This window comes from Membranihabitans marinus (assembly GCF_021729155.1).
GTDB lineage: Bacteria > Bacteroidota > Bacteroidia > Chitinophagales > Saprospiraceae > Membranihabitans > Membranihabitans marinus.
The window spans coordinates 1-57,671 of sequence record NZ_JAJQYA010000009.1; the positions used below are offsets into that span (position 1 = coordinate 1).

63 protein-coding genes (1 of these 63 running past the window's edge) are annotated in these 57,671 nt (G+C 37.9%); 15 read left to right on the forward strand and 48 right to left on the reverse strand.

Translation table 11 applies throughout. The features are described from left to right. Positions 1–1,894 precede the first annotated feature (1,894 nt). The 38 genes from sucD to LVD51_RS07740 form a co-directional block, all read right to left on the reverse strand. Positions 1,895–2,773: a succinate--CoA ligase subunit alpha gene (gene sucD, locus LVD51_RS07555; RefSeq protein ID WP_236970603.1), complete on the reverse strand. Its 879-nt coding sequence runs from the start codon at positions 2,771–2,773 to the stop codon at positions 1,895–1,897. Positions 2,774–2,778: 5 nt separating this feature from the next. Beyond that, the gene (locus LVD51_RS07560; protein WP_236970604.1) at positions 2,779–3,093 is read right to left on the reverse strand and encodes an FtsB family cell division protein; all 315 of its coding nucleotides are present in this window, start codon (positions 3,091–3,093) and stop codon (positions 2,779–2,781) included. A 36-nt stretch (positions 3,094–3,129) separates the two neighbouring features. Further along, complete coding sequence (eno, locus tag LVD51_RS07565; RefSeq protein WP_236970605.1) at positions 3,130–4,413, reverse strand: phosphopyruvate hydratase; 1,284 nt, start codon at positions 4,411–4,413, stop codon at positions 3,130–3,132. Next, entirely contained in the window at positions 4,410–5,534 is a 1,125-nt protein-coding gene (gene carA, locus LVD51_RS07570) for a glutamine-hydrolyzing carbamoyl-phosphate synthase small subunit (RefSeq protein ID WP_236970606.1), read from the reverse strand. The genes eno and carA overlap by 4 nt, the downstream gene beginning before the upstream one ends. A 103-nt stretch (positions 5,535–5,637) precedes the next feature. Then, positions 5,638–6,129, reverse strand: a complete 492-nt coding sequence (gene rplQ, locus LVD51_RS07575; RefSeq protein ID WP_236970607.1) for a 50S ribosomal protein L17 — start codon at positions 6,127–6,129, stop codon at positions 5,638–5,640. Positions 6,130–6,203: 74 nt separating this feature from the next. Beyond that, positions 6,204–7,202, reverse strand: coding sequence for a DNA-directed RNA polymerase subunit alpha (locus tag LVD51_RS07580; protein WP_236970608.1), 999 nt, complete (start codon positions 7,200–7,202; stop codon positions 6,204–6,206). A 76-nt stretch (positions 7,203–7,278) separates the two neighbouring features. Further along, entirely contained in the window at positions 7,279–7,890 is a 612-nt protein-coding gene (gene rpsD, locus LVD51_RS07585; protein WP_236970609.1) for a 30S ribosomal protein S4, read from the reverse strand. A gap of 32 nt (positions 7,891–7,922) precedes the next feature. Further along, on the reverse strand, positions 7,923–8,303 hold the full coding sequence (gene rpsK / locus LVD51_RS07590; protein ID WP_236970610.1) for a 30S ribosomal protein S11: 381 nt from the start codon (positions 8,301–8,303) through the stop codon (positions 7,923–7,925). A 36-nt stretch (positions 8,304–8,339) separates the two neighbouring features. Beyond that, positions 8,340–8,717, reverse strand: a complete 378-nt coding sequence (rpsM, locus tag LVD51_RS07595; protein ID WP_236970611.1) for a 30S ribosomal protein S13 — start codon at positions 8,715–8,717, stop codon at positions 8,340–8,342. An 11-nt stretch (positions 8,718–8,728) separates the two neighbouring features. Beyond that, positions 8,729–8,845, reverse strand: coding sequence for a type B 50S ribosomal protein L36 (ykgO, locus tag LVD51_RS07600; protein WP_236970612.1), 117 nt, complete (start codon positions 8,843–8,845; stop codon positions 8,729–8,731). 5 nt (positions 8,846–8,850) lie between these two features. Next, positions 8,851–9,069 (reverse strand): translation initiation factor IF-1, encoded by a 219-nt coding sequence (infA, locus tag LVD51_RS07605; RefSeq protein WP_236970613.1) that lies wholly within the window; start codon positions 9,067–9,069, stop codon positions 8,851–8,853. A gap of 39 nt (positions 9,070–9,108) precedes the next feature. Then, positions 9,109–9,906 carry a type I methionyl aminopeptidase gene (map, locus tag LVD51_RS07610; RefSeq protein ID WP_394803162.1) on the reverse strand — a complete coding sequence of 266 codons (798 nt, stop codon included), beginning with the start codon at positions 9,904–9,906 and terminating at the stop codon, positions 9,109–9,111. Between the two features lie 20 nt (positions 9,907–9,926). Beyond that, positions 9,927–11,291, reverse strand: a complete 1,365-nt coding sequence (secY, locus tag LVD51_RS07615) for a preprotein translocase subunit SecY (protein WP_236970615.1) — start codon at positions 11,289–11,291, stop codon at positions 9,927–9,929. 8 nt (positions 11,292–11,299) lie between these two features. Further along, on the reverse strand, positions 11,300–11,749 hold the full coding sequence (gene rplO, locus LVD51_RS07620) for a 50S ribosomal protein L15 (RefSeq protein ID WP_236970616.1): 450 nt from the start codon (positions 11,747–11,749) through the stop codon (positions 11,300–11,302). 25 nt (positions 11,750–11,774) lie between these two features. Then, the gene (rpmD, locus tag LVD51_RS07625; RefSeq protein ID WP_236970617.1) at positions 11,775–11,954 is read right to left on the reverse strand and encodes a 50S ribosomal protein L30; all 180 of its coding nucleotides are present in this window, start codon (positions 11,952–11,954) and stop codon (positions 11,775–11,777) included. A gap of 53 nt (positions 11,955–12,007) precedes the next feature. Then, the gene (gene rpsE, locus LVD51_RS07630; RefSeq protein WP_236970618.1) at positions 12,008–12,526 is read right to left on the reverse strand and encodes a 30S ribosomal protein S5; all 519 of its coding nucleotides are present in this window, start codon (positions 12,524–12,526) and stop codon (positions 12,008–12,010) included. 22 nt (positions 12,527–12,548) lie between these two features. After that, positions 12,549–12,902 carry a 50S ribosomal protein L18 gene (gene rplR, locus LVD51_RS07635; protein WP_236970619.1) on the reverse strand — a complete coding sequence of 118 codons (354 nt, stop codon included), beginning with the start codon at positions 12,900–12,902 and terminating at the stop codon, positions 12,549–12,551. 28 nt (positions 12,903–12,930) lie between these two features. Next, positions 12,931–13,485: a 50S ribosomal protein L6 gene (gene rplF, locus LVD51_RS07640; RefSeq protein WP_236970620.1), complete on the reverse strand. Its 555-nt coding sequence runs from the start codon at positions 13,483–13,485 to the stop codon at positions 12,931–12,933. Between the two features lie 23 nt (positions 13,486–13,508). Next, entirely contained in the window at positions 13,509–13,913 is a 405-nt protein-coding gene (gene rpsH, locus LVD51_RS07645; RefSeq protein WP_236970621.1) for a 30S ribosomal protein S8, read from the reverse strand. Positions 13,914–13,933: 20 nt separating this feature from the next. Beyond that, complete coding sequence (gene rpsN, locus LVD51_RS07650; RefSeq protein ID WP_236970622.1) at positions 13,934–14,203, reverse strand: 30S ribosomal protein S14; 270 nt, start codon at positions 14,201–14,203, stop codon at positions 13,934–13,936. Between the two features lie 5 nt (positions 14,204–14,208). After that, positions 14,209–14,757: a 50S ribosomal protein L5 gene (gene rplE / locus LVD51_RS07655; RefSeq protein ID WP_236970623.1), complete on the reverse strand. Its 549-nt coding sequence runs from the start codon at positions 14,755–14,757 to the stop codon at positions 14,209–14,211. Next, entirely contained in the window at positions 14,757–15,086 is a 330-nt protein-coding gene (gene rplX / locus LVD51_RS07660) for a 50S ribosomal protein L24 (protein WP_236970624.1), read from the reverse strand. The genes rplE and rplX overlap by 1 nt, the downstream gene beginning before the upstream one ends. Positions 15,087–15,096: 10 nt before the next feature. After that, positions 15,097–15,465, reverse strand: coding sequence for a 50S ribosomal protein L14 (rplN, locus tag LVD51_RS07665; protein ID WP_236970625.1), 369 nt, complete (start codon positions 15,463–15,465; stop codon positions 15,097–15,099). Positions 15,466–15,494: 29 nt separating this feature from the next. Then, positions 15,495–15,752 carry a 30S ribosomal protein S17 gene (gene rpsQ / locus LVD51_RS07670; protein WP_236970626.1) on the reverse strand — a complete coding sequence of 86 codons (258 nt, stop codon included), beginning with the start codon at positions 15,750–15,752 and terminating at the stop codon, positions 15,495–15,497. 28 nt (positions 15,753–15,780) lie between these two features. Beyond that, positions 15,781–16,041 (reverse strand): 50S ribosomal protein L29, encoded by a 261-nt coding sequence (rpmC, locus tag LVD51_RS07675; RefSeq protein WP_236970627.1) that lies wholly within the window; start codon positions 16,039–16,041, stop codon positions 15,781–15,783. 10 nt (positions 16,042–16,051) lie between these two features. Further along, entirely contained in the window at positions 16,052–16,474 is a 423-nt protein-coding gene (gene rplP, locus LVD51_RS07680) for a 50S ribosomal protein L16 (protein WP_236970628.1), read from the reverse strand. A 97-nt stretch (positions 16,475–16,571) separates the two neighbouring features. Then, the gene (rpsC, locus tag LVD51_RS07685; protein ID WP_236970629.1) at positions 16,572–17,282 is read right to left on the reverse strand and encodes a 30S ribosomal protein S3; all 711 of its coding nucleotides are present in this window, start codon (positions 17,280–17,282) and stop codon (positions 16,572–16,574) included. A 21-nt stretch (positions 17,283–17,303) separates the two neighbouring features. Further along, the gene (gene rplV, locus LVD51_RS07690; protein WP_236970630.1) at positions 17,304–17,702 is read right to left on the reverse strand and encodes a 50S ribosomal protein L22; all 399 of its coding nucleotides are present in this window, start codon (positions 17,700–17,702) and stop codon (positions 17,304–17,306) included. Between the two features lie 51 nt (positions 17,703–17,753). Continuing rightward, positions 17,754–18,023, reverse strand: a complete 270-nt coding sequence (gene rpsS, locus LVD51_RS07695) for a 30S ribosomal protein S19 (protein ID WP_236970631.1) — start codon at positions 18,021–18,023, stop codon at positions 17,754–17,756. 9 nt (positions 18,024–18,032) lie between these two features. Then, the gene (gene rplB, locus LVD51_RS07700; protein ID WP_236970632.1) at positions 18,033–18,857 is read right to left on the reverse strand and encodes a 50S ribosomal protein L2; all 825 of its coding nucleotides are present in this window, start codon (positions 18,855–18,857) and stop codon (positions 18,033–18,035) included. 40 nt (positions 18,858–18,897) lie between these two features. Continuing rightward, on the reverse strand, positions 18,898–19,194 hold the full coding sequence (rplW, locus tag LVD51_RS07705) for a 50S ribosomal protein L23 (protein WP_236970633.1): 297 nt from the start codon (positions 19,192–19,194) through the stop codon (positions 18,898–18,900). Between the two features lie 31 nt (positions 19,195–19,225). Further along, positions 19,226–19,849 carry a 50S ribosomal protein L4 gene (gene rplD / locus LVD51_RS07710; protein ID WP_236970634.1) on the reverse strand — a complete coding sequence of 208 codons (624 nt, stop codon included), beginning with the start codon at positions 19,847–19,849 and terminating at the stop codon, positions 19,226–19,228. A gap of 6 nt (positions 19,850–19,855) precedes the next feature. Further along, on the reverse strand, positions 19,856–20,476 hold the full coding sequence (rplC, locus tag LVD51_RS07715; RefSeq protein WP_236970635.1) for a 50S ribosomal protein L3: 621 nt from the start codon (positions 20,474–20,476) through the stop codon (positions 19,856–19,858). Positions 20,477–20,591: 115 nt separating this feature from the next. Beyond that, positions 20,592–20,900: a 30S ribosomal protein S10 gene (rpsJ, locus tag LVD51_RS07720; protein WP_236970636.1), complete on the reverse strand. Its 309-nt coding sequence runs from the start codon at positions 20,898–20,900 to the stop codon at positions 20,592–20,594. A gap of 63 nt (positions 20,901–20,963) precedes the next feature. Then, complete coding sequence (fusA, locus tag LVD51_RS07725; protein ID WP_236970637.1) at positions 20,964–23,099, reverse strand: elongation factor G; 2,136 nt, start codon at positions 23,097–23,099, stop codon at positions 20,964–20,966. A gap of 36 nt (positions 23,100–23,135) precedes the next feature. Continuing rightward, the gene (gene rpsG / locus LVD51_RS07730) at positions 23,136–23,603 is read right to left on the reverse strand and encodes a 30S ribosomal protein S7 (protein ID WP_236970638.1); all 468 of its coding nucleotides are present in this window, start codon (positions 23,601–23,603) and stop codon (positions 23,136–23,138) included. Positions 23,604–23,623: 20 nt separating this feature from the next. After that, positions 23,624–23,998 (reverse strand): 30S ribosomal protein S12, encoded by a 375-nt coding sequence (gene rpsL / locus LVD51_RS07735; protein WP_236970639.1) that lies wholly within the window; start codon positions 23,996–23,998, stop codon positions 23,624–23,626. A 329-nt stretch (positions 23,999–24,327) separates the two neighbouring features. Further along, on the reverse strand, positions 24,328–25,638 hold the full coding sequence (locus LVD51_RS07740) for a D-alanyl-D-alanine carboxypeptidase (protein WP_236970640.1): 1,311 nt from the start codon (positions 25,636–25,638) through the stop codon (positions 24,328–24,330). Positions 25,639–25,673: 35 nt separating this feature from the next. Between LVD51_RS07740 and LVD51_RS07745 the strand changes: the two genes are divergently transcribed. Beyond that, a complete protein-coding gene (locus LVD51_RS07745; RefSeq protein WP_236970641.1) occupies positions 25,674–27,137 on the forward strand; it encodes a M14 family metallopeptidase in 1,464 nt (487 codons plus the stop codon). Here LVD51_RS07745 and LVD51_RS07750 read toward each other — a convergent pair. The 5 genes from LVD51_RS07750 to ald are packed head-to-tail and all read right to left on the reverse strand — an operon-like array spanning position 27,121 to position 33,306. Then, the gene (locus tag LVD51_RS07750; protein ID WP_236970642.1) at positions 27,121–28,134 is read right to left on the reverse strand and encodes a S66 peptidase family protein; all 1,014 of its coding nucleotides are present in this window, start codon (positions 28,132–28,134) and stop codon (positions 27,121–27,123) included. The genes LVD51_RS07745 and LVD51_RS07750 overlap by 17 nt on opposite strands. A gap of 13 nt (positions 28,135–28,147) precedes the next feature. Next, positions 28,148–30,622, reverse strand: coding sequence for a reprolysin-like metallopeptidase (locus LVD51_RS07755; protein WP_236970643.1), 2,475 nt, complete (start codon positions 30,620–30,622; stop codon positions 28,148–28,150). Positions 30,623–30,625: 3 nt separating this feature from the next. Continuing rightward, positions 30,626–31,462 carry a hypothetical protein gene (locus LVD51_RS07760; protein ID WP_236970644.1) on the reverse strand — a complete coding sequence of 279 codons (837 nt, stop codon included), beginning with the start codon at positions 31,460–31,462 and terminating at the stop codon, positions 30,626–30,628. Then, positions 31,428–32,189, reverse strand: coding sequence for a UDP-2,3-diacylglucosamine diphosphatase (locus LVD51_RS07765; RefSeq protein ID WP_236970645.1), 762 nt, complete (start codon positions 32,187–32,189; stop codon positions 31,428–31,430). Before LVD51_RS07765 ends, LVD51_RS07760 begins: the two co-directional genes overlap by 35 nt. A gap of 10 nt (positions 32,190–32,199) precedes the next feature. Continuing rightward, positions 32,200–33,306, reverse strand: coding sequence for an alanine dehydrogenase (ald, locus tag LVD51_RS07770; protein ID WP_236970646.1), 1,107 nt, complete (start codon positions 33,304–33,306; stop codon positions 32,200–32,202). A gap of 191 nt (positions 33,307–33,497) precedes the next feature. On the opposite strand from ald, the gene serC reads away from it, so the two are divergent. Beyond that, a complete protein-coding gene (gene serC, locus LVD51_RS07775; RefSeq protein WP_236970647.1) occupies positions 33,498–34,568 on the forward strand; it encodes a 3-phosphoserine/phosphohydroxythreonine transaminase in 1,071 nt (356 codons plus the stop codon). Between the two features lie 770 nt (positions 34,569–35,338). Here serC and aspS read toward each other — a convergent pair. Further along, positions 35,339–37,111 carry an aspartate--tRNA ligase gene (gene aspS / locus LVD51_RS07780; protein WP_236970648.1) on the reverse strand — a complete coding sequence of 591 codons (1,773 nt, stop codon included), beginning with the start codon at positions 37,109–37,111 and terminating at the stop codon, positions 35,339–35,341. 178 nt (positions 37,112–37,289) lie between these two features. Between aspS and hemA the strand changes: the two genes are divergently transcribed. From hemA to LVD51_RS07810, 6 genes are all read left to right on the forward strand, one after another. Then, a complete protein-coding gene (gene hemA / locus LVD51_RS07785) occupies positions 37,290–38,549 on the forward strand; it encodes a glutamyl-tRNA reductase (RefSeq protein WP_236970649.1) in 1,260 nt (419 codons plus the stop codon). A 40-nt stretch (positions 38,550–38,589) separates the two neighbouring features. Continuing rightward, positions 38,590–40,152, forward strand: a complete 1,563-nt coding sequence (locus LVD51_RS07790; RefSeq protein ID WP_236970650.1) for a YifB family Mg chelatase-like AAA ATPase — start codon at positions 38,590–38,592, stop codon at positions 40,150–40,152. Continuing rightward, positions 40,149–40,664, forward strand: coding sequence for a TlpA family protein disulfide reductase (locus LVD51_RS07795; RefSeq protein WP_236970651.1), 516 nt, complete (start codon positions 40,149–40,151; stop codon positions 40,662–40,664). Before LVD51_RS07790 ends, LVD51_RS07795 begins: the two co-directional genes overlap by 4 nt. Before the next feature lie 64 nt (positions 40,665–40,728). Beyond that, positions 40,729–41,268 carry a nucleotide exchange factor GrpE gene (locus LVD51_RS07800; RefSeq protein ID WP_236970652.1) on the forward strand — a complete coding sequence of 180 codons (540 nt, stop codon included), beginning with the start codon at positions 40,729–40,731 and terminating at the stop codon, positions 41,266–41,268. 4 nt (positions 41,269–41,272) lie between these two features. Next, on the forward strand, positions 41,273–42,439 hold the full coding sequence (gene dnaJ, locus LVD51_RS07805; RefSeq protein WP_236970653.1) for a molecular chaperone DnaJ: 1,167 nt from the start codon (positions 41,273–41,275) through the stop codon (positions 42,437–42,439). Further along, positions 42,426–42,905, forward strand: coding sequence for a gliding motility lipoprotein GldH (locus LVD51_RS07810; RefSeq protein WP_236970654.1), 480 nt, complete (start codon positions 42,426–42,428; stop codon positions 42,903–42,905). Before dnaJ ends, LVD51_RS07810 begins: the two co-directional genes overlap by 14 nt. Positions 42,906–43,014: 109 nt before the next feature. Here LVD51_RS07810 and LVD51_RS07815 read toward each other — a convergent pair whose 3' ends face one another. Further along, positions 43,015–44,574 carry a M28 family peptidase gene (locus LVD51_RS07815; protein WP_236970655.1) on the reverse strand — a complete coding sequence of 520 codons (1,560 nt, stop codon included), beginning with the start codon at positions 44,572–44,574 and terminating at the stop codon, positions 43,015–43,017. A 210-nt stretch (positions 44,575–44,784) separates the two neighbouring features. Continuing rightward, positions 44,785–47,844, reverse strand: a complete 3,060-nt coding sequence (locus LVD51_RS07820) for a glycosyltransferase family 117 protein (RefSeq protein ID WP_236970656.1) — start codon at positions 47,842–47,844, stop codon at positions 44,785–44,787. Positions 47,845–48,298: 454 nt separating this feature from the next. Between LVD51_RS07820 and LVD51_RS07825 the strand changes: the two genes are divergently transcribed. The 4 genes from LVD51_RS07825 (at position 48,299) to LVD51_RS07840 (ending at position 51,433) form a co-directional block, all read left to right on the forward strand. Further along, on the forward strand, positions 48,299–48,484 hold the full coding sequence (locus LVD51_RS07825) for a hypothetical protein (RefSeq protein WP_236970657.1): 186 nt from the start codon (positions 48,299–48,301) through the stop codon (positions 48,482–48,484). 3 nt (positions 48,485–48,487) lie between these two features. Next, a complete protein-coding gene (locus tag LVD51_RS07830; RefSeq protein ID WP_236970658.1) occupies positions 48,488–49,153 on the forward strand; it encodes a pseudouridine synthase in 666 nt (221 codons plus the stop codon). After that, positions 49,140–50,171, forward strand: a complete 1,032-nt coding sequence (thiL, locus tag LVD51_RS07835) for a thiamine-phosphate kinase (RefSeq protein ID WP_236970659.1) — start codon at positions 49,140–49,142, stop codon at positions 50,169–50,171. The genes LVD51_RS07830 and thiL overlap by 14 nt, the downstream gene beginning before the upstream one ends. A 308-nt stretch (positions 50,172–50,479) precedes the next feature. Beyond that, positions 50,480–51,433, forward strand: coding sequence for a hypothetical protein (locus LVD51_RS07840; protein ID WP_236970660.1), 954 nt, complete (start codon positions 50,480–50,482; stop codon positions 51,431–51,433). A 1,197-nt stretch (positions 51,434–52,630) separates the two neighbouring features. Here the strand turns inward: LVD51_RS07840 and trmB are convergent. After that, positions 52,631–53,320 carry a tRNA (guanosine(46)-N7)-methyltransferase TrmB gene (trmB, locus tag LVD51_RS07845; protein WP_236970661.1) on the reverse strand — a complete coding sequence of 230 codons (690 nt, stop codon included), beginning with the start codon at positions 53,318–53,320 and terminating at the stop codon, positions 52,631–52,633. Between the two features lie 99 nt (positions 53,321–53,419). On the opposite strand from trmB, the gene LVD51_RS07850 reads away from it, so the two are divergent. Further along, positions 53,420–54,289 carry a porin family protein gene (locus tag LVD51_RS07850; RefSeq protein ID WP_236970662.1) on the forward strand — a complete coding sequence of 290 codons (870 nt, stop codon included), beginning with the start codon at positions 53,420–53,422 and terminating at the stop codon, positions 54,287–54,289. A gap of 222 nt (positions 54,290–54,511) precedes the next feature. Here LVD51_RS07850 and LVD51_RS07855 read toward each other — a convergent pair whose 3' ends face one another. Further along, positions 54,512–55,681, reverse strand: a complete 1,170-nt coding sequence (locus tag LVD51_RS07855) for a sensor histidine kinase (protein ID WP_236970663.1) — start codon at positions 55,679–55,681, stop codon at positions 54,512–54,514. 73 nt (positions 55,682–55,754) lie between these two features. Between LVD51_RS07855 and rlmN the strand changes: the two genes are divergently transcribed. Further along, positions 55,755–56,813, forward strand: coding sequence for a 23S rRNA (adenine(2503)-C(2))-methyltransferase RlmN (gene rlmN, locus LVD51_RS07860; RefSeq protein ID WP_236970664.1), 1,059 nt, complete (start codon positions 55,755–55,757; stop codon positions 56,811–56,813). 67 nt (positions 56,814–56,880) lie between these two features. Next, a protein-coding gene (gene porG / locus LVD51_RS07865; protein WP_236970665.1) for a type IX secretion system protein PorG crosses the window boundary here: on the forward strand, positions 56,881–57,671 show its 5' portion. It continues 13 nt past the right edge of the window; 791 of the gene's 804 nt are visible here — the first part of the coding sequence; the start codon lies at positions 56,881–56,883; its stop codon lies beyond the right edge, outside the window.

Sequence of the window (57,671 nt, forward strand, 5' to 3'; positions counted from 1 at the left end):
TGAAAGATGTCAGTCATGGATCATGAATGTTCAAATTTCAGTTATGACCATCATTGACATCGATGCTTAATGGGAAGTTGAGGGGAGATATTGATTTTGACCCTAGAGTTGGAATTCGACAGAAAAACAGCCATAGATTTGAAAGCTTAAGCAGTAGTTAGAATAGTCGACTGAAGATGGTCTTATGGCTAGTGTAGAGGTTTTAAATGATTGATCTTAATAACTAGTGTTCATATATGAATGATGTCAGTCATGAATCTGCAGTGTTCAAATTTCAGTTATGACCATCATTGACATCGATGCTTAATGGGAAGATAAGTGTTGGCTTAGATTTTAATCCTAGAGTTGGAATTCGACAGAAAAACAGCCATAGATTTGAAAGCTTAAGCAGTAGTTAGAATAGTCGACCGAAGATGGTCTTATGGCTAGTGTAGAGGATTTAGATGATTGATCTTAATAACTAGTGTTCATAGATGAAAGATGTCAGTCATGAATCTTGAGTGTTCAAATTTCAGATAAGGCCATCATTGACATCGATGTTTAATGGGAAGATGAGGGTAGATATTGATTTTGACCCTAGAGTTGGAATTCGACAGAAAAACAGCCATAGATATGAAAGCTTAAGCAGTAGTTAGAATAGTCGACTGTGGATGATCTTATGGCTAGTGTAGAGGATTTAGATGATTGATCTTAATAACAGTTTTAATAGATGAATGATGTCAGTCATGGATCATGAATGTTCAAATTTCCGATATGACCATCATTGACATCGATGCTTAATGGGAAGTTGAGGGGAGATATTGATTTTGACCCTAGAGTTGGAATTCGACAGAAAAACAGCCATAGGTATGAAAGCTTAAGCAGTAGTTAGAATAGTCGACTGTGGATGATCTTATGGCTAGTGTAGAGGATTTAGATGATTGATCTTAATAACAGTTTTAATAGATGAATGATGTCAGTCATGAATCTGCAGTGTTCAAATTTCAGATATGGCCATCATTGACATCGATGCTTAATGAGAATTTGCGAGTAGACATAGATTATGACCCGAGAGTTCTGACTTAAAATTTAAGTGAAGATTTTTAATGAGTTTCGAATTGACCGTAACTATAGAATAGATACAGAACTTGAGTCGGGGAAGTTATTGAAATGAATACATACGAAAATCGGACCATCATATAGGTTGAATGTAAAAACAGTGTGAGATCTCTCAATGATGAGTAGGAATAAGCTGTAAATTCCTAATTATTTTAACTGGCTATGCCTATGTAGCAAGCACAGGTAAAGGGAGTTTCAGCTTATTCTTTTCATTTGGTTAGAGATCAATATTAAACCAAACGAAGTTTATATTAACCAAATGAAATTGCCTTTTAAATATTCCGGACTAAGCTGACCCAATAAATCCGGAACGCAAAAGAGCGGATATAACTGGATGGCATGGCAAAGAAACATGACAGTCCGGCAGATATTGACTCAGGTAGGCAAAAACAAGGAAAAGAGATCGAATAGGATCAAAATACCTGCTTATTTGAATAGATAAGCTAATATTTATCCGGACCATGTTGACCCAGCTGAAAAATAATCCGGACCATATTGACCCACCCCCAAATATTGGGGGAATTAATCCGGACCATATTGCCCCCCTTGTGAGTAGTTTTTGTTTTTTTATTTACAAATTATTACAATATGTAAATCAAAAATGATGGCAGGAAAACCAAGGACTATAAGTAAATACTATTTATGTCATCATAAAACGTAATTCGTATAAGCCTTGAAAGGACGACATAATCAAAAAAATAAACCTATTATGATAAACAAAGGGTTGAATGTATTGCGATACATTCAACCCTTTATTTTATATCAAAAAATGATTAGAAATTGATAAGCTAATATCTTATCCTTGACCATTCATTATTTTAGCCATAGTCTCACCGATATCAGCTGGAGATTTAACCACAGTAATACCGCATTCTTCCATGATTCTCATCTTGGCTTCTGCAGTATCATCGGCACCACCGATAATAGCACCTGCATGTCCCATAGTACGACCTTTAGGAGCTGTTTGACCTGCTATAAAACCAACGACAGGTTTATTGCCATTCTCTTTATACCATCTTGCTGCATTGGCTTCAAGATTTCCTCCGATTTCACCGATCATTACAATTCCTTTGGTTTCTGGATCATTCATAAACAATTCAATGGCATCTTTAGTAGTTGTCCCAATGATAGGGTCCCCGCCAATACCTATTGCTGTAGAAATACCCAAACCAGCTTTTACTATTTGATCTGCAGCTTCATAAGTCAATGTACCAGACTTGGAAACAATACCGATATTCCCTTTTTTGAAAACAAAACCTGGCATAATACCTACTTTCGCTTCCTCTGGTGTGATAACTCCTGGACAGTTAGGACCTACTAATCTACAATCGAAATCCTCAGCATAGGCTTTGGCCTTTACCATATCTTGTACAGGGATACCTTCTGTGATAGCTATAATAGTTTTGATACCAGCATCTACTGATTCCATAATAGCGTCAGCAGCAAATGCAGGGGGTACAAAAATAATAGATACATCAGCACCAGTCTCAGTAACGGCATCCGCAACTGTGTTAAATACTGGACGATCTAAATGCGTTTGACCTCCTTTACCTGGAGTTACCCCTCCTACCACATTTGAACCATATTCAATCATCTGGCCAGCGTGAAAGGTACCTTCGGTTCCGGTAAATCCTTGAACTATAATTTTTGAATTTTTATTGACTAATACTGACATATGGATTAATTCTTTTCAATAATGAAGACATCTTCATCACTTTGTTTTAAAAAATATTTTTCTCTAGCGTATTTCTCAAGATTACTATTGAGGTCGTCTCGAGCTTCTTTTGCCCGCTCAATCTCTTCTTCATAATACTTTTGATCCTGCTCCAATTGACTAATCTCTTGAGACAATTCCCACTGTATCAACAATCTATTCTTATCAAAAAATAACATCCACACTCCAAAAGCCAAAATAGCCAAAATGTATTTATTAATTAATACTGGAGGTATTTTATCAATTAGATCTAAAAAGCCCGAATACAGTTTGCGTATCATAATGGTGAAATTTCCTCAATATAAGAAATATTCCTTTTATCCCAATAAAGCTTTTCCTAAATAGATACCACTGCTACCTAACTCTTCCTCAATTCTTAACAATTGATTATATTTTGCAATACGATCAGATCTTGAAGCTGAACCGGTTTTAATTTGTCCCGTATTCAAACCTACTGCTAGATCGGCTATAGTAGTATCTTCTGTTTCTCCACTTCTATGACTCATCACACTGGTAAAGGCATTAATAGTCGCCAAATTAACAGCATCAATTGTTTCTGACAATGAACCTATTTGGTTTACCTTAATCAAAATGGAATTCGCAGAACCTTCAATAATTCCTTTTTCCAATCGATCCACATTGGTTACAAATAAATCATCTCCTACCAATTGAACATTCTGTCCGATAGCATCGGTCAATTGAGACCATCCTTTCCAATCATCTTCGTCAAGACCATCTTCAATTGAAAAAATTGGGTAATTATCCACCCATTCTTTCCAATACCCCACCATCTCCTCAGAAGTCAATTCTCGATTGTCTGATTTGTGAAATACATATCTTTTCTTGTCGGCATCGTAAAACTCAGAAGCTGCCGCATCCATGGCGATATAAATATCTTCTCCCGGTACATACCCAGCTTTCTCTATTGCTTGCAAAACGATTTCCACCGCTTCTTTATTAGACTTAATGTTAGGAGCAAATCCACCTTCGTCTCCTACATTGGTAGAGTATCCCTTGGACTTCAATACTTTCTTTAAGTTGTGAAATACCTCAGTTCCCATTCTAAGTGCTTCGCTAAATTCATCGGCACCGATAGGCATAATCATAAACTCTTGAAAGTCGATACTGTTATCAGCGTGAGAACCTCCATTAAGGATATTCATCATAGGTACTGGCAATATATGTGCATTTACACCTCCAATATATCGATACAAAGATTGTGAAGATACTGATGCTGCTGCTTTAGCTGCTGCCAAAGAAACACCTAATATTGCATTAGCACCCAACTTAGACTTATTAGGAGTACCATCCAATTCAATCATTATCTCATCGATATATCGCTGTTCGGATACATCTACTCCGATCAATGCTTTCCCAATTTCGTCTTCGATATTGCCCACAGCGGTCAATACCCCTTTACCCATATATTGAGTATCATCGTTATCTCTTAACTCTACTGCTTCGTATTTACCGGTTGATGCCCCAGATGGTACAGCAGCTCTTCCCCAGTGACCACTTTCAGTGAATACATCTACTTCCACTGTTGGATTTCCTCTTGAATCCAATATTTGTCTAGCTTTAATATCAATTATGGCACTCATAAAGATTGGTTTTTATAATTTAAAATTTCATTGATAAATTGATCGAATAAATATCTGGAATCGTGTGGTCCAGCAGAAGCTTCAGGGTGATACTGTACTGAAAAAGCATGTTTTCCAATAATTCTAATCCCTTCGATTGTCTTGTCATTCAGATTTTGATGAGTAATCTCGATCTTATCCAAGTTCGCGTTTATTGCATCTGGACTAACTCCAAAACCATGATTTTGACTGGTAATTTCTCCCAATCCAGATTTTGTATTAATTACTGGGTGATTCACACCTCTATGACCGTGATGCATTTTATAGGTAGGTATACCAGAGGCTAAAGCAAATAATTGATGACCTAAACAGATACCAAAAGCAGGACGTTCGTCATCGATAAGAGCTCTTACCACAGGAAATGCATAATCCATTGCAGCAGGATCACCAGGTCCATTGGATACAAAGAATCCATCGGCTTCCCAAGCCATAATCTCTTCTAACGGAGTTTTCCCAGGAAATACTTTTAAATAAGCTCCTCTCTCTGCCAAACACTGTAAGATACTGCGTTTAACACCGTAATCTAATACGGCAATTTTTATAGTTGATTCTGGATCACCAACAAAATATGTATCTTCTGTACTTACTTTTGATGCCAATTCCAAACCGTCCATATTGGGCACGGCCTTCACCAACTTTAATAATTCTTTCTCATCTGAAATCTCTGAAGATATAATAGCATTCATAGCTCCTTCAGTTCTTATTTTTCGAACCAAAGCTCTAGTATCTATATTGCTAATACCTACAACTTGATTTTTTTCAAAATAATCCTGAAGTGAACCATCTCCGAGTTGTCTTGAATAATGTTTGCTAAAATTACGACAAACAAAACCAGAAATCTTAACGCCATCAGATTGATCATCTTCGGCCATACTTCCATAATTTCCTATATGGACATTGGTACTTACTAGAATTTGACCAAAATAAGAAGGATCAGTAAATACTTCTTGATATCCAGTCATCCCTGTATTAAAACAGATTTCCCCACTAGTAGTTCCTTCAATACCAATAGATTGACCTTTAAAAATTGTCCCATCTTCTAAAATCAAATGAGCTACTTTAGGTGCAGTTTGTATATTCATAGATATTTAATTCTCTCTTTTAATATGAACAATCATTCTCGTTCTCACAAAATTCATACAAATATAAACAAAAAAAAAGCCGGTAAAAACCGGCCTTAAAAAATTATTCTTCTTCTTTAAGATTATCAACCACAGTCGGTGCAGCCGCTGCAGCAGCTTTAGCACCACCACCACTTCGACGGCTTCTCCTTGTCTTTTTCTGACCTGGAGTATTTCCATCTTTCAAATTGTAATCAGTGTTGAAATCCACAAACTCTATTAATGCCATTTCAGCACCATCACCTTTTCTAAAACCGGTTCTAATCACTCGTAAGTAACCCCCAGGTCTATCAGCAATAGCTGTTGAAATTGGACCAAAAAGTTCTTTAATGGCTTCTTTATCATTAAGATAACTGAAGACTACCCTTCTTGAGTGAGTAGTATTAGTTTTTGATTTAGTGATAATAGGCTCAGCATATTTTCTCAATGCTTTTGCTTTGGCCAAAGTAGTATTGATTCTTTTATGGGTAATCAATGCTATTGCCATGTTCTTTAAAGTAGCCGCTCTATGCGATTTATTTCTACCTAAATGATTGAACTTCTTTCCGTGTCTCATCTTTATTACAATTTATTTTCTTCGCAACACTGAGCAAAACTCTAAGTAATTGCAAATAATATTTTAATTAAAATTTAATCTTCGTCAATTTTATATGAAGACAAATCCATACCAAAAGTTAGATTCTTAGTATCCAATAGTTCTTCGATTTCAACCATTGATTTCTTACCAAAGTTTCTAAACTTCATCAATTCGTGCTCCTCATACCTTACCAATTCTCCAAGAGTATTGATCTTAGCCGCTTTTAAACAATTGTATGCTCTTACTGAAAGATCGAGATCTTCCAATGAAGTTTTCAACAATTTTCTCATGTGCAATACATGCTCATCGACTATATTATCATCAGATTTGGAATCTGTTTCGAAAGTAATATTCTCATCAGTTATCAATAACAAATGCTGAATCAATATCTTAGAAGCTTCTTTTATAGCATCTTCGGGATGAATACTTCCATCGGTCTTGATTTGAATATTTAATTTCTCATAATCCGTTCGTTGACCTACACGAGTATTCTCGATACTGTATTGAACATTTTTTATTGGAGTATAAATAGCATCCACTGGAATCACACCAATAGGTGCATCTTTTGGTAAATTCTCCTCAGCAGGAACATAACCTCTTCCCTTAGTTACTGTAAACTCAATTTCCAAGTTTACAGAAGGATCCATTCTACATATATGTAGATCGGGATTGGTTACTTTAAATACATTCGTATGATCTTCAATATCACCAGCTTTGAATTCTTCTTTACCTTTAATCGTTAGGTAAATTTTTTCTTCTCTTAAATCTGGATCATCGATTTTCTTCTTAAGTCTAATTTGCTTAATATTTAATACGATTTCTATTACATCCTCTACCACCCCTTTGATCGTACTAAACTCATGATCTACACCGGCGATTCTTACAGCTGAGATTGCAAAACCTTCCAACGACGACAACAATACTCTTCTCAAGCCATTGCCTATAGTCTGTCCAAATCCAGGCTCTAATGGCTTAAATTCGAATTGACCATCGTAATCATCGGCTTTTTGCAATAATATTTTATCTGGTTTCTGAAAATTAAGCAGGCTCATAAAACGTTTTTTAAATTAGCTTAAACAATGAAAGGCAAAGGCACGAGCCTTTGCCAATAAATCCTATAACCTTTAATTACTTAGAGTACAATTCAACAATCAATTGCTCATTAATATTTTCAGGAATATTATCTCTTTCAGGTCGAGTTAAGAAACTACCCTCCATTTTCTCTGGATTCCATTCCAACCAAGGGAATTTTCTAACATCAGCCTTTGCATTAACCGTATTTACAATTACATCCAAGCCTTGTGACTTACCTCTTACAGTAACTACATCACCGGGTTTTAATTGACAAGAAGGGATATTTGTCACTACACCATTCACCACTATGTGTTTATGGGTAACCAATTGACGCGCTGCTCTACGAGTAGGAGCAATTCCCAATCTGTATACAGTATTATCCAATCTTGATTCCAACAATTGAAGAAGAACAGCACCTGTTACTCCTCTAGATTTATTAGCTTCTTCAAACAAGTTTCTAAATTGACGCTCTAATACGCCATAAGTATATTTTGCTTTTTGCTTCTCCATCAATTGCATAGCGTAGTCAGACTTCTGCTTTCTACGTTTTCCATTCCCGTGTTGTCCAGGAGGAAATTTTCTACGCTCAAAATATTTATCAAATCCGAACAAAGATTGTCCGAATGCTCTTGATTTTTTTGTTTTTGGTCCAGTATATCTTGCCATTAGAAATTTTCTTTACTTTATTTTATATAAGATTATACTCTTCTTCTTTTCGGAGGTCTACACCCATTGTGTGGAAGTGGGGTAACATCTGTAATCTTTCTTATCTTAATACCCAATCCATCGATAGCACGAATGGCAGCTTCTCTACCAGCACCAGGACCTTTTACAAAAACTTCTGCTGATCTCATGCCCGCATCATAAGCCACTTGTCCAGCATCCGCTGCAGCAATCTGCGCTGCATATGGAGTATTTTTCTTACTTCCTCTAAAACCAGCTTTTCCAGCAGAACCCCACGAAATCACAGAACCCGCTTTATTGGTCATCGTTACAATTATATTGTTGAAGCTCGCTTGAATATATACATATCCTTCCGGCTCTACATGTAACTTCTTTTTCTTTTTAACTTTTGCCATAATCCTATATATCTAATAATAAAATAGATCTAATTTCTATTTAACAGCTTTCTTTTTATTAGCAACTGTTTTCTTTCTTCCTTTTCGAGTTCTTGCATTGGTCTTAGTTCTCTGACCATTTACAGGTAGTCCTCTACGATGACGCAAACCTCTATAACTGGCGATATCCATCAAACGTTTAATATTCAATTGCACTTCAGAACGCAATTCTCCTTCTACCTTGAAACCATTTTGGATGTAGTTCACTATCTCACGAATATTATCATCAGTCCAATCTTGAACTTTAATATTCTCATCCACTCCTACTTCACTTAAGATTTCTTTAGCTCGACTTGGACCTACCCCGTATATGTACGTTAATGCTATAACGCCACGTTTGTTTCTAGGTAAATCTACTCCAGTTATCCTTGCCATAATAAATTATTTTAACCTTGTCGTTGTTTAAACTTAGGATTCTTTTTATTAATGATATATACCCTACCTTTTCTCTTCACGATCTTACAATCTGCAGATCGCTTTTTTACTGATGCTTTAACTTTCATATCTTTTACTTATATCTATATGTAATTCTCCCCCTAGTCAAATCGTATGGCGACATTTCTACCGCCACCTTATCACCAGGCAAAATTCTAATATAATTCATTCTCATCTTTCCCGAAATTGTAGCTACTATAAGATGGTCGTTTTCTAACCTAACCCGAAACATTGCATTTGACAACGCTTCTTCAATAATTCCATCTTGTTTTATAAGTCCTTGTTTAGCCATAAATTTTTTGATTCGGAGTGCAAATATCGTTCTTTTTAATTAGAAATCAAGTAGATTTATATTATTTTTTATATTTTCTTCGACTTTAGCGTGACTAGACAGAATATCTGCCTGATCTACTCCCACTGCAATGGTATGTTCAAAATGTGCTGAAGCTAAACCGTCCCTAGTGCGAATTGTCCAACCATCATCATCTTGATATATATCTTTCTTGCCGAGATTTACCATAGGTTCAATGGCTATTACTAAGCCTTTTTGCAATCTAATCCCCTTTCCTCTCTTGCCATAATTAGGCACCTCTGGAGCTTCATGCAAATTTTTACCCACACCATGTCCAACCAATTCTCGAACGATACTATAACCGTGCTCACGTTCCGTCACTTCTTGTATCCGAGCTCCTATATCTCCAATTCTATTACCGATAATGGCCTTTTCTATACCTTTATAAAGAGATGCTCTAGTCACTTTTAATAACTCCACCACTTCTGGCGTCACTTCTCCTATAGCAAAAGTATATGCAGCATCACCATAGTATCCTTCCGAAACCGATCCACAATCTACTGATACTATATCACCAGATTGAAACACATAATCACCGGGAATACCATGAACTACTATATCATTGTACGATACACATAGTGTTCCAGGAAAACCACCATAACCTTTGAATCCAGGTACAGCATTGTGATCTCTTATCACCTGCTCTGCGGCGGCATCAATATCTAAAGATGTCAATCCAGGTTTCAAAATAGAGGCTACATGAGCTAATGCTTCTGAAACAATAAGACAGTTTTTTCTTATTAACTCAATTTCTTCCTCTGTTTTGTACTGAACTATTTTACTCATACTATATACTCCTACAAATCTGATCCAATGGTCTGCATTGAACTACTTCGACCTTTAATTTTACCAGATTTAACCAAACCGTCGTATTTACGCATCAATAGATATGATTCTATTTGCTGTAAAGTATCTAAAACTACACCTACTATAATTAATAATGATGTCCCTCCAAAGAAATATGCAAACATTTGATTCACACCAAACAATTGGATAATAGAAGGCAATATCGCAATGGCACCTAAAAAGATAGAACCAGGAAGAGTCACTCTTGTAGTCACTGCATCAATAAAATCTTGTGTAGGTTTACCGGGTTTTACACCAGGAATAAAGGCATTTTGTCTTTTTAAATACTCGGCATATTGTTTAGGATTAACCAACAATGCAGTATAGACATATGTGAATACTACTACGAGTATAAAATATACAATGTTGTAAGGAGCAGATGAAATATCTGTCAATTTGGCCATTATACCTTCATTACTTGTTGTTTGACCCACTACATACTGAGATATAGTAGATGGTAAAAACATCAAAGCTTGGGCAAAAATGATTGGCATTACACCAGCCGCAGCCACTTTTAATGGAATATAATCTCTCGCTCCTTGTACTGGTATGTTACTACTTCTACCCACCATACGTTTAGCGAATTGAATAGGTATTCTTCGCACACCCTGTACAATCAATACACTGGCCATAGTTATAGCAAACAATACGGCGATTTCAATGACAAAGAACAACAATCCTCCACCAGCCATTTGGCTAGTAATCTCAAAGAAAAATGCTTGTGGTAGTGTTGCGATTATACCGATCATTATCAAAAGCGATATACCATTCCCAATTCCTCTATCGGTAATTTTCTCACCCAACCACATTGCAAAAATGGTTCCTGAAGACAAAATAATGATATTAGAAATCCAGAAAATTGATTCAGCTAAATGTGGATCGATAGCTCCTTGACTTTTAATCCAACTAAGATATGCTCCTCCCTGAACCAAGGTAATGGCCAAAGTAAGTAATCTAGTTATTTGACTTAATTTTTTACGCCCAGATTCACCTTCCTTTTGTTGTAACTTTTGAAAATAAGGAACTGCAAATCCCAAAAGTTGAACAATAATCGATGCCGTTATATAAGGCATAATCCCCAACGCAAAAAGAGCGGCTCTGTTAAAGCCACCTCCTGCAAATGCGTTAAGCATACTTAATATATCTGTTGGTGCTGAATTAGAAGTTACTGCTTCTAAAACTTCTCTATTGACACCAGGTAACAATATAAAGCTACCCAATCTATAGACACCCAATATCAAAAGTGTAAAAAGAATACGATCCCGCAACTCTTTTATCTTCCAAATATTCTTAATTGTAGTAATGAATCGTTTCATATACGTAGTTATTCATAAAGTTTTGCAGAACCTCCTTTAGCTTCGATAGCTTCTTGAGCAGCTTTAGAAAAAGCGTGGACATTTACTTCCAATGCAGCAGTTAATTCTCCATTAGACAAAATCTTCACTTTCTCTGTTCGTTGAATATATCCTTTTTCTTTAAGAAAAGGTACATCTATAGTTGTTACACCAAATTTATCAGCAATAGCCTGAACTTCAAAAAGATTAAATACGTTGTACTCCTGTCTATTAGGATTTTTAAATCCTCTTTTAGGCAAACGCATTTGAAGTGGCATTTGCCCACCTTCAAAACCTCTCTTACTTTTGTAACCAGATCTAGACTTAGCACCTTTGTGACCTCTAGCAGCTGTACCACCTTTACCACTACCTTCACCACGTGCAATTCTTTTTCTCTTTTTTACCGATCCTTTTACAGGCTTCAAATCATGCAATTCCATTTCTTTACTATTTTTAGATGGCTAATTACTTTTCTACTACTTCGACCAAATGCGCAACCTTATCGATCATACCTTTGATGTTGCTATTTAATTCATGCTCCACAGAAGCATTTATTTTTCTTAACCCAAGTGCCTGTAAAGTAGCCTTCTGCTTTTTACTTCTATCTATCGCACTTTTGACTTGTGTAATCTGTACTTTAGCCATTTGTTTGTTGTTTCAATTTTAAAAATACCTTCTACCAGATATAAAAGAAAATACTATCCTTCTTTATGAAAAAGCTGATCAATGGTCAAACCTCTTTCCTTCGCGATGGCATATGGATCTCTAAGATTAACCAATGCATCAATAGTCGCTTTCACTACATTATGTGGATTTGAAGATCCTTGTGATTTTGACAATACATTGTGTACACCAGCGATCTCCAACACTGCACGCATAGCACCTCCGGCAATTACACCGGTACCATCAGCTGCTGGTTTGATCAAGACTTTTCCCGCACCAAATTTTCCTTTTTGTGTATGAGGAATAGTACCATTTAACAATGGAAATTTAATGAGATTTTTCTTAGCATCTTCTACAGCTTTAGCGATACTTTCAGATACATCTCTAGCTTTACCTAAACCATATCCTACTACACCTTTTCCGTCTCCCACTACTACCAATGCAGAAAAACTAAAAGTACGTCCCCCTTTGGTAACCTTAGCTACCCGATTAAGGCTAACTACTTTCTCATTTAATTCAGTCGCTTCTGCTGGATTTACTTTGTTGATTGCCATCTTTGACTATTGTAATATTTACTTAAAATTTTAGTCCACCTTCTCTAGCACCTTCTGCTAGGGACTTAATCCGACCGTGATATAAATAACCACTTCTATCAAATACGATAGACTCTATGTTGGAAGCTTTCGCTCTTTCAGCCAAAAGTTGACCTACAGCTTTCGCTTGATCTACTTTATTGCCTGTTGATTCAAAACTCTTCTCATTGGATGAAGCTGCAACCAAAGTTACTCCTTCGCTATCATTAATAATCTGACAAGAGATACCCTTATTTGATCTATATACAGCCAATCTTGGTCTTTCAGCTGTTCCAAAGGTACGTTTTCTAGTCCGAGCCTTAATTCTAGTTCTTCTCCCTACTTTCGTTAATTTCATTATACTACCTTTTTGTAGTTATTGATTATTATTTCGCTGCTGTTTTACCAGCTTTTCTTCTTACATATTCATCAGAATATCTGATACCTTTTCCTTTGTATGGTTCAGGTTTTCTAAAGCTTCTGATTTTAGCGGCTACCATACCTAGAAGTTGTTTGTCACAACCTTCTAAAATGATTGCTGGACTCTTTCCTTTTTCAGTCGTAGTAGTTACTTTCAATTCATCGGGAACATAAAAGTAAATTGGGTGAGAATAACCCACTGCAATCTCCAATAAGTTACCTGAATTGCTCACTCTAAAACCTACACCGACTAACTCAAGTACTTTTTTGTACCCTTCAGAAACACCTATCAACATATTATTGATCAATGCATTTGACAGACCGTGTAATGCTTTATGTCGAATCTGTTCAGTAGGTCTAGCTACTTGAACTGTCTTTTCATCGATAGAGATCTCTAAGTCCGTGTCAATTTGTTCTGACAATTCTCCTTTTGGTCCCTTTACTTTAACCAAGTTTCCTTTGGAAACCTCGATCTTAACATCTTTCGGTATTTCTAAAACACGTAGTCCTATCCTTGACATAATACAATAATTTGAATCTTATTTTAATATACGAAACACAATACCTCTCCACCCAAGTTTTTACTTCTGGCTTCGTGATCGGTCATCAAACCGTGTGAGGTAGAAATAATAGCAATGCCCAAACCATTAATTACTCTAGGAATATCGCTTGCTCCCTTATATATTCTCAAACCTGGTTTACTCACTCTTTTAAGTGATTTAATCACAGGTTCGTTGTTCGTTTTTGAATATTTCAATGCAATACTGATGGTACCTTGTTGTCCTTCAGCTTCGTCGAATTTGTAACGATATATAAAACCACTGTTATATAACACCTCAGTCATTCCCTTCTTAACCTTAGATGCAGGAATAGTCACTACTTTATGACCTGCCATCTGGGCATTACGAATTCGAGTTAAATAATCTGCTATTGGATCTGTTACTGCCATAATTTAATTAATTTTTAGAATTACCAGCTCGCTTTTGTTATGCCAGGAATCTTACCATTTAAAGCCATTTCTCTGAAAGTTACACGATTGATACCGAACTTTCTCATATATCCTTTGGGTCTACCAGTTAATCTACATCTATTGTGCAATCTAACAGGTGAAGAGTTCTTAGGCAATTTATCCAAAGTTTCCCAATCTCCTTCTTCTTTTAATCTCGCTCTTAAATCGGCATATTTATCAACCAATCTCTGACGTTTAACTTCTCTTGCTATTAATGATTTCCTAGCCATTATAATTATTTTTTAAAAGGTATTCCAAAAGCTTTAAGCAGAGCCAAAGCTTCAGCATCAGTTTTAGCTGTGGTTACAAATGTGATATCCATACCTCCAATTCTTGATACTTTATCAATATTGATCTCAGGGAATATGATTTGCTCAGTTACACCTAAAGTGTAGTTTCCTCTTCCATCAAAACTCTTATCACTTACTCCTCTAAAATCTCTTACACGAGGTAAAGCAACAGATATCAATCTATCTAAAAATTCGTACATTTTATCATCTCTCAAGGTTACTCGAGCACCGATAGTCATACCTTCTCTCAATTTGAAATTGGAAATAGACTTTCTCGCTTTTGTAGCAACTGCTTTTTGACCGGCAATTGTAGTCATCTCTTCGATGGCTACATCTACTACCTTTTTATCTTGAGTTGCTTGCCCCAATCCCTGATTGATACAAATCTTTGTCAATTTTGGAACTTCCATTACACTGGAATACTCAAATTGTTCTTTGAGTTGAGGTATGATTTCCTCTTTATAAAACTTCTTTAATCTTACTGTATAACTCATCACTTAATGATTTCCCCTGATTTTTTAGAATAACGTACCAACTTGTCCCCTTCTAACTTTCTACCTACTTTAGTAGCTTCACCAGACTTAGGGTCGATCAACATCACATTAGAAATATTTATAGGAGCAGGTTGCTCAACAATACCTCCAGGTGAATCATTAGTTGGTTTTTGATGCTTCTTTACAATATTTACCTCTTCTACCAACACTCTGCCTTTCTCTGGAAATATTCGCATCACTTCTCCTTGAGTTCCTTTATAATCACCGGCGATCACCATTACCTGATCCCCTTTTTTGATTTTCCACTTCGGTGCAAATCTCTTTTTCATAATACTCTTTTTATAACACTTCTGGTGCTAATGATACAATTCTCATGTGATCAGCTTCACGCAATTCCCTTGCCACGGGGCCGAAGATACGAGTACCTCTAGGCTCTCCACCTGCATTTAACAACACTACTGCATTGTCATCAAATCTTATATAGGAACCATCTCTTCGTCTGATTTCTTTTTTTGTTCGAACGATAACCGCTCTTGAAACCGTACCTTTTTTGACAGCTCCACTGGGAGTAGCTGCTTTCACAGTCACCACTATCTCATCTCCTACTCCAGCATAACGTCTTTTAGATCCTCCTAAAACACGGATACACAAAACCTCTTTGGCTCCTGAATTATCTGCTACTTTTAATCTACTTTCCTGTTGTATCATTTCTAATGAAATTTTAACGCACTAAAAAACTATTTGGCTTTCTCCAGCACTTCTACTAAACGCCATCTTTTTTTCTTACTCAAAGGACGGGTTTCCATAATTCGGACTGTATCTCCAATATTACACTCATTACTCTCGTCATGAGCGGTAAACTTTTTCGATTTCTTTACAAATTTACCGTATATAGGATGCTGTAGACGTCTCTCCACAACAACAGTAATGGTCTTATCCATTTTATCACTGCTTACTACTCCTACTTTTACTTTTCTGAGATTTCTCTCTTCCATAATATTGTTCATTTAATCACTTTAAACTTTATTTCGCCGAACGTCTGGCAACAATTTTTGACCTTTTAGCCAATTGACTGGCATCCATCGCAGCTATCTCACGAGCTCTCAACTCGGTCTGAATTCGCGCAATATTTCTTCTAAGCACTCTGATTTCCATTGGACTATCAATACCTCTTGTAGAGTGATCAAATCTCAATTGCACTAATTTGCTCTCGGTGCCTTCTAATTCAGCTTCTAGATCTACTAACGCTAAATCTTTATAATCTTTTGGATCTACTGTTGACATATCCTATATTTTACTGAGTCCTTAAATCTTTTCTGACACTAAATTTTGTCATAATAGGCAATTTCTGTGCGGCTAATCTTAACGCCTCTTGTGCTACTTCTTCAGAAACACCATCCAATTCAAACAGGATCCTGCCTGGTCTAACAACGGCAACATAATGTGAAAGAGCACCCTTACCTTTACCCATCCTTACCTCTTGAGGCTTAGCAGTAACAGGTTTGTCTGGAAATATTCTAATCCACACCTTACCCTCTCTCTTCATATACCTAGTCATAGCTACCCTTGCAGACTCAATCTGTCTATTGGTAATCCATCCAGGTGTAGTAGCTTTCAAAGCAAATGATCCAAAATTGATAGTACTCCCCTTACGTGCGATACCCGTATTTCTTCCTTTTTGCTGCTTTCTATATTTCGTCCGCTTTGGCTGTAACATGACTATATTTATTTAATATTTCACTCCCTTTACTCAAAAGTTTTGCAAAGGTACAATCTTTAAAAGATAATTAATAATTAATTCTTATAAATCTTACTTACTTTCTTCTTTTCTTTCTGCCTCCTTGGTGGCCTCCCTGCTTGTTCTTCTGAGACATTCCCACTAATGGAGAAAGATCTCTCTTACCAAGTACTTCACCTCTACAGATCCATACTTTCACACCCAACTTACCATATATAGTTTGAGCTTCCACTAAAGCGTAATCTATATCAGCTCTAAAAGTATGCAATGGAGTTCTTCCATCTTTGTACTCTTCAGATCTTGCCATATCGGCTCCGTTCAAACGACCGGCGATTCTCACTTTAATTCCCTCTGCTCCTGCTCTCATGGTAGATTGAATAGCCATCTTGATTACACGACGATAATTCATACGTGCTTCCAATTGCTTGGCGATAGATTCACCAACGATATAGGCATTCAATTCAGGTTTTCTTATCTCTACAATATTGATCTGAACATCTTTTCCGGTCAATTTCTTTAACTCGGCGCGAATGCTATCTACCTCAGAACCTCCTTTACCAATAATAATTCCTGGTCTAGATGTAGTAATAGTAACAGTAATTCTCTTAAGTGTTCGCTCAATAATGATGGCAGCTATTCCTCCTTTATGTACCCTTGCTCGAAGATAACGACGTATCTTTTCATCTTCTACCACTTTATCTGCAAAATCTTTGTCGGCGAACCAATTTGAATCCCAACCTCGAATTATGCCTAATCTATTACCAATTGGATTTGTCTTTTGACCCATTATTCTTTATTTGGTTTTTTTTTAATTTTCTTCTGCTTCTTCCCCAGAATTATCTTCTACTGCCGTCGATTCCAACGGTATTCGATTTTCTACTATCAACGTTACGTGATTAGAACGTTTTCTCACTCTGTGAGCCCTACCATGGGGGGCAGGCCGAATTCTCTTCAACATCCCAGCCTCATTAGAGAAAACCGTCTTAACATATAATTGGAAATCTTCAGCACTATTGCCATTGCTCTTATACTCCCAGTTTGAAATGGCAGATATCAACAATTTTTCAATCCACTCCGATGCTTCTTTGTTAGTGAAGCGACAAATATTTAAAGCTTCGTTTACGTTTTTGCCTCGGATATTATCTACCAATAATCTCATTTTTCTGGCAGACATCGGACAATTCTTTAGCTTAGCTACTGCTTCCATCTTTTTATTTAATTTAAACGCTCTTTTAAAATCAGGTAACTATACCTTTATTTACTTCTTACGATTACCGCCGTGACCTCTAAAGTTTCTGGTCGGTGAAAATTCTCCTAATTTATGACCTACCATATTCTCTGTCACAAAAACAGGAACAAAGGTTTTACCATTGTGTACTGCGATGGTTTCACCTACCATATCCGGAATTATCATCGAAGCTCGAGACCAAGTCTTAATTACAGTCTTCTTATTAGACTCCTTAGATTTCTCCAATTTCGTCAAAAGCTTATGATAAATATAGGGTCCTTTCTTAATTGATCTAGGCATAGTTATTGACTATTTTTTCTTCCTTGAAATGATTAATTTGTTAGATGCTTTTTTCACATCTCTAGTTTTTTGTCCTTTGGCCATAATACCAGTTCTCGATCTAGGATGTCCTCCAGAAGAACGGCCTTCACCACCACCCATTGGGTGATCGACAGGGTTCATGGCTACACCTCTTACTCTAGGTCTTCTACCTTTCCATCTGTTACGTCCGGCCTTACCCATGATAACATTCGAGTGAACAGGATTTGACGTAGATCCTATCGTTGCTCTACATACAGACAATATTCTTCTCGTCTCACCTGAAGGCAATTTAACCACTACATATCGGCCTTCTTTACTCACCAATACAGCAGATGTACCAGCACTACGTACCAACTGGGCACCTTTACCCGGTGACATTTCAATGCCATAAATCACTGTACCTAAAGGAAGATCCTTCATCTCTAAAGTATTTCCAATCTCAATTGGTGCTTTAGAACCCGACATTACCGTATTACCCACTTTCAAACCATTGGGTGCTATAATATATCTTTTCTCTCCATCAGCATATACAACCAAAGCTATAAATGCAGATCTATTGGGATCGTATTCTATCGTCGATACTTTTGCAGGAATATTATCTTTGTCCCTTTTGAAATCGATGATTCTATATTTTGTCTTATGACCACCACCTCTATTTCTCATGGTCATTTTACCTGTTCTATTTCTACCCCCGATACGGTTTTTTCCAACCGTCAAACTTTTTTCTGGAGTATCAGTCGTTACTTCATCGAAGGTATTTCCCATTCGATGACGCATCCCAGGTGTTACCGGTTTAAACTTTTTAAGTGCCATTTAGACTAAATTTTTCTTTCTTGTTAAATACTATTCAATACTATAATTCGCCAAAGAGATCGATACTCTCACCTTCTGATAAGGTCACAATTGCCTTTTTGTATGAAGACTTTCGTCCCTTTTGCAAACCACCTCTTGTAAATTTAACTTTCAATTTACCTGGTAAAATAGACGTATTGATCTTATCTACATTCACTTTGTACATTTCTTCAACCGCTGCTTTGATTTCTATCTTGTTAGCTGTCTTATCTACTACAAAACTCACTTTGTTGAACTGATCATTCAACTGATCAGATTTTTCTGTAATAAGAGGCTTTATTAAAACTCGCTTTGCCATTGTTCTACATTTTTTCTTCTAATCAAAAATATTATTCCGCAGTTGAGATACCGTTAAGAGCACTTTCTGCAAATAAAAGTACATTGGCATTCATAATCTCATAAGTATTCAAGTTACGTGCTTCCACCACTTGTACTTTAGGAAAGTTTCTTCCACTTAGGTACAAGTTTTTGTCGTAGTCACCAGTCACCAACAATACTTTTTGCTCGCTTACTTTAAGATTTTTCAAAACCTCAACAAATGATTTTGTAGACGGCTTATCAAAGGTAAAGTCCTCAACAACACTTACATTTCCTCCCAATGCTTTTGAAGACAATGCGCTATTTCTAGCTACTTTCTTCAATTTTGCATTCAATTTAGAATTATATGCTCGTGGTCTCGGTCCAAATACTCGACCTCCACCTCTAAACAAAGGATTCTTGATATCACCTGCTCTTGCAGTACCCGTACCCTTTTGTTTTTTAATCTTTCTAGTAGAACCAGCTACTTCACTTCTTTCCTTAGCCTTGTGTGTACCTTGTCGTTGATTCTTCAAGTAATGTTTCACTGCCAAGTATACAGCATGCTCATTGGGCTCTACAGCAAATATATTCTCAGGAAGTTCAATCGATCTTCCCAATGATTCTCCATTTGTATTTAAAACATCAATTTTCATGCTCGCTTACTTTTCAATAATTACTAATGATCCTTTGTGTCCTGGTACAGCACCTTTGACAACCAAAATATTTTGCTCAGCGTGAATTTTAAGAACTCTCAAATTCTTCAATTTCACTCTATCTCCACCAGTTCTCCCAGCCATTCTCATGCCTTTGATTACTTTGGAAGGATAGGAAGAAGCACCCAATGATCCTGGAGCTCTTTGTCTGTTGTGCTGACCATGAGTAGCATCACCAACACCGGCAAAACCATGTCTCTTAACAACCCCTTGAAAACCTTTACCCTTGGAAGTTCCTACAACATTTACAATGTCGCCTTCCAACAATACGTCTTCGATAAGGATTTCATCACCCAGCTCTTTTTCACCTGAGAAATCTCTAAATTCGACAACATGTCGCTTAGGCACACTATTGGCCTTCGCAAAATGCCCTTGAAGGGGCTTTGTCGTATTTTTTTCTTTTTTATCGCCAAATCCTAATTGAATGGCATTATAACCGTCTGAACTTTGGGTTTTTACCTGTGTTATCACACAAGGTCCAGCCTCTATTACTGTACAAGCAACATTTTTACCTGATTCATCATATATGCTTGTCATCCCAACTTTACGCCCTAATATTCCGTTCACTTTTCTGGAATTTAATTTCTTTAATAAATTACTTCATTTGTGTAGAATTCTACACAGATTCCGCAGCCAATAAACAACCTTAAACTAATACTCTCTCAGAAGATATGAACTAAGATCAAGTAAGCTTTACCTGGATGTCAACACCACTAGGTAACTCTAATCTTGATAATGCGTCTACTGTCTTCGGAGTAGGGGTATAAATTTCTATAAGGCGCTTATGGGTACGCAATTGGAACTGCTCACGAGACTTTTTATTTACGTGCGGAGAACGAAGCACAGTAAACACTTCTTTTTTCGTTGGCAGCGGAATCGGACCCGTTACGACTGCACCGCTACTTCGAACGGTTTTTACGATCTTCTCTGTAGATTTATCTACCAAATTGTGATCGTATGAGCGTAACTTTATCCTAATTTTCTGATTCATAACCTAATATAATTAACAAAGAACTTTCAAAAATATTTAAAACTAATCTTACTTACTTACTAACTACACTTTAACCTCACCCTTAGCTTTGGCAATAATAGCCTCACTAATACTTGAAGGTACAGGTGCATAATGCGAGAACTCCATAGATGAAGTCGCTCTACCCGATGTGATGGTACGCAACTGTGTTACATAACCAAACATCTCTGACAAAGGCACATCTGCTTTGATAATGGTAGCATTGTTTTTAATGTCTTGCCCCTTGATCAAACCTCTTCGTTTGTTCAAATCACCAATCACTGAACCTGTATATTCATCGGGAGATGTAACTTCCAATTTCATAACTGGCTCCAACAATACCGGCTTACATTTTGGCGCTGCCTCTCTAAATCCTTCTTTAGCACACAATTCAAATGCAATCGGTTTTGAATCCACTGCGTGAGTACTACCATCATACACTCTTACTTTCATGCTATCGATGTTGTACCCGGCCAAAACACCATTGTCCATCATAGCTGTAAATCCTTTCTGCAATGAAGGAATCAATTCTTTTGGAATAGAACCCCCAACAATAGCATTTACAAACTGCAACTTAACTTTTCCACTTTTGAACTCGTCGCTTTCCAAGAATTCCTCATCTGCTGGCCCAATTTCGAATTCGGCATCTGCAAACAAACCAGAACCCCCAGATTGCTTCTTCAACTTCTCTCTGTGAGATATAGTCTCAGTCAAAGCTTCTTTATAACTTACTTGTGGCGCTCCTTGATTGGCTTCCACTTTAAATTCACGTCTTAAACGATCGATAATGATTTCCAAGTGCAACTCACCCATACCTCTAATGATGGTTTGATTGGACTCTTCATCGTATTCAACTTTGAAAGAAGGATCTTCCTCGGCCAACTTAGCCAAGCCCATTCCCAATTTCTCCATATCTTTTTGTGTCTTAGGCTCAATTGCCAATCCAATTACTGGATCGGGGAAAGTAATACTCTCCAAAACAATCGGATGACCTTCTTGACACAATGTATCTCCCGTTTTGATATCTTTAAATCCTACAGCAGCAGCTATATCACCAGCTTCTACTCTATCGATTGGATTTTGCTTATTAGAGTGCATTTGATACAATCTCGAAATACGCTCTTTCTTACCAGATCTTGTATTCAATACATAAGAACCAGCATCTAATGCTCCAGAATAAGCTCTAAAGAATGCCAATCGACCTACATATGGATCGGTAGCAATCTTAAATGCCAAAGCTGCAAAAGGTTCGTTAACATCTGGCTTTCTCAATTCTTCTTTCTCCGTATCTGGATTGAAACCCTCAATCGCTTCTACATCCATTGGAGAAGGCAAGTAAGAACAAACACCGTCCAATACCGCCTGTACACCTTTGTTTTTAAAGGCAGAACCACAGAACATTGGAATAAATTTACGATCGATCACACCTTTTCGGATGGCCGCTCTCAATTCATCGGCACCTATAGATTCAGGATCTTCAAAATACTTCTCCATCAAAGAGTCATCGTATTCCGCTACTGATTCCAATAATTTCTCTCTGTATTCAGCAACTGTATCCACTAAATCTTCAGGAATATCAATTACTTCATAAGTCATTCCTTGATCGGCTTCGTTCCAGATTCTAGCTTCATTGGTGATCAAATCAACAACACCTCTAAAAGTCTCTTCCGCTCCGATAGGAATCTGCATAGGCACTGGATTAGCACCCAACATTTCTTTTACTTGGCGAACAACCTCAAAAAAGTTGGCACCTTGTCTATCCATTTTATTTACGAATCCCAAACGAGGAACTTTATAACGATCAGCTTGACGCCATACAGTCTCAGACTGAGGCTCCACACCACTAACCGCACAGAACAAAGCTACCACACCGTCCAAGATACGCAATGAACGCTCCACTTCCACTGTAAAATCAACGTGTCCAGGAGTATCAATGATATTAATAGTATAATCGTCTTCTTTCCAGATCCAATTGGTCTTAGTCGCCGCAGAAGTAATGGTAATACCTCTCTCTTGTTCTTGCTCCATCCAGTCCATTGTAGCAGCACCATCGTGTACCTCTCCAATTTTGTGACTAAGTCCTGTATAATACAATATACGCTCAGAGGTAGTTGTTTTACCCGCATCAATGTGGGCTGCAATACCTATGTTTCTTGTATACTTTAGATCTTTATTTGCCATGACAATCTCTTCTGTTTAAATGTTTATTATTTTTAATTACACTCTAAAGTGTGCAAATGCTCTATTTGACTCAGCCATTCTATGCGTATCTTCTTTACGCTTCACCGCTGCGCCCTCTCCTTTGGCTGCTGCCATCAATTCTGCAGCAAGTTTCTCAGAGAAACTTTTACCATTTCGTTGTCTAGCAAACTTAATAACCCACTTCATACCAGTAGCCACTTTTCTCTTAGGTCTGATCTCAGTAGGGATTTGAAAAGTAGCTCCACCTATTCTACGGCTTCGCACCTCAACCTGTGGCATTACAGTATCCAACGCCTTTTTCCAAGTCTCATAACCACCTTCCTCTGTTTTCTCATCGATGATATCCATCGCATCGTAAAACAATTTATATGCCAAGCCTTTTTTACCAGCCCACATCATATTGTTCACAAACATTGTCACCACAGTATCCTTGTATCGTGGATCCGGCTCTACTATTCTTACTTTTGGTTTTCTTTTCCTCATTTCAATTCAATTAACTTGGATTAAGATTTTGGCCTTTTCGCGCCATATTTAGATCGAGACTGCAATCTGCCTTCAACACCAGCAGTATCCAACGCTCCTCTCACAATTTTATATCGTACACCAGGTAAATCTTTTACCTTACCTCCACGCACCAATACAATTGAGTGCTCTTGAAGATTGTGTCCCTCACCCGGAATATATGCAATCACCTCAATACCATTAGTCAACCTCACTTTCGCTACTTTACGAAGCGCCGAGTTCGGTTTCTTTGGCGTAGTGGTATATACCCGTGTACAAACTGCTCTTTTCTGCGGACACGAATTCAAGGCTCTAGACTTACTCTTCACCTGAATTTTCTTCCTTCCTTTTCTTACTAATTGATTTATTGTTGGCATACTAACTCAAATGCTTATTTTTTTTATTGATTTTGCTTCCTACAGACACCACGTCCCCGAAAGCGATTGCAAAGATAATTTAATTATTCAGAATAAAAAATTTACCTCGAAAAAAATATTTAATTCGCTGAATTCTAACCCTTAAAGAAGGGTCTTTTCACCCTGAATGAACATATATAAAATAGAATATATTTTACACCATAACAGGATTAACACATATATATACGGAATAATTCCAATCACACCATCATTTATTTTCCATCACCATAGACTTCATAGACAGTATTCTTTGGATTATTGTTTTTCACCAAATTCATGATTTAACACTTCTAATGCCTAGCTATCTTGGATAGTATCTGAGCCATAGATCGCTTAATATCAGTGCTGGAGCCTATAAAATTGTTGTTCATAAAGGAAAAAATATATTTATGCCCTCCCTGGGTCAATATATATCCGGACAAGCAAAATACCCCACTCATGCTACCTGTCTTAGCGTATACTGTTATACTATTTTCATCCACGACCGCAGCAGGATCATATTTATTAAGATCCACTACGGGAAAAACTTTAAACAAGCCATCATTATTGTGGTTTTGATATAGTTGTCCCAGAACAAAACAAAAGAAATTAGGACTCATTAAATTATATCGAGATAAGCCAGATCCATCCACCCATCTTATTTTGCCTTTCCAAGAACTCCACTCCGAATCCAATATCCTTCCAATTGCTTCATATCCCGTCTCCATATTCCCCCATCCCGCAGATATATTTATCAGCAATTGCTCAGCCAGAAAATTGTCGCTTACCTTCATCATTTTTTTCACAACACTATCTCTATTACTTCCTGGCAAAATATTCCATTTGGAAACCATCCAATCGGCTTCGGACACAGATCCAGCTAGTAAATTTTGCCCCAACTTCTGCTTTAAAACACTTAATAGCAGATCTTCATCCCACTTAAAGGGGATTTTTCTATCTGATATTTGACCTTTGTCGGGAGAATAGACATTATATATATTCTCGTCCTCCAATCGATTGATCCCCTTACCACCACTATTTATATAATTAAAAATAAAATTATGGTTTAGTGCATTGTCATTGTTCCATGAAGTAAGATTACATTGGATAGGCCATATCGCCCGCTCGGCTGAATAATAATATGGATAATCATCCCAGGACCAACCCGGGCCCCAACGCTTAAGACCAGATGGACCACGGACATATTGAATGTGATTTTGTTCTTCCAAAAACTCCATAATGACATCTTCCTTTTCATCATCACACATAAAGCCCGGATCTCCCATTCCTCGAACATAGGTAGAATCATCCATTTTGAAATATTGTAATCCATGTAAATTTTCAGGCAAATACTCTAATGCGGCGTAACATGTTAAGATTTTAGTATTGGAAGCTGGCAATAATCGATGATTGGGCTGATAACCATATAACATTTCCATAGTCTCGGCATCGTAAAGTGCAAAACCCGAATGAAGATCACCGCGACCAAAACTATCTTGAAACATTTTATCTATTTCACGCCATTTTTTGTCAACTCCACTGAAGTGTTTCGCCGATGTACAAGAAGTTAAACCGTACAGTCCACATATTATATAGACCCATACCATGTACATTCTCACCATAAATTGTATATTTTAGCTATAAATTAGATCATTAGATGACAAAGATAATATTACCTTTTGTATTTATATGTATACTGTATTTCCCCCTACCGACCATGGCCCAAAGCCAATGGCCTACCCTATCTCAACTAGAAAAGGAATACCATAAATACAAAGTTGAAGAAATAAATAGTAGAAAATTTACGATCTCAGATATCGAACCTTTACTCAAAAGAGCTGGTCGAGAATCCAATATGACCATAGACATCCTAGGCCGTAGTGTTGAAAATCGTCCTATATATAAAATGTCCTACGGTCACGGACCTATTAAAATATTGTATTGGTCGCAGATGCACGGAGATGAATCAACTGCCACTATGGCCCTGTTAGATTTTTTCCGTTGGTTGAGTCCCCAAAACAGTGAACACAGTGACATTCTTGAAGAAATCAGCAAAAAATACACCCTGTATTTTGTTCCGATGTTGAATCCTGATGGCGCGGAAAGATTTCAAAGAAGAAATGCCCTAAATATAGATTTAAATCGAGATGCAATCAGAACGACGAGTCCTGAAGCTAAGTTGCTTAAAAATTTGAGAGACAGCCTTCAACCACAGTTCGGGTTTAATCTTCACGATCAGAGCATCTATTATAGAGCCGGACTAGACGGCGACCAAGTAGCCCTCGGTTTTTTGGCTCCGGCATACAATCATTCCAAGGACATCAATGGTGTGCGATTTACCGCTATGCAGGTTATAGCCAGTTTATACGACAGCCTTCAATATGAATTGCCCCGCCAAATCGCCAAATACGATGACACTTTCGAACCTCGAGCCTTTGGAGACAACTTTCAAAAATGGGGAACTTCAACCATTTTAATCGAATCTGGTGGTTCAAAAAACGATCCTCAAAAACAGTATTTACGCAAGATCAATTTCTTCACCTTTATCAAATCCTTGGAAATTATTCACCGGGATCTCTATTTAACTAAATCTATAGTTGATTATGAAAAAATCCCCTTTAATCAGCACAAAATGCTGGATTTAATCATAGAGAATCTCAAGTATCAATACCGCGGAAAAACCTATGAAATAAATATCGGATACAGTAAGGGGAACAAAAACAACGCCTACATCAATGATATAGGGGACCTCAGTGTATATTCTGGTTTTGACAGCTTCGATGCAAGTCCATATATGGCCCATGTCCCGAAAGTATCACCCCATATACATATCAATCGCAGCGATTTTGCTAAGTCAGACTGGGCATCGGCCGTCCAAGATGGGACACTGCATTTTATCGTCCAACAAGGCGGACCCAAATTGCCGGACTATTTCCCCATACAGTTTTATACCGACATCAAGAGCAGTAGTTCTGACAAAAAGTTTAAACCTTATAATATCGGGGAAAATCCAACCATCGTATTATCGAAAAACAACCGTCCAGAATACGTTGTCTCCAATGGAAAAATATACTCCATTGAGTCCATTATAAAGGAAATGAAATCTATCCTAACAAAGTAATGCTTCCTCGACTGGTATCCAATTCGGCCATTTGTCCGACAGGAAGGACACATTGATTGGATACATGCCCTATAGAATAACCACTGACAATAGGACATGGTATATCCTTAACCCAGTCCAATAATACTTCTTCTACGCTTTGACTATCAGGAGGAGGATTACAATCGGTAAACTGTCCAAAAACTATAGCAGCTGCTTCCCTCAATCGACTCGCTTGTTTGAGTTGTATCAACATTCTATCCAATCGATAAGGTCTTTCACCTACATCTTCGATAAATATAATTTTATCGGCAAAATCTGGCAAATAACCACTGCCACACATGGAAGATAAAATAGATAGATTGCCACCGATTAATCGACCTTTAGCCTTTCCGGCTTGGATCACGGAATAACTCTGAACATTGTCCATGGGATGATTGAATGAATATATTTCGGCTGTTTTAGAGGTAGAAAAAAGAATATTTTCAATTTCCCTCCTTGCATAATCTGTCATCTCCGAACTAGCTACAGGACCGTGATAGGTGATCAGCCCTGTCCTGTGATATATAGCATTTAGTAAAGCGGTAATATCACTATATCCCAACAAAATTTTGGGATTATTTTTTACTAAATTATAATCCAATCTCTCCAACAACCGATTCGTCCCATAACCTCCGCGAACACACCATATTGCATCGATGCTAGGATCAGCGAACATAGCGTGAAAATCCTCTAACCGCTGCTCATCCGTGGCAGCTAAAAAACCATTTTTTGAGCGTAAATACTTTCCTTCTACGACCGTTAAATCCCAGGATTCAATATTCTCAATAGCTTTTTGAATTTTTTCTTCACTTGAGGCACTGGCGGGAGCGATCAATCCTATTCTTGCCCCAGAAAACAATTTATTAGGAAAAATATCTTTACTTGGCGACATCATTTTACTCGATTTACTACCTACGCAGGACATCATAGATACTGCACCAAAGGCCATTAAATAGTTAAAATTTCTTCGCTCCATCTTACTACATAGATTATTGGACAATATACTTCAAGATTTTTCGGTTCGCATCAAACTGACAGGATATCAAATAAAGACCTGGTTTGAGATTGAGTGAAAAATTTACTGATGTTTCGTCTTTGCCTATATCTGATTGCCATAGACGTTGTCCTTGAATATTATATACTTCAACCAAGCCTGTAGTGCTTCGATTTTCGGGCAAGTCCAAGCTAATGTTTTTGCCATTTCCCGGATTGGGATATACAGCGAATGTCGATTCTGAGTCGTTGATCGGCTCCACTTTTACAATGTCGGAATAATAAATCTCTCCGTATTCATTTTCAATTTCCAATTTATAGAAAGTTGTGGAGTTGTTCCGCGCTTGAATCATGTTCTGTGGGATAAAATTTGTCTTATTGGTGGGTAAATTATAGGCGATAGTTTGATATTCATTGTCATCAAAACTATACTGTAAATTCACACTGGCCACCGAATTCCCCACATCTGGAATTTCCCAATTTAGAACAGGACTATCCTTGCCTCCTTTTCCAAAGAAATTGACATCTAAGTATTTCTTTTGCTTTTTGACGATGGTGAAATTATACTTGTTGAAAGCGTATATTTCATATAGATTTTTATTGATAGAAGCCGATATTTTCACCCTTGCTCTGGAGGTCTCTATGTAGGGAAAATACACATTGGCAAAACCAGAGTTGGCCACTTGTTCGGCCAATACATAAGGAAAGGTTTCACCGCCATCCACACTCAACAGAATATCTACCTTGTTATAAGGCATATAAATATTGTTAATACTGGAAGAATTCCACCTTATTGTACTAGCTGTTCTGTATCGACCGTTTGAACTTTCCGCATCTAATTCGATTCTACTGCCATCTTTGGGCAACAATACCTCCAAAGCTGGTTTATCGACTACCCTTATTTGTACTTCTTGACAACTCACATTTTCTGGTGTCCGAGTAGTAAGTCTCATCGTAATATTTCTAGGCGTCTCGGCATACACATCGCCAGCTGTCTCTTGCTGACTAATCTGAACACCTAGGCTAGGCAGCGACCTTATATGTCCCAACAAACCCGGCGCATGACTACTGTACATGGGTCCGTCTTCAAAGTGACCTGCCAACATACCATCGCTTTCCACATCAGTAGGCCATTCATTCTTGGTGTCGTATTGTTCCCAATTGTATAGATATAATAAGTCCCCTTTGGCTTTCAGATCGAAGGCCGTGTGCAAGGGTACATAAAAATCGTAGGGTATTTCTACTTCTGGTTTTTCAGCCCGCGGCATTCGAGATCCACATGTACGATAAAAATTAAGATGTTTGATCATCTCATTGAGACTATGGCTGTGGAAATAAAGATCGTCGGCAAATGGATCGGCATCGGCATAATCCACACAACTACCTTGATATCTCATCAATGAATTGCCCAATCCCGGTTCAAATCCATGCCCTGGGGAAGGAGCTACATTTTCACAGTTTTGCGATGTCCCATAATAAGTGTGATGAGCACCTAAGGTATGAGCGACTTCATGGGCGAGCACCCTAAGATTAAACCCTATATCATTGGGCTTTCCAGAGGCTGTCCAACCACTTCCCTTTTGGCCCGATTTACAAGCACTTCCAATGTAAGCCACCCCTTCAGCTTCCATTCGATTGCCAGGCAATCGATGAAGCACATGACCGATATCGAAATCGTATTTATTTTGGCTATTAAAGAAAGTTTTACTCTGTTCAACCACAGAAGCAGCATTGGGATCAAAGGCATCGGTTGAAGCTTGATTATACCATAAGTCTTCACTTAATTGAAGATAAAATTGCAGATTCAACTCTCTTGTATACAGTACATTTAAAGCCAATACATGATTGACCACCGATTGTTTCACCTTTTCCTTGTTGTCGAAATAAGAAGACCACTCCCCTGTACAAGCCAGTAGTAAGGTCATTCTAATTTTGGAAAATGATTTCTCTTGACAGATTAAACTTTGCCCACCAGAACGCAAAGAAACATGGGTTTCTTCTCCATCATTGAGACACTGAAAACTTCCTTCATTTTGCTGAGATTGAGCAGAAGATCTTACAAAGAAATTGAGTTGATCTTCATAGGGCTGAATGGTATAAAATTTATTTTTATAAAAATAAGTTAAAAATAATATTCCACTGTTCTCATAGCCATATATGAGGTCGCCATATTGATTTTTGCCTTGAAAAAAATCGAAACTGTCATCTCGTTCTCCCTTGGGAGCCCATAGTTCAAATGTCTCAATATTGAATTCTATGGTATCACCTGCAGCGTGAGGCACCTTGAGTATCGTGGCATTTAACGATCGACTATGTAATTGAGCTATTGAAATTTGCCATGCAGAAGCCTGCCATTGAAAAGTGTCAATTTTAAGATTATCTTTGTCTTGTGCAAATAGTCCTTGTGCTATTAATAAGATTAATAGAACACTACATAGATGCAAAGATTTATATATTAAACTATTTTTCATAGCTTATTTTAACTTTGAATAATCTTCTACAATTAAATTAAATCCTTCACTATCCTTTAGATAATAGACTTTCCCATCTTTAAAAATAAAGATGTCTACCATTTCTTCCGGTATTGATTGGTTAATTTCCACCGTAAAAATCTCAGCATTATTTTTATCAAGTTCCAAGATAAACCATTTTTTTTCATTTTGAAAGTAGCCAAGGTTATTTGAATCGAATTGCATAGGCAATGCTATGTCCTTTATTCTTTTTTTAATAATCATTTGCCCAGTACTGTCAAATCCAAAGACCCCTAGATTTTTATCTACCAAATACAATATATTATTGACTATAGTCAGTTGGTCTATATGTAAACCGGGAATGAGAAAATCCAAATTCTGGCTTTCAACCAATTTTTCAAAAGTCATGGTCCAACATTGAATTTTCCTCTCTTGGGGATTGTACAGCCATATGGTTTGATTGTTTCCCAAAGCGGCATTGGGGATATGGTAATTAAAATGGGAAGTAAAGTCGAGATTTGTTATTTCGTTGAGATAGCGATCTAATATAACCATTTGTTGATAATCTGAATTAAATGCAAAAAACCTCAATTCATTTTGCAAACCATAGGTCGTCATTGGCCAATGTAAGTCGTAGGAATAAAACTGTTCTGAGTTATTATTCACCTTTATTAAAGAGCGATTGTTTTTGAGAATATAAGCTGATTCTTGATCGTCAACAGCTAGTAAATGGACGGATTCGCTAGACCACTTTTCCCCGGTCAAACCTCCACAACAGAATAGACTATACAATAAAAACAGTGTGCTAAGGTTTCGAATGAAGTGCTCTTTGATTACCATACTGATAAAGATAAAACTTTTCTCCATCGAATACACCATAAGTATCGTGATGCAACCAATCGCCTATGTTAAAGTAGAAAGAATGTTGATTGGATAAATCATGGCAGATGGGCAAATGCCTATGCCCAAAGATAAAAAAATCTATATCAGGATTTGCCCTAGATTTGGACTCACTGTATTGAACCAACCACTCCTTATCAGCGCCTAGAAATTGAGGTGATACATGTTCTTGTGCCCGACTCGTCTTGCTCCAATAATTGGCAATTCTATAGGATAAATCTGGATGGATTTGTCGGTAACAAAACTGAAGAAAAGGATTGTGGAAAATTTTTTTCAATCTTTTGTAACCGTGGTCGCCAGGGCCAAGTCCGTCTCCGTGACCTATAAGAAAATTTTTTCCATAATGACTTACCCTTATCGGGGCTTTGTGAACAGGGATGCCCAATTCTTCGGGGAAGTAATCGAACATCCATACATCGTGATTTCCAATAAAAATATCTATCTGAATACCGCTGTCTTTTAAGGCGGCCAATTTTCCTAAAAACCGAATGAAGCCCTTGGGCACAAAGTGATTGTATTCAAACCAATAATCAAATAAATCACCTACTAGATATAAGTGACTTGCATCTTGGGATATATCATCCAACCACTGAATGATTTTCGTCTCTCGGACTTTGGAATCTTGAATACCCAGATGAAAGTCGGATGCAAAATAAATTTTTGACATAGTTTGTTAATTAACTCACCCATTCATCTAAGGGAAGACTAAAGGTTTCTGCCACCGCGGGGTGAACTACCTTTCCGTTAATAATATTCAGACCGGATTTGAGTTCTTCATTCAATTCACAAGCTTTCTCCCAACCTAGATCTGCCAATTGGATGGCATATGGCAAAGTAGAATTGGTCAATGCTATGGTGGATGTCTGCGGTACAGCCCCAGGCATATTAGCTACACAATAATGCACTACGTCGTCGATGACAAAGATGGGATCTTCGTGTGTAGTGGGCGTACATGTCTCGATACACCCTCCTTGATCAACCGCCACATCTACGAGTACGGTACCGGGCTTCATGTCTTTGAGCATATCTCTGGTGATCAGGTTGGGCGCCTTGGCTCCTGGAATAAGAACAGCCCCAACAATAAGGTCGCATTCGGGAATGAGCTTTCTTATATTGTATTCGTTGGAATATAGGGTTTTTACATTGGCGTCCATCACGTCGCAGAGATAGCGCAACCTTTGCATATTGATATCTAGAATAATGACTTCGGCATTGAGCCCTGCCGCCATTTTGGCTGCTTGAGTCCCTACTATGCCTCCGCCTAGGATGAGAACTTTACCTGGTGCTACACCGGGCACTCCACCCAATAAGACCCCCTTCCCTCCCATGGGACGTTCCAAATACTTGGCTCCTTCTTGAATAGCCATTCTTCCTGCGACTTCCGACATGGGAATGAGTAGTGGCAAAGATCCATCGGCCGCTTGAACCGTTTCATAAGCCAGACAGATGGCTCCGCTCGCTATCATGGCTTGCGTCAGGGTTTCGGAAGAAGCGAAGTGAAAATAGGTAAAGACGAGCTGACCCTTTTTAATCAATTGATATTCTGCCTCAATGGGTTCTTTTACTTTTATGATCATTTCCGCAGCAGCATAGACATCACCGATTTCGGGTAATATTTGAGAACCAGCCTGTTGATAGTCAGCATCAGTAAATCCAGAACCCAAGCCTGCGCCTTTTTGGACGTAAACGGTATGACCTCTCTTGGTCAATTCAAAAGCACCGGCAGGTGTAAGGGAAACTCGGTTTTCATTGGTTTTGATTTCACTAGGTATTCCAATAATCATGGTCGAGAAGAATTTAAAGTTGTTCTGGAATTATAAATTAAAGCTACAAATATAATGGCTTAAGCCGATACTATAAGATTAGATTTTAATATGACAAGAAATTTTCTATTTTTCCTTACAAAAAATCGATATCCATAAATGATAAATGATACTTTTGCAACAGAATACAAAATTTTTCAAATGTACCAATTATGAAAAAACACAATTTTTTTGCAGGACCTGCAATATTAGCCGAAGAGGTTAAACAAGAAGCAGCCAAGGCGGCTCTCGAATATCAAGGAATAGGATTGTCTTTGATGGAGATATCGCATCGATCGCCAGAATTTACGGCCATAATAGACGAAGCGAGAGATCTGGTTAAAGAACTATTAGAGGTGCCGGAAGGCTACCAAGTTTTATTCCTACAAGGAGGAGCCAGCCTACAGTTCTATATGACAGCACTCAATCTATTGGACAGCAGCAAGACTGCGGCATATGTGGACACTGGTTCTTGGTCGAGCAAAGCCATTAAAGAAGCCAAGCGATGCGGTAATGTAGAGGTAGTTGCCAGCTCAAAAGATAAAAATTACAACTATATTCCCAAAGACATAGCGGTTCCAGCGAATGCCCAATATGTACATATCACTACGAACAACACCATATTTGGGACACAGTTCCAATCGATTCCCGATTTTGACCAACCCATTGTAGCCGATATGTCATCAGATATTTTCTCAAGACCTATCGACGTATCCAAGTACGACATCATTTACGCAGGTGCGCAAAAGAATTTAGGACCTGCAGGTTGTACCTTGGTTATTGTAAAAGAAGGCGCTTTGGGCAAGGTAAGTAGAGAATTACCTTCGATGTTGGATTATTCCATCCAAATCAAATCTGGTTCATTGTTTAATACAGGACCGGTATTCCCTATTTACGTATGTTTATTGACATTGAGATGGTTGAAACAACAAGGGGGTATTGCCGGAACTCAGGTGAGAAATGAGTTGAAAGCGATGGCATTATACGAGGAAATCGATCGCAATCCATTGTTTGTAGGCACAGCCGCCAAAGAAGACAGATCGAGAATGAACATTTGTTTCTTACTCAACGATCCCTCAATGAGTGATGCATTTTTAGCAGACTGTGCTGCAGCAGGTATTGTGGGAATTAAAGGACATAGATCAGTAGGTGGATTTAGAGCGAGTACTTATAACGCTATGGATAAATCCAGTGTAGATGTATTGATTCAAGTAATGCAGGATTTCGAAAAGAAAAACATGTAATTCCAGTCAATAATAAATATATCATATGGAGACTGTTTCCCCGCGGAGGCAGTCTCCTTTTTTTTGTCCATATTTTGATGGAGAATGGTTAGTTGTTAGTGGTTAATTGTTAGTGGTTAATTATTAATGGTTAATGGTCAATGGTCAATTATTAATGTGAGCGAGCATGACTGAACGAAATACGAAGTATCCAATCGACTAAATGTCGATTGGGTGAAGGAACCGAGGGTTCCATCCCTCGGGTGGGTTGACAAAAGCACCAGAGCCCGTTAATCGATCTCTGGCGAGAACGACAGAATACAGTGCGAAGTACCCAATCCATTAAATAGGCATATGATGAGGATGACCGAGCAAAATCCGAAGGATCAAAGGTCGTAAATCGACCTTTGGCGAGGGAACCGGAGCCACTGTGCTCCGGGTGGGTAGGCCAGGGCGAGTGAAGTCACAGCCACTGTGCTGTGACGAGACTGCATATAAATTTAAATCAGTGACTAGTGACTAGTAGCTAGTGACTAGTTGCTAGTAGCTAGTAGCTAGTAGCTAGTTGCTAGTAGCTAGTTGCTAGTAGCTAGTTGCTAGTTGCTAGTTGCTAGTAGCTAATGACTTAATTTAACCGCAGGGAATGGAAGCCTTCATTCCCAAGTCAAAACCATTGATAATTAATAATTGACAATTAATAATTAATAATTAAAATATGCCTTTCTCCTCCACAAAAAAAGGCCATTCCCCTGATGGGAATGACCTTAATATATTTTGAACAAAATGTAAATCTAAGCCTTTTCTAAATCTACTACATTGAGATTCAATTCTTTTAGTTGAAGATCATCGATACTGGCTGGCGCATCTATCATCACATCCCTTCCAGTATTGTTTTTAGGAAAAGCTATGAAGTCTCGTATTGATGATACCCCATTCATGACGGCACATAATCGATCCAAACCAAAGGCTATACCCCCATGTGGTGGTGCTCCAAATTCAAAGGCATTCATTAAAAAACCAAATTGCGCCTCGGCTTCTTCTGGTGTAAATCCAAGCAACTCAAAGTTTTTACTCTGCAAATCTCTATCAAATATCCGAATAGATCCACCACCTATCTCCGATCCATTGATGACCAAATCATAAGCATCGGCCTTAATGTTTTCTAAAACACTTCTGTCCTTAGATGCCATTTTGTCGATATCATTCAAACTCGGTGCAGTAAATGGATGGTGCATCGCATGGAATCTATTCATTTCTTCATCCCACTCCAACAACGGGAAGTCCACTACCCACAACGGTTTGAAATCTCCTGGTTTTATAAGATCATGTCGTCGTCCCAACTCCAATCTCAATTCACCTATTTGTTTTCTCGTCTGATCCAATTCACCACTTAATATAAACAGGATGTCGCCTTTTTGTCCACCAGCTGCTTCTATCCAGGTTTTCAATGTAGCGTCATCATAAAATTTTCCGATGGTAGATTTTATACTATCATCGTTTTTCCACTGAACATATACCAATCCCTTGGCTCCGATCTGAGGTCGCTGTACCCATGAAGTCAACTCCTTCATATTTTTATTGGAATATTCATCGGCTTTGCCAGCCAATACAATTCCAGCAACTAAATCCGCGGAATCGAATACGGAAAATCCTGCTCCCTTAGCCGAATCATTAAATGAATTAATCTCCATTCCAAACCTTAAATCAGGTTTATCAGAACCGTATTTGGCCATAGCCTCATCGTAAGTCATTCGGGGGAATTCACCCAATGACACATTGATCATTTTCTCAAAAAGATGAACGACTAATCCTTCAAATGTCCGAAGAATATCCTCCTGATTGACAAAGGACATTTCGCAGTCAATCTGAGTAAATTCCGGTTGTCGATCCGCTCTTAAATCTTCATCCCTAAAACACTTGACTATCTGGAAATATTTATCCATCCCAGCTACCATAAGGATTTGCTTAAATGTCTGAGGCGATTGAGGCAAGGCGTAAAACTGTCCGGGATTTAATCTAGACGGTACTACAAAATCGCGTGCACCCTCAGGGGTACTCTTAATCAATACCGGAGTCTCTATCTCTAAAAACTCTTGTTCATCCATATACTTTCTGACCTCAATAGTCAACTTACTTCTAAATCTCAATTGATCTTGGACTACCGGTCGTCTGATATCCAAATAACGGTATTTCATCCGTAAATCCTCTCCACCATCGGTATCGTTTTCTATGGTAAAAGGAGGCAATTTGGCACGATTTAAAATAGTTAAATCTGTAACTACTAATTCTACATCTCCAGTAGCTCGATCGGGATTCTTACTCGATCGCTCTCTTACTTTACCAGTTACTTTGATCACATCTTCGCGATTAAGTCCACGGGCTTTTTCACAGAGACCGCGATCGGTGTCCATATTAAAAATTAATTGAGTGATTCCATATCGATCGCGCAAATCGATAAAGGTCATTCCTCCAAAATCTCGCTTTGTGGCCATCCAACCACTTAACGTTACTGTCTGATCAATATGTGTGGATCTTAAGGCTCCGCAATGATGAGTTCGATACATAGGATTAATTTTCTTTAATTTCGGACAAAATTATAAACTAATCTTTGGATTATTAGTTTTACCACTAATTAAAATCATTCAAAATAAGATGGAGGATGAACTTTGCATTTCCTAAAATTGTAAATTGAATGTATATTTGTCTCCCTAATGATGAGATGCACACTATTTTGACCAATCTATGATTAGTAATTATAAAATATTGACGTTAAGTTATGAAGATGTTACATTGGATAAAATCCCAATGTACATGGTATCTTCTGAGCATTCTGATGAAGAAAGAACCAAACTTTCTCAGCTAAAAAATTTGCTCGATGTTCAGGAGTTATACTACCTCAATACATGCAATCGCGTGTTGTACTTGGTCTATAGTCAGCACAGTGCCGAGCGATTGATGCAGCGAGTCAAACCATTGGTATACGCCGCTGGTCACAAAAACACGGAAAACATCTCTGATTTAAGTCCCAAAATCTATGAAGGCGAAGAAGCCGTCAATCATTTCTTCGAAGTGGCCTCGTCTCTCAATTCTATGGTTGTAGGAGAACGAGAAATCATTAGACAAGTAAAGGAGGCCTATGAAAAATGTCTCGACTACGGATTAACGGGAGATCATCTCAGAATACTATATCAAAGCTGTATCCAAACGGGCAAAGCCGTCTATTCTCACACGAGAATCGGAGAGAAAGCCGTAAGTGTAGTGGCATTGGCCATGAAAAAAATGCGCCAAATGGGTCTTTCTGAGACCGATGAAGTCATTCTCATCGGTGCAGGGCAAAGTATCAAAAACGTCTGTAGATTTTTGGCGGAATGGGGAGTCACCAAAATCAAAATATTTAATCGCAGTCTATTCAATGCCCATAAATTAAAAGAAATCTGCCCAACTGCTGAATTCTATCCACTGTCTGAAATTCATTTACACAATTTAGATGTAGATTTTTTCATTTCGTGCACCGGCGCCAGCAATCCAGTACTCACTCCAGAAATCATAGCTACAGCGACCCAGTCAAAAGGATTAACCAAAACCAAAGGAATGCTGGATTTGGCCATTCCCAACGATATTCACAGCGACATCTTTAAAGAGTACCCCAAGATCAGACTGATTGAAGTAGAATCATTGAGATCACTCGCTCAAAAGAATATTAATTTTAGAAAAAAGGAAATTCTTAAGGCCAAAGAAATCGTCGATCAGCAAATAGCTGAATTCAAAGAAAAAATGCACCGACGATTTATTGAAAAAGCTTTTCACGATATTCCAAGTCTTATTCACGAAGCCAAGGACAAAGCCATCAACGAAGTATATAGACAACGGATGGACGACTTAGATCCAGAAACCCAAGACTTAATTCACGAAATGATGGATTACATGGCTAAAAAGTGCATCAGTATTCCCATGAAAACAGCTAAGGAAAAGTATAGCTTTATTAGAAAATCCTTATCTTAACCTTCGATTTACGCTTATTCAGTAAAGAATAATATTTGTTATGCTGGTAAAGACTTTTGCTAGCGCTTTAGAAGGCGTCGATGCTATTCGCATTACCATTGAAGTAAATATTGGTGGTTCCGTAGTAGGTTCTAAACTGGCCTATTTCCTAGTCGGCCTACCGGACAATGCCGTCAAGGAAGGTTATCAGAGAATAGAATCTGCCATCAAATCCGTCGGCAAGTTCATGCCCAGACAAAAGGTTGTTGTCAATATGGCTCCGGCAAATATCAGAAAAGAAGGCAGTGCTTACGACTTGCCAATAGCCCTCAGCATACTGGGTTCTACTAAACAGGTGTCTTCCAAACATTTTGACCAATATATGATGATGGGAGAACTGGCATTAGATGGAGGAATCCGCCCCATTCGCGGTGCCTTACCCATGGCCATATTGGCTCGTAAACTCAAATTCAAGGGCATCATTCTACCCTATGCCAACGCTCGAGAAGCCGCTATAGTAAATGACTTAGATGTATATGGAGTAAAATCTCTTGATGAAGTAATCGATTTTTTTGAAGATTCCAATAGACTGCGTCCAACCGTAGTCGATACCAGAGATGAGTTTTTCCATAATTACAATCAATACCAAGTAGATTTTGTAGATGTAAGAGGACAGGAAAATATTAAACGAGCCCTCGAATTGGCAGCAGCCGGAGGACACAATGTATTGTTGATTGGCCCTCCAGGAGCAGGTAAAACCATGATGGCCAAAAGATTGCCGACTATTCTACCTCCACTTACATTGGCAGAAGCCCTTGAAACTACCAAAATTCACAGCGTGGCAGGTCTTCTCAACGAAAACGCTTCTTTGATTAAGACCAGGCCATTTCGATCCCCCCATCATACCATTAGTGATGCCGCTTTGGTCGGAGGAGGATCGAATCCCCTGCCTGGTGAGATCTCACTATCCCACAACGGGGTGTTGTTTTTGGATGAATTACCAGAATTTCACCGTTCTGTATTGGAAGTAATGAGGCAACCTTTGGAAGACCGAAAAATCATAATATCCAGGGCCAGAATGACGGTGGAATATCCGGCTTCATTTATCCTCATCGCTTCTATGAATCCCTGTCCCTGTGGGTTCTTAAATCATCCCGAAAAAGACTGTGTCTGTACACCGGCAGCCATCCAAAGATACCTCAACAAGATCTCCGGTCCCCTACTCGATCGTATCGATTTACATGTGGAAGTCACCCCGGTATCATTTGATGAAATAACCTCTAGCTCTCATACGGGAAAAACCAGTGCCGAAATAGCCGAACGAGTCATTAATGCTAGAAAAAATCAACAAGAACGATTCGCCAAATACGAACTAGATATCCTCTGCAATGCGGAAATGCCGCCTAGAATGGTGAAACAATTGTGTAAAATAAATAAGGCCGGAGCTACGTTATTACGAGCAGCAATGGAAAAACTTCAGCTATCCGCTCGTGCCTACGATCGAATACTCAAAGTAGCTCGAACCGCAGCAGACTTAGACAATAAAGAAGACATCGAAATAGGTCACTTGGCAGAAGCCATTCAATACAGAAGTTTAGATAAAGAAAATTGGGGAAATTTATGAATATAGAAAAAAAATACGCCCTAGGTTTAATCATTACCGTAGCGGCCATATTCTTGGCAAAATATTTATCCGAACAAAATACCGTAATGGTTGGGGATAAGGCCATGAATTTTACTTACACCAATATGGAAGGACGAGAAGAACAATTACTCGATCAATCGGCCAGCTATACCCTACTAGATTTCTGGGCCTCATGGTGTCAGCCCTGTAGATTGGGGAACAAAAAACTAGTAAACATCTATAAAAATTCTCAGCCCAATGATTTAAAAATTATATCCATTGGTATAGAGAAGGATAGCCTAGAATGGGAGACAGCTATCGAGGAAGACTCATTGCCCTGGGACGACCAATACTCCAGTTTTACCATGTTCAACGATCGGATAGTAGATGGATACAAAGTGACTACTACCCCCACCTATTTTCTCATCGATAAAGATGAAAACATCATAGCCAAATCTCATGATCTTGAAGATATAAAGTCAGTGCTCGTCAAAAAAGACATCATACACTGACAATTTGTCCCATATTTTTGAATGGCAAGTACTTTGCACCACTATTAGCAAAAACGGATAATACATGAAGGATAATATAGAAGAAATGCAAGATCCCATAGATCAAGGGCAGGAAAATACTATTCCCGAAAATGAAGCTGTAACAGATACTGACCCTCTCGAGGAATTACAGGCGGAATATCAAGAACTAAAGGATAAATACTTGCGTTTGTTTGCAGAATTCGACAACTTTAAGAAAAGAACCCTAAAAGAGAAAATAGAAATGTCCAAAATGGCAGGACAAGACGTCATAAAGTCACTTTTGCCTGTATTGGATGATTTTGATAGGGCTAAGATGATTGCCGAACAACCCGACAGCAATGAAACCTTTAGTGAAGGAGTAAAGTTGGTATACCAAAAAATACACTCCGTACTTCAGAGCAATGGTTTAAAAGTAATGGAAATTGAGGACTCACAATTTGATCCGGAATTACACGACGCCATTACCGAAATCCCTGTGGAGGACGAAAACATGAAGGGCAAAATCGTAGATGTGATAGAAAATGGATACTATCTCAACGATAAAATAATAAGACACGCAAAAGTAGTAACCGGAAAAAAGTAAGATTATGGGGAAGAGAGATTATTATGAGGTTTTGGGCGTGGATAAGTCAGCGGATGAAAAAGAAATAAAAAAAGCTTATCGGAAAATAGCGATGAAGTTTCATCCCGATAAAAATCCAGACAATCCAGAAGCTGAAGAAAAATTTAAAGAAGCGGCCGAAGCATATGAAATACTCAGTGATGCAGACAAAAAAGCCAAATACGACCGATATGGTCATGCCGGAGTGAATGGTCAAGGTGGATTTGGATCAGGTGGCATGACTATGGACGACATCTTCGACAATTTTGGTGACATTTTCGGTGGTGGAGGTAGTCCATTTGGCACCTTCTTCGGAGGTGCTCAAGGTGGAGGAGGCAGAACCAGCAGAGGAAGTCGAGGATCCAACCTGAGAATTAAGGTTGCTCTAACCCTGGAAGAAATAGCCAGTGGAGTCAGTAAAAAAATAAAAGTTAAAAAACAACTAAAGTGTAAAACCTGTCATGGTTCAGGAGCCAAAGACGCTGGCTCTGTAAGTACTTGTGGTACTTGCGGTGGTCATGGAGTGGTTCGCCAGGTAAGAAATACCTTCTTAGGTCAAATGCAGACCACAGCTACCTGCCCTACTTGCAACGGTAGTGGTGAGATCGTAAAGGACAAATGTACTACCTGTAAGGGAAGTGGACATACCTATGGCGATGAAACGGTAGAAATAGATATTCCCGCAGGTGTAGAAGCCGGCATGCAGCTGTCCTTGAGAGGAAAAGGAAATGCTGGAGCCAATGGAGGTCCTGCAGGTGACTTACTTGTTTTGATCGAGGAAAAACCCCATGCCACCCTAACTCGAGATGGCAATCAAATCATATATGAACTCTACCTCAATTTTGCGGATGCCGCTTTGGGCACGAGCATAGAAGTACCTACTTTACAAAACAAAGTTAAGATCAAGGTTCCCGAAGGAACACAGTCAGGTAAAATATTTAGGTTAAAAGGAAAAGGCTTACCCAATGTCCAAAGCTACGGCTCTGGTGATCAGTTGATCCATGTAAATGTTTGGACACCTAAAAACCTTAGTGCTGAAGAAAAAGCACTGTTGGAAACCATGAGAACGATGAAAAATTTTGATCCGACTCCGGGTAAAAACGACAAAGGCTTTTTTGATAAAATGAAAGACTATTTTAATGGTAAAACATAGGCTCTATATCGCAGGCATTGCCCTAATCATGAGTTTGTGTTCATGTAATCAAGATATAATAGCAGATCATACATGGGAGTTGTCGCCAGACCATTGGCATCACTCCCATGTTCTTGAAGACAGTTGGAACTTAACCGATAGCTCAAAATACTACAGGTTATACCTCAACCTAGACCACAGTAACGAATTTGCCTATCAAAATCTATACTTAAAACTTCAGCTAGAAAGTCCACAATCCCAGATTATCGATGAGACTACCTCTATCCAATTGATGGATGTCAGAACAACACAGTGGATTGGCGAACAAAAAGGTAGTGAATTAATCCATCTTAAAACCACGATCCGAGATAGCCTATTGTTAAAAGATGATGGTCAATATCACATTGTGATAGGCCAATATTCGAGAGATTCCCTACTTCAGGGCATTGACAGAATCGGATTTGAACTAGAAGCTCTCTCTCCCTAAATAAAAAAAGGATAAATGTGAAAAATCAGCATTTACCCTTTCTTAAAACTACCAGCTGTCCTTTAGACGGTGGAATTATTGAAAGTCACATTTAAGTTTAAAAATTTATCTATTCTTTTACTTGATCTACCATAGGACGCCTTTCGTTATTTAACAATTCACAGGCAGTTCCAAATATCAACTCAACTATCGTAGTCATTTTTTCGAACTCTATCTTTTCTATGGTATCAGTAGGCCGGTGATAATCCTCGTGGACACCGGTAAAATAAAATATTACAGGAACATTGTTTTTGGCAAAATTATAATGATCCGATCGATAGTAAAAACGATTGGGGTCGGCTTCATCATTGTATTTATAGTCTAAAAAAAGTTGAGTGGTTTTAGTATTCACCTCTTCATTGATTTTATGTAAATCTGAACTCAATTTATCAGAACCAATAATATAGACGTAGTATGGATCGTCTTCGTGAAACTTATCCCTTCTCCCTATCATATCTACATTGAGATTGACAATGGTATTGTCCAAAGGATAAAGGGGATGATCGGTATAAAATGCGGATCCCAACAAACCCTTCTCTTCGCCATTGGCAAATAAAAACAAGACAGAGCGCGCTGGAAAATCACTATTGTTTTTGGCCAGTAAACTCAATACCCGAGACATTTCCAATACCGATGAGGTTCCTGAACCATCGTCGTCCGCCCCATTAAAAATATCTTTGCCTCGAACACCCAAATGATCAAAATGAGCTGATATCACTAAGATTTCATTTCTGAGAACGGGGTCTTTTCCTTCCATAAATCCTACTACGTTGGGAACGTATTCGTATTTGGTCAATTTATGCATTTTCAATTCCACCTTTTTACTGATTACTACAGGGGAGGTATTGTTGCGCCGTTGTTCGTATTTACTCTTTCTATATGCCAATATATTGGATTGGTACCTGGCCATGATAGCAGTAGCCATGCCCGGCGATATATATATGATATTGGTTCGTCCTACCTTCGGCAAATTGGTGGTCACTGAGGGACTTAAAAGCAGTGGTCGATACCTGGCCAATCTGGATGCAAAATGCTCGGAGATCACCAATATCACACGAACACCAGCTTCTGATGCTGCCTTTATTTTTGTATTTTCTAAACCAGAACCACTATATGAATTGCTGTCATCAGGCTGACCTTCATGGATCATCACCATCTTATTGGACAAATCCATTGACGAAAAATCATCAATGCGGTCATTATTCAGTCCATAGCCCAAATACACTATTTCCTGATCTTGAAAACTGGGCAGATTAGGGTTCTCAGAAGGCAGGGCATAAAAGTCCTTATTTGCTTCAAATTCCCGACCTCCCAATACCATGGACAATTCTTGCCATGTCTGCTTATACAAGGGGAAGTATTGAAAATAGTCCCTAGTATTATTTGGGGTCTCGTAACCAAATTCATTCAATTTTTTAGCTAAAAAGGCTGCAGCCTTTTTATTTCCAGCTTGACCTGTTTCTCTGCCTTCAAATTCATCCGATGACAATATCGATAAATATTTGTAAATAGAGTCTTGGGATATATTCTGAGTAAAGTGGGTCAATTCCATAGGACTGTATTGCAACATTTGTCCCTCGGATTGGGAAACGGTCACCAAAAGAATCAATAATAGATATAACTTATTCATCTGCTATACTTTTTTTCAAAATAAGGATTATTTTCTGAATCTAACTATAATCCACCTATTTGCATACATTTTCAAGCTTAAAATCAATAGATGTTAGTCTAAAATAGAAATCAATGATGCTAAAAGAGGTCTTCCTTAAAACACAAAAAAGGATCCTATCGGCAAGATAGAATCCTTTTTAATAATTTGAACGGAACTAATTATTTGATGTTATTCATTAATTTGAAATCCAGACAAATCGGTATAACTACCGAGTCTTGAATGCAATTTTTCCAACAAGTCGGGATCTTTGGTTCTCACTACAAAATTAGCCAAACTAGGAATAGTCGTCTCCCATCTCTCCTTCTGCCCCTCAAATCCTGCATTTAATGCAGAATTGCTCAAAGTACTGTAAAACGAGAGCTGCTCGTCATACCGATCGATCAACTTATTCAAAGGCTCAAGTGCCAATTCAGTTTTGTCTAAATCCAATAAACTATTGACGTATATCATTATACTTGGGTCGTAGGGGAAGTTATAATCCGGAAACACTTCGAAAAACTTATTGATAAAGTCCACTCCCATGTTCTGGTATTTAAGCTTCTCTTCCTCAGAGCTAGCCTGTCTATAATTTTTAATACATTCGTTAACCGACAGTCTAAACATGGTTTGCATGGCATATACTGTACCTCTAAATCCAGGAGCTACGTTTTGATCGTATTTATCTAATCCCCCCCACTTAAATTTAGTCATTACATTTTCGTAGACCTGATCCAGATTGACCATATTGTTGCCTTGTACCGGGACAAATCTACTACCTAAACCTTCTATTCTAAAATATTTATCCAGTCCGTACAACTGTTCTTTGGGCGCAGTAATTGCCCAATAAATAGGTCTCTCTTGCCAATTGCTAGATATGATATCCAAGACAGCCATCTGACCTTTGTTGAGATATGGATATTCTTGTTTAAATGGTATTTCACCGGAAATCCGAGTAACCACTTGACCTTTATCCGAAGGCGTAATCATATTTTTTATGGCTTGACTCGCCGTATCGACATTGATATAAAACTTATTGGTGGGAAGATAACTTTCCAACTGACGATTTCCCGTCGAGGTGGGATGATCTTCGGCTGCAAAATTCAAGATTTGATCCAATGGTCTAGGACTATCTTCTTTATAAGGCAGATTATTGCGCTTAGATCCTCTAAAGTCATCGCGATCGAAAGTAAATTTAATGGCCTCTGATTCGTTGACTTTTCGACGCAATCCATTGATATACCAATCAACTGGTATAAGACTTAAATTGACCACCCTCACATCGGGTCTCAGCCCTTCTACTTCTTGTGCATACCACAGAGGATAGGTATCGTTGTCTCCATAGGTAAATATGATGGCATTCGGAGCGCAACTCTCCAAAAAGTTGGTTGCATAATCTCGTGCACCGTGAAGCTTGCTTCTATCGTGATCATCAAAATTGTTAATAAGCATGACCAATGGAGCTACCAATACAAAACCTCCCGATAAAAACACACCACCTTTGTCCCCTATTTTCGATTTTATAATCTCGTATATGGCTGGAACGGCTAAACCAATCCAAATGGCAAAAGCAAATAAAGATCCAACCAAAACATAATCTCTTTCTCTGGGTTCAGCTGGTGGTTGGTTGGAATAAACAATGATACCTATACCTGTGATTATAAAAAAGGATAAAAGTGTAAGAAACTCTCCCTTATTTTTCTTCATCTGCCAAAACAAGCCAATGAGTCCAAAGATAAAAGGCAGATAGAAATAGTAATTCCTATTCTCGTCTTGTTTAACCGTCATAGGATCCTTGGAATAGTCATAGTATCCCAATTTTACGACCTTGTCGAGGAAGGGAATACCGGATACCCAATGACCATCGGTCCAATCCCAGGGCAGGTAGCCTTGGGTTCCATTTAATCGGCCTACAAAATTCCACATAAAGTACCGGCCGTACATCCAGCCCAATTGATATCGGACTAAAAAATTGAAATTGTCGGCTGAGGTAGGAGAACCATTCTTCCGTTTCATCCAATAATTTCTATAGTAAGGTATGTCTTTGGGTTGACTCGATGACATTCTAGGGAAGAGGACATTATCCTTGTCATTGTAGACATAGCTGAGTTTTTGACTGGTTATTTCGTATTTGTCTCCTACGAAGCCATAGCGATCTTCTACTTTCATATCCACCGGCTTGGCATCGAATTGTGGACCTTTTAGAATGGGTCGCTCTCCGTATTGTTCCCGGTTAATATAGGGAATTAAAGAAAATACATTGTCGGGATCGTTCATATTGATCGGTGGCTCTGCTCCAGCTCTCACGACTACGACCAAAATAGTGCTGTATCCAATGATGACCAACATCAAGGCCACCAAGGCTCTTTCTAAAATATAATTCTTTTTCTTCCACGCATATCGCAGACCGAAATAAAAACCGGCAACCAATAAAATCAACAATGGAATGAGTCCACTGTGAACAGGTAATCCAAAAGAATTGACCAATAACAATTCAAATTTTGACCAAATGATTGGCAATCCGACAATTACTCCTTTTTGAATCACAATTAAGCTAACCAAACCACCGAGGGTGGCCAAAACCAAACCCCAAAATGAGATTTTCTTAGTTTTCTTAAAATAATATAATAATGCCAATGTAGGCAATGCCAATACCGAAAGTAAGTGTACCCCAATGGAAACACCTATGGCAAAATAAGCCAACATTAGCCATTTGTCTAAATCAGGGTCATCTGGTGAACTATACCATTTTACACCGGACCAAAGGGTCAACATGGTAAAAAATGTAGATAGTGCATACACCTCTCCTTCTACGGCAGAAAACCATACCGAAGTGGCAAAACCACCGCAAAGTCCTGCGACAACACCACCAAAAAACAAGACCAATGATTGAGTTTGGTCGGCTTCAACATCTCGTCCCAACCATGCCATTTTACCCAATCGAAAAGCGATCCATGCCGTAAATGTAGCAGCAAAAGCCGTGGACACTGCCGACAATAGATTCACGGCAAAAGCGATACCAGAAGGGTTAGATGAAAACAAATCACCGACGATAGCAAATAGGCGACCGACCAATAGAAACAATGGAGCACCTGGTGGGTGAACTACTTGCAACTTATAGGCTCCAGCAATAAATTCTCCAACATCCCAGAGAGATCCAGACCTTTCTGTAGTCATCGCAAATACGACAAAGGTAATCGCAAATACGACCCAGCCGGAAAGATTCTTAAAATTAATGTAATTGTTCTTCATTGAATTGATATTCGATTTGGCTCAAATTTACTAAAATACTTATTGGTTCACAATTTTAAATGGACTATCCTTTTTTATTGTAATAACTCTATAAATAAACTTAAAAATAACACGATTATTGGCTGTTCACAATTTTGTTTTATTTCATCTTATTCCCCTCTACTTTATTTGCCTTTAATCATTATACTTCAGACCGTTAAATCGTTTATCTTTCAATGAATAAATTCTTGTGACGAACAACTTTTTTCATTATAATATATAAGATAATAGAAAACACCGGCCTAATCTAATCCAATAAAATATGTACAATACCCAGAGAAATATGGATTGTATGGCTAGTAATTACTACATTTTCCCTAATATTGAACAAAGTTATTACTATAGGGGTTAGATTATTCATTCTGTCGAATAGATGAATAATAAACATCCATAGGTAGATAGAAAAAATAATGATATGATATTAAAATGGTTAATAGTTGGAGCCGTTATATGGTTCTTCTACAATCGGTTTAAACGCAACACCTACCTTGAAGAACGTCGAAAAGAAGAATTTCGCCTGAAAAATGAGGCCGGAAGACAATCCAAAGAATCAGTTAACGCTGATAATGACGAATATATAGACTACGAAGAGGTTGAATAATTCATGGATTACCACGAACTTATTTTCGCCAATGAATCTCTGGTAGCCGTTCACAAGGAAGCTGGTATACCCTGCCAATCCAAGTCTGAACATCCATTACCATTGGACAAAGCCCTGCCTTTACTCTTGGGTGAATCTTTACAACTATTAAATCGTATAGACCAAGTCGTAAGTGGTTTGGTCTTATTTCAACGATTAGGTGACAATTCTAAAAAAATAGCAGTACATCATATTGTCAAAAAACAATATATCGCCATAGTAGAAGGAGTGGTAGAAGAACACAAAGGGCAGTTAATGCATTATCTAAGGAGAGATGGTCGCAAAAACAAAAGCTTTGAAGACAGAAAATCTGGCAAGAAATCCATCCTCAAGTACGAAAAAATCATCCAATTAGAACGATATACTATTCTCAGTATCCATATAGAGACCGGGAGATTTCACCAAATAAGAGCTCAAATGAGTTTAATCGGTCACCCAATCAAGGGAGATGTCAAGTATGGAGCTAGAAGAAAAAACAAAAATCGATCAATAGATTTACATAGCTATAGTTATCAGTTGATCAGCAATGGTGATACCATGACGATAACCGATGGAAGATTCCCTGAGAGTAATTTATGGACAATTGCAAGTAATTTTTTATTAAAAAATCAAAACCATGGAACAGAATAAACGAACAAGTATTGAAAAGTTAGGTGAGTTTGGTCTCATCAGTCATCTGACCCAGTCTGTAGTAACTCATCAACCTACTACGGTTAAAGGTATCGGTGACGATGCTGCCGTTATAAAAAATAAAGAGGACAACACCGTAATATCTACCGATATGTTGGTCGAAGGCATCCATTTTGACCTGGCCTACCACCCACTCAAACACCTAGGTTACAAAGCCGTAATCGTCAACCTATCCGATATATATGCTATGAATGCCATCCCTACACAAATAACGGTATCCATTGCTATATCGAACCGATTTAGTGTAGAGGCATTAGAAGAGTTATACGATGGTATTCGCGCAGCTTGCGACGCTCATCAAGTCGATTTAATCGGTGGTGATACCACATCTTCGCTAAAGGGTTTGATTATCAGTATCACTGCATTGGGACAGGGACCAAGTGAGCGACTGACTTATCGAAATACAGCCAAGCCTGGAGACCTTCTTTGCGTTACAGGAGATTTAGGAGGTGCCTACATGGGTTTACAACTATTGGAAAGAGAAAAGCAGATATTTTTAGAAAATCCAGACATAAAACCAGACTTAGAGGATCAAACCTATTTGGTTCAGCGTATTCTTAAACCAGAAGCTCGAAAAGACATAGTGAATCACTTCCACCAACATGAATTCATGCCCACTTCCATGATAGATATTAGCGATGGACTGGCATCGGAAATATTCCACCTCTGCGACCAATCCAAAACCGGCGCCATTGTCGAAGAAGTCAATATTCCTATCGCCAAAGAAACTGAAACTATGGCTTTCAATTTTAGAATTGATCCCCTCGTAGCGGCATTGAATGGAGGTGAAGACTATGAATTGCTATTTACTGTAAAAAAAGAAGACCATAGCTTTGTGATGAAAATGGTCGATGCCTCAATTATTGGAGAAATTGTTGAACCCGAACAAGGTATTCATTTACATAGTAAAAATGGCAAAATTCATAAATTACAGGCTCAAGGATGGAAACATTTTTAAATTTTTATTGAAAATAACAATTTTCCTGCAAAATATAAAGTTTTAATAATAATTTTCTATATATTGCAAAAGCAATGATATCGAAATCCTTAGATAGAAGGACAACTTAGTTGAAATGCGAACATCCTTCCATTTGTAAAATGGAATAAACGTTGATTCTATTATAAAGCGAATTAATAATTCTATATAAATTGATAATTCACTTATAATTCGGAGATTAATGTTTTAAATAGGAGAAGAAAGGTAATAGTTTAATTTACTGCGCAGGATTTGATACAATAATTGGAAAAACTTAAAATTGAAAAAGAATGGAACTCCAGAAAAAGCTAATCGCAGAATTACAGAAAAAGCACTCTAGATCTGAGTTGGTCAAAGACTTTGTTGATCTTTTGGACATCTCTCAAAGTGCAGCCTACAATAAAGTAAATTGTACGAGTGAACTTACACTTAGTGAGTACAGTAAAATATCTATCCAATACAGAATACACACATTTGAAATTGGCAGTATCATCTCTGCTGATTTTCCATTTTTAAAGGAAGAAAACAGAAGTTTCAATGATCTTATTAAGTTACTCATTGAAGATTATAGGTTATATATCAATGATTACGGTACTCCCATTATCAGATATTACAGCAACCTAATTCCTTTGCAAATACTGATTAATTACCCTAAAATTTTTCAATTTACTGTATTTGTCTGGTTGGAAAATATCAATTCTCAGTTTAATACTTCATATAAGCAATACAACAAGATTGATTTTCAAGATTCCTACAAAGAGGAATTTGACAACTTCCAAACTTTGACTAAGATATATGAATACTGTGATATTCATACCTTCTTGTCTCCCAACATCTTTCAGACTTATTTCAAATTACTAGAATACCACCTAGAATTAGATACCATAACCTTGGATCAAGTCTTAGAAATAAAGAATGAGATGAGAATCTTCTTGGCAGACTTTGAAAAACAATGTCAAGATAAAGATGCCAAACACAAATTCTACATCCACGAATTAAATATTAATTCAGTGATGTTCCAAGTACAAGATAAACACACTTATATGGTGATGAATTCACCTATATATTTTAGAGTGGAAAACAAAGACTTCAATTTCTACATCAAGAAATGGTTTGATCAAATCGAGAGTAGATCTATTCCAATTAGTAATATTAATGAAAAAGTACGAAGAGGAATTATCAAAAACATGAAGAATTCATCTGAGAAATTCTTTACAAAAATCGAGTTGCTCAATGCAGATTAATCCAAATAAATTCTAATATCAGACCAAAGACCGATTGTTTTTAAAATATTTCCTATAAAAAGTCAATTCCTCCTTATAAACAGGGATTGACTTTTTTTATTACAATAAACTACAATACAGAGATATACAAATATCACATTAGATTTCTATCTTTATAAGAAATAAACTAATGAAAAAACACTATTCCACAAGTCCAAACAGGACAATATAGGGCATTTTATCACCTCCATAACAATGTCCTCCCAATTCAAAAAATAGGAAAGACCTCAATACTAATCCTAGACCTAAACATAATCTACCACTATTAATAAAATGCAAACATCAACATAGTATTGTTATGAGACATCAAATCCAAGAGCACATGACTATTTCTAACCTTTGTAAGACTAAACGCTGAAATTGGATATAATACGAATTACATTTATAATTTATAAGCTTACCCACCCACGCCACGGGGGCTTTCCCACCCGAAACACGGAGGTTTCGTTTCCCTCGCCAAAGGTCGATTTACGACCTTTGATTGCTCAAAGAGCAATTTTGTTCAGTCGTAGCCTCGTCAAACGGCCAACCCTCCCGTGAGACTGAGCTCACGGCTCCTTCGCTGAAAGTCGATTTACGACTTTCAATACTACGCATCCTGCTCAGTTGTCTCGAAATCTTTTCCGTCATTATAAAATGTAATTCGTATAACAAGGCCAATTAACTCCTTTTGAGAATGTAAATACTTATTTCTAATTATATAATTATGAGATTCCCAGATTAATAGAGGATTGAAAAATAATATATAAAAACAATTAATAGTTTCCATCCATTTTCCTAGGAAGACATCCTACCATATAACTCATCCTGAGGACAACGGTCAAAAAGGCAGTCAAAGCGTTATTCAACAAAGCAAGAATTCCCCGTATAGCCTATTCCACAGCCACTACAACCTTTCTAAAAAGGAAGACTATTGTTATCCCTTGTACAGGGAAAAGAGAGAATTATAGCTATCTCCTTTAAATTAACCTTAGGCAAATAGAAACATTAGATTCTATATATTTACAAGCCCCAAATAACACCTATTTCAGCAACTCCTATTTTGTTTAAATTAACCTCTCACTATGCATTTCATAAGAAATATCGAACATTACAGTGTCGACATTAAATATTCACAAGATTCAAGACTAGGTGGTGTAGAGGAATGGAATATCTAAATTAAGGTTGGTAACTACAGGATACGTATTTAATCGTCTTGCCATTGGCCAAATGCATTTTCTCGTAATAAGTCTGAATATCTAAGACCGATCTTTTCTCCAAAGCATATACATCGGGAATATCTGTATCCAATTCGTAGTTTACGTGTTCTTCAAAACTTTCCAAGGTATATTTATACAGGGTATCGTCATCTGTTTTTAGATGAACCTTACCCCCATTGACCAATATTTGGGAATACCGGTTGAGGAAAGCAGGTGAAGTCAATCGTCTATTGGCATCGGAATTTCTTAAAAAAGGATCGGGAAAAGTAATCCAACATTGTGACACCTCTCCTTCTTGAAAATAATTTTGAATAAATTCGATTCTAGTGCGCAAAAAAGCCACATTATTCAACTCTTGATCCAAGGCAGAAGTAGCTCCTTCCCAAATTCTATTCCCCTTGATATCGACTCCGATAAAATTGTGATCTGGATTTTCTTTGGCCAATGCCAAGGTATAATCTCCCTTGCCACAGGCCAATTCTAAAACAATGGGATTATCGTTTTTAAAATAATCGAGATTCCATCTTCCTTTAGGTTTCCATTTGTCATCATTGTTCCGATAAACCTGTCCATCAAACAAATCAAAGGCCTCAAAAACATTGTTAAAAAGTGTTATTTCTGAAAATTTCCTTAGTTTATTCTTCCCCATACGTTATACCTTATAATTTGTCCCTACAAAATTAATAACTTTATTAAAGAAAGTAGGAATGGCATTCTAGTACTTTTTATATTTGCAAAAAATTTGACTATGGCTCTTAAAAAATCATCCTTATTCCTGTTTTTTATTTTATTGGTATCGATACAATCTCAAGCCCAAGAATTTTCATTTGGATTCAAGGCTGGACTGACCAATACCAAGAATGACGGCCCTATAGAAATAGGAAGCAATGGCGAAAATCTGGAATCGATTAATGCCAAAAGCGCATTTATCCTTTCTCTTTTAACCAATATTAGATTTACCGATGAATTTTCCCTTCAAGGCGAATTGATGTACAATCAGAAGGGGTACAACTACAATTACAATGGTCCTTCATACGCCATTGTAAGAACAGCAACGGATCGAACCTTTTATTTTAATGGCAATCGCGATTACAGCCTAAATGTGAACAATACCTACTTCCAAATTCCTCTATCGGTTTCGTACAAATTTTTCAACCGAATTGAATTGCAAGCCGGTGTATATGGAAGTTTATTGGTGCAGTCCACAGGAACTGGAGAGGTGAAATACAACGACATTCCCGAGGTGAGTGGTGAATTGGTTCAAACCCTGAGTTACAATTTCAACAAAGACAATGCAGGTCAAGCCAGTCCCAGCAGTCAGCAAGTAACGATCAACAACGATGTTCATACCATATCATCCCAAGTCGGAGCTTATTACGATTATTCTAGCGTTGACAAGTCTTTCTTTAACAAGATCGATGCTGGTTATCATGTGGGACTTAATTTTTACATCAATCAAAGTCTGTTTATCGGGGCTAGATATTCCCTCAGTGCATTGGACAATACCAGAGCGGAAGTTGACAGAACCTTTACCCAACTTCAGAACAATGAATTGATCTTCAAAGACGATGAGGATAAATTCCAAACGCTGGAGTTTTCAATAGGATTCTCCTTCTAATTCGTATAATATACCCATGAAATACCAGAGGCATTTGGTATAGGAATAAGTATAATACCAATTACGTTTCTAATAGATAAGCTCACCCACCCACTACACGGAAGTGAACGAGCATGACAGAATGAAGTTTCACGAAGTGCAACTACGTTCAGTCATTCAAAAATCTTAACCGACATCATAAAACGTAATGGGTATAAGATCTGATTTCGCCGAAATCAGATCTTATTTTTTGGGCAGACGTATAGCAAAGGTAGTTCCTTCATCTAGCCCACTTTTCTTTACAAATATTTTGCCTTCGTGATAGTTTTCTATAATGCGTTTGGCCAAAGACAATCCCAATCCCCAACCTCGTTTCTTGGTAGTATATCCCGGTTCAAAAACCGTCTTTTGATTTTGTGAAGATATTCCTTTCCCGGTATCGCTCAATTCTATTTCCCAATAATTATCCTCTTGATGAATGGTCGTGGTTATGGTACCTTTTCCAGACATGGCATCTAAAGCATTGCGCATCAGATTTTCGATAACCCAGTTAAAAAGATGGCTATTGATTTTGGCCATTATCACCTCTTGTTGACTTTCATTGATCAAGCTAAAAGTTATTTTTCTAGAAGCACGCTTTTCCATGTACTCCATGGTCTTTTTAATTTCATCGAGAATATTGGTATCCACTAAATTGGGGGCGGCTCCGATCTTAGAAAATCGATCTGCAATAAGTTCCAAACGACCGACATCATTTTCCAATTCGTGAATGATATCGAGTTGTTCTTCATCGACTTCACTGGCTTTTAGATGTTCCAACCAAGCAATAATAGCAGAAATGGGCGTCCCCAATTGATGAGCTGTTTCTCTAGCCATACCTACCCAAACTCGATTTTGCTCCGCACTTCTACTCGTACTAAAACCCAGATATCCAATAAATACATAGGCCGCCAACAGCAATAAAATAATAAGGGGAAGTAGGGATAGTAGTTGATATTGGATCGGTGGAGCATAATAAAGACGATGTACAAAGCCCACTCCTTCGATGGAAAGCGGTTTTTCATCTGAATTTTTCATTTTCAGAAGTTGCTTTTCTAAGTATCCGGGGTTTTGAACCTTGGAATCAGGAAAATTTAAAGAATTTAAAATCTGATCCTGTTCATTGACTATAATAATTCTGACATTGTTATTTCGACTGATTACATCGGTCTCAAAATTGACATCTTTATCACTATTGTCTGGATCCTTGCTAATACTCTCATAGGCTACCGCAAGGTTTTCCATGTTGATTTTCAACACTTTCTTCAATTCGTTGGCTAAAAAGAAGGTATAAAAAATCGTAATAACGACGATAACTATGCCCGCAAAAACCAAGTTTAATTTCCAACGATTCTTTTTCTGATATATATCCATAAATTGTAAAACAATTTTATACTAAACGATTGATCGGATAAGTTGTTATTCCTTCCTATCTTTACATCCAATTATGATAACTATAGATCCATTAGACACCATAGATATTCGTGATCTCACCATCGGTGAAATTACTAATTATCTTATAAAAATCGGGGAACCAAAATTTAGAGCCGCACAAATACATCAATGGTTGTGGAAACACGGTGCTATTTCTTTCGATGAAATGACGAATTTACCCCATACACTTCGGGAAAAGTTGTCGAATGAATTCAGTATTTTGAACATTCATGCCGATATTATTCAGAAAAGTGTGGATGGCACGGTGAAGTTTCGATACGTGCTCAAGGACGACCACAAAATCGAAAGTGTACTCATCCCCGTTGTTGGTGAAAATCGATTTACCGTATGCGTTTCTTCTCAGGTCGGCTGTAGCCTTTCCTGCAGTTTTTGTGCCACAGGACAGATGAAGCGAAAACGCAATCTATCCGCCACAGAAATATATGAACAAGTGTATAAGGTCAATCAATACTGCCTCAATGAATACCAACGACCATTGACCAACATCGTATACATGGGTATGGGAGAACCATTGTTGACCTACAAGAATGTTAAGAGAAGTATAGACTTGATCAACGACGAATCCGGTCTGGGTATGTCGACGAAACGAATCACTATCTCCACAGCAGGTATAGCCAAAATGATTCGCAAAATAGCCGACGATGGGCTCAAATGCAAACTGGCCTTATCTCTTCATGCTGCTATGGACCACAAACGATCACAGATAATGCCTATCAACGATAATGACTCCATTGATGAGTTGATAGAATCCTTAAAATACTATTACCAAATCACCAAAAACAGGATTACTTTTGAGTACATCCTATTCGACCAATTTAATGATTATCAAGAAGATGCCGATGCATTAGCTCAATTGTGTAAACATTTTCCCGTCACCGTCAACATCCTTGAATACAATCCTGTAATGGGAGTTGACTTGGTAAAATCAAGCACCAATCGTTTCGAAAATTTTGTAAAAATGATGGCTCATCACGGAGTCAATGTTACCGTACGCAGAAGCAGAGGCAAAGATATCGATGCAGCATGCGGTCAGTTGGCCAATAAAGAATAATGACCAGCTGTATAAGATTATAGAAATAAATTTATCAACTATTCGTTTTACTCCAAAATGTTTATCTGTGACTCACAAAATATATATAATTACTTGGCTTATGGTATTCTCTCTTACCTTGGGGAAGGCTCAAAAAGGATTTGAAGCCGGAGCCTGGTTGGGTGCCAGTTTTTATTTTGGTGATCTCAATCCCAATTATGACCTCACCCATCCCGGTGTAGGAGGCGGGGGCATTGTTCGATATAATTTTAACGATCGAATCAATCTAAAATTTGGGATAAACTATATACACGTTCATGGAGATGACAATTATTTTGACAATAGTTTTCAACAAAATAGGGGACTTAATTTCAAGTCCAACGTCCTCGATATAACCAGTGAATTAGAATTCAACTTTTTCTCTTTTGAGCCCGGGAGTCAAGATCATTATTATACCCCATTTCTAAGTGCAGGTTTTGGTATATTTAAATTCAATCCCAAAGCCACCTACGATGGTGAAACCATGGAATTGCGCTATTTGGGTACAGAAGGTCAAAATCTAGACGACGAATATTATGACACCAAATTATCGGGAGCCCTATCTGGTGGATTTAAATACGCTATAAACAGTCGATGGATCTTGCAATTTATCGTAAGTACAAGATTTTTGACTACGGATTATCTCGATGATGTAAGTACTACTTATCCCGATGTATTGGTGGTTCAATCCATGAGAAACATCGATAATATAGCCAAATTTATTGACCCTACCGACACTTCATATCCAGGTAAACAAAGAGGAGACAGCGTAGGGATGGATAGCTATTCTTATTTTGGCATTGGACTGACCTATTACTTCGGAGGCCTACAATGTCCAGA

Coding starts and splice junctions, on each gene's coding strand:
- LVD51_RS07745 (WP_236970641.1), top strand. CDS start 25,674: ATGACAAAGATAATATTACCTTTTGTATTTATATGTATACTGTATTTC.
- rpsH (WP_236970621.1), bottom strand. CDS start 13,913: ATGGCAGTAACAGATCCAATAGCAGATTATTTAACTCGAATTCGTAAT.
- rpsG (WP_236970638.1), bottom strand. CDS start 23,603: ATGAGGAAAAGAAAACCAAAAGTAAGAATAGTAGAGCCGGATCCACGA.
- LVD51_RS07810 (WP_236970654.1), top strand. CDS start 42,426: ATGGTAAAACATAGGCTCTATATCGCAGGCATTGCCCTAATCATGAGT.
- hemA (WP_236970649.1), top strand. CDS start 37,290: ATGATTAGTAATTATAAAATATTGACGTTAAGTTATGAAGATGTTACA.
- rplD (WP_236970634.1), bottom strand. CDS start 19,849: ATGAAAATTGATGTTTTAAATACAAATGGAGAATCATTGGGAAGATCG.
- rpsE (WP_236970618.1), bottom strand. CDS start 12,526: ATGGCAATCAACAAAGTAAATCCAGCAGAAGCGACTGAATTAAATGAG.
- rplW (WP_236970633.1), bottom strand. CDS start 19,194: ATGGCAAAGCGAGTTTTAATAAAGCCTCTTATTACAGAAAAATCTGAT.
- LVD51_RS07740 (WP_236970640.1), bottom strand. CDS start 25,638: ATGGTGAGAATGTACATGGTATGGGTCTATATAATATGTGGACTGTAC.
- carA (WP_236970606.1), bottom strand. CDS start 5,534: ATGAATATACAAACTGCACCTAAAGTAGCTCATTTGATTTTAGAAGAT.
- aspS (WP_236970648.1), bottom strand. CDS start 37,111: ATGTATCGAACTCATCATTGCGGAGCCTTAAGATCCACACATATTGAT.
- LVD51_RS07750 (WP_236970642.1), bottom strand. CDS start 28,134: ATGGAGCGAAGAAATTTTAACTATTTAATGGCCTTTGGTGCAGTATCT.
- rplX (WP_236970624.1), bottom strand. CDS start 15,086: ATGAAAAAGAGATTTGCACCGAAGTGGAAAATCAAAAAAGGGGATCAG.
- LVD51_RS07800 (WP_236970652.1), top strand. CDS start 40,729: ATGAAGGATAATATAGAAGAAATGCAAGATCCCATAGATCAAGGGCAG.
- rpsQ (WP_236970626.1), bottom strand. CDS start 15,752: ATGGAAGAGAGAAATCTCAGAAAAGTAAAAGTAGGAGTAGTAAGCAGT.
- LVD51_RS07795 (WP_236970651.1), top strand. CDS start 40,149: ATGAATATAGAAAAAAAATACGCCCTAGGTTTAATCATTACCGTAGCG.
- rplO (WP_236970616.1), bottom strand. CDS start 11,749: ATGGAATTGCATGATTTGAAGCCTGTAAAAGGATCGGTAAAAAAGAGA.
- infA (WP_236970613.1), bottom strand. CDS start 9,069: ATGGCTAAACAAGGACTTATAAAACAAGATGGAATTATTGAAGAAGCG.
- rpsM (WP_236970611.1), bottom strand. CDS start 8,717: ATGGCAAGGATAACTGGAGTAGATTTACCTAGAAACAAACGTGGCGTT.
- rpmD (WP_236970617.1), bottom strand. CDS start 11,954: ATGGCTAAAGTACAGATTACACAAGTCAAAAGTGCGATAGATAGAAGT.
- eno (WP_236970605.1), bottom strand. CDS start 4,413: ATGAGTGCCATAATTGATATTAAAGCTAGACAAATATTGGATTCAAGA.
- LVD51_RS07580 (WP_236970608.1), bottom strand. CDS start 7,202: ATGAGCCTGCTTAATTTTCAGAAACCAGATAAAATATTATTGCAAAAA.
- rpsJ (WP_236970636.1), bottom strand. CDS start 20,900: ATGAATCAGAAAATTAGGATAAAGTTACGCTCATACGATCACAATTTG.
- rlmN (WP_236970664.1), top strand. CDS start 55,755: ATGATAACTATAGATCCATTAGACACCATAGATATTCGTGATCTCACC.
- secY (WP_236970615.1), bottom strand. CDS start 11,291: ATGAAACGATTCATTACTACAATTAAGAATATTTGGAAGATAAAAGAG.
- rpsC (WP_236970629.1), bottom strand. CDS start 17,282: ATGGGTCAAAAGACAAATCCAATTGGTAATAGATTAGGCATAATTCGA.
- rplP (WP_236970628.1), bottom strand. CDS start 16,474: ATGTTACAGCCAAAGCGGACGAAATATAGAAAGCAGCAAAAAGGAAGA.
- LVD51_RS07760 (WP_236970644.1), bottom strand. CDS start 31,462: ATGGTAATCAAAGAGCACTTCATTCGAAACCTTAGCACACTGTTTTTA.
- rpsS (WP_236970631.1), bottom strand. CDS start 18,023: ATGCCTAGATCAATTAAGAAAGGACCCTATATTTATCATAAGCTTTTG.
- thiL (WP_236970659.1), top strand. CDS start 49,140: ATGGAACAGAATAAACGAACAAGTATTGAAAAGTTAGGTGAGTTTGGT.
- rplE (WP_236970623.1), bottom strand. CDS start 14,757: ATGAGTTATACAGTAAGATTAAAGAAGTTTTATAAAGAGGAAATCATA.
- rplV (WP_236970630.1), bottom strand. CDS start 17,702: ATGGAAGCAGTAGCTAAGCTAAAGAATTGTCCGATGTCTGCCAGAAAA.
- rpsD (WP_236970609.1), bottom strand. CDS start 7,890: ATGGCAAGATATACTGGACCAAAAACAAAAAAATCAAGAGCATTCGGA.
- LVD51_RS07830 (WP_236970658.1), top strand. CDS start 48,488: ATGGATTACCACGAACTTATTTTCGCCAATGAATCTCTGGTAGCCGTT.
- ykgO (WP_236970612.1), bottom strand. CDS start 8,845: ATGAAAGTTAAAGCATCAGTAAAAAAGCGATCTGCAGATTGTAAGATC.
- fusA (WP_236970637.1), bottom strand. CDS start 23,099: ATGGCAAATAAAGATCTAAAGTATACAAGAAACATAGGTATTGCAGCC.
- rpmC (WP_236970627.1), bottom strand. CDS start 16,041: ATGTCAACAGTAGATCCAAAAGATTATAAAGATTTAGCGTTAGTAGAT.
- LVD51_RS07855 (WP_236970663.1), bottom strand. CDS start 55,681: ATGGATATATATCAGAAAAAGAATCGTTGGAAATTAAACTTGGTTTTT.
- rpsN (WP_236970622.1), bottom strand. CDS start 14,203: ATGGCTAGGAAATCATTAATAGCAAGAGAAGTTAAACGTCAGAGATTG.
- rplQ (WP_236970607.1), bottom strand. CDS start 6,129: ATGAGACACGGAAAGAAGTTCAATCATTTAGGTAGAAATAAATCGCAT.
- LVD51_RS07840 (WP_236970660.1), top strand. CDS start 50,480: ATGGAACTCCAGAAAAAGCTAATCGCAGAATTACAGAAAAAGCACTCT.
- ald (WP_236970646.1), bottom strand. CDS start 33,306: ATGATTATTGGAATACCTAGTGAAATCAAAACCAATGAAAACCGAGTT.
- LVD51_RS07815 (WP_236970655.1), bottom strand. CDS start 44,574: ATGAATAAGTTATATCTATTATTGATTCTTTTGGTGACCGTTTCCCAA.
- dnaJ (WP_236970653.1), top strand. CDS start 41,273: ATGGGGAAGAGAGATTATTATGAGGTTTTGGGCGTGGATAAGTCAGCG.
- sucD (WP_236970603.1), bottom strand. CDS start 2,773: ATGTCAGTATTAGTCAATAAAAATTCAAAAATTATAGTTCAAGGATTT.
- LVD51_RS07820 (WP_236970656.1), bottom strand. CDS start 47,844: ATGAAGAACAATTACATTAATTTTAAGAATCTTTCCGGCTGGGTCGTA.
- LVD51_RS07825 (WP_236970657.1), top strand. CDS start 48,299: ATGATATTAAAATGGTTAATAGTTGGAGCCGTTATATGGTTCTTCTAC.
- LVD51_RS07755 (WP_236970643.1), bottom strand. CDS start 30,622: ATGAAAAATAGTTTAATATATAAATCTTTGCATCTATGTAGTGTTCTA.
- rpsL (WP_236970639.1), bottom strand. CDS start 23,998: ATGCCAACAATAAATCAATTAGTAAGAAAAGGAAGGAAGAAAATTCAG.
- LVD51_RS07560 (WP_236970604.1), bottom strand. CDS start 3,093: ATGATACGCAAACTGTATTCGGGCTTTTTAGATCTAATTGATAAAATA.
- rplB (WP_236970632.1), bottom strand. CDS start 18,857: ATGGCACTTAAAAAGTTTAAACCGGTAACACCTGGGATGCGTCATCGA.
- rplR (WP_236970619.1), bottom strand. CDS start 12,902: ATGAAATTAACGAAAGTAGGGAGAAGAACTAGAATTAAGGCTCGGACT.
- rplF (WP_236970620.1), bottom strand. CDS start 13,485: ATGTCAAGGATAGGACTACGTGTTTTAGAAATACCGAAAGATGTTAAG.
- rplN (WP_236970625.1), bottom strand. CDS start 15,465: ATGATACAACAGGAAAGTAGATTAAAAGTAGCAGATAATTCAGGAGCC.
- rpsK (WP_236970610.1), bottom strand. CDS start 8,303: ATGGCAAAAGTTAAAAAGAAAAAGAAGTTACATGTAGAGCCGGAAGGA.
- LVD51_RS07765 (WP_236970645.1), bottom strand. CDS start 32,189: ATGTCAAAAATTTATTTTGCATCCGACTTTCATCTGGGTATTCAAGAT.
- LVD51_RS07790 (WP_236970650.1), top strand. CDS start 38,590: ATGCTGGTAAAGACTTTTGCTAGCGCTTTAGAAGGCGTCGATGCTATT.
- serC (WP_236970647.1), top strand. CDS start 33,498: ATGAAAAAACACAATTTTTTTGCAGGACCTGCAATATTAGCCGAAGAG.
- trmB (WP_236970661.1), bottom strand. CDS start 53,320: ATGGGGAAGAATAAACTAAGGAAATTTTCAGAAATAACACTTTTTAAC.
- LVD51_RS07850 (WP_236970662.1), top strand. CDS start 53,420: ATGGCTCTTAAAAAATCATCCTTATTCCTGTTTTTTATTTTATTGGTA.